51 protein-coding genes (1 of these 51 only partly in view) are annotated in these 56,552 nt (G+C 62.2%); 29 read left to right on the top strand and 22 right to left on the bottom strand.

The annotated features are described in order from the left end of the window. Window positions 1-75: 75 nt before the first annotated feature. From cpaB to ACIPOO_RS07040, 8 genes are read left to right on the top strand one after another with little or no spacing between them, the layout of a single operon-like run. Complete coding sequence (gene cpaB / locus ACIPOO_RS07075; RefSeq protein WP_400605427.1) at window positions 76-1,029, top strand: Flp pilus assembly protein CpaB; 954 nt, start codon at window positions 76-78, stop codon at window positions 1,027-1,029. 21 nt (window positions 1,030-1,050) lie between these two features. After that, the gene (locus ACIPOO_RS07070) at window positions 1,051-2,307 is read left to right on the top strand and encodes a type II and III secretion system protein family protein (protein WP_400605425.1); all 1,257 of its coding nucleotides are present in this window, start codon (window positions 1,051-1,053) and stop codon (window positions 2,305-2,307) included. Further along, a complete protein-coding gene (locus tag ACIPOO_RS07065; protein WP_400605423.1) occupies window positions 2,304-3,503 on the top strand; it encodes a CpaE family protein in 1,200 nt (399 codons plus the stop codon). The genes ACIPOO_RS07070 and ACIPOO_RS07065 overlap by 4 nt, the downstream gene beginning before the upstream one ends. Then, a complete protein-coding gene (locus ACIPOO_RS07060) occupies window positions 3,500-4,762 on the top strand; it encodes a CpaF family protein (protein WP_274134098.1) in 1,263 nt (420 codons plus the stop codon). Before ACIPOO_RS07065 ends, ACIPOO_RS07060 begins: the two co-directional genes overlap by 4 nt. A gap of 36 nt (window positions 4,763-4,798) precedes the next feature. Further along, the gene (locus ACIPOO_RS07055) at window positions 4,799-5,683 is read left to right on the top strand and encodes a type II secretion system F family protein (protein ID WP_400605421.1); all 885 of its coding nucleotides are present in this window, start codon (window positions 4,799-4,801) and stop codon (window positions 5,681-5,683) included. 1 nt (window position 5,684) lies between these two features. After that, window positions 5,685-6,572 (top strand): type II secretion system F family protein, encoded by an 888-nt coding sequence (locus ACIPOO_RS07050; RefSeq protein WP_400605419.1) that lies wholly within the window; start codon window positions 5,685-5,687, stop codon window positions 6,570-6,572. Between the two features lie 9 nt (window positions 6,573-6,581). Further along, the gene (locus ACIPOO_RS07045) at window positions 6,582-7,307 is read left to right on the top strand and encodes a tetratricopeptide repeat protein (protein ID WP_400605417.1); all 726 of its coding nucleotides are present in this window, start codon (window positions 6,582-6,584) and stop codon (window positions 7,305-7,307) included. Next, window positions 7,304-7,588 (top strand): DUF3613 domain-containing protein, encoded by a 285-nt coding sequence (locus tag ACIPOO_RS07040; protein WP_274134102.1) that lies wholly within the window; start codon window positions 7,304-7,306, stop codon window positions 7,586-7,588. The genes ACIPOO_RS07045 and ACIPOO_RS07040 overlap by 4 nt, the downstream gene beginning before the upstream one ends. Before the next feature lie 160 nt (window positions 7,589-7,748). Here the strand turns inward: ACIPOO_RS07040 and ACIPOO_RS07035 are convergent, their stop codons facing one another. Both ACIPOO_RS07035 and ACIPOO_RS07030 read right to left on the bottom strand, forming a co-directional pair. Next, entirely contained in the window at window positions 7,749-8,516 is a 768-nt protein-coding gene (locus ACIPOO_RS07035) for a response regulator (RefSeq protein ID WP_400605414.1), read from the bottom strand. Window positions 8,517-8,665: 149 nt separating this feature from the next. Beyond that, window positions 8,666-9,136 (bottom strand): prepilin peptidase, encoded by a 471-nt coding sequence (locus tag ACIPOO_RS07030; RefSeq protein WP_400605412.1) that lies wholly within the window; start codon window positions 9,134-9,136, stop codon window positions 8,666-8,668. 75 nt (window positions 9,137-9,211) lie between these two features. Here ACIPOO_RS07030 and ACIPOO_RS07025 point away from each other — a divergent pair, with 75 nt between their 5' ends. Together ACIPOO_RS07025 and ACIPOO_RS07020 are read left to right on the top strand one after the other, a co-directional pair. Further along, window positions 9,212-9,670: a TadE family protein gene (locus tag ACIPOO_RS07025; RefSeq protein ID WP_400605410.1), complete on the top strand. Its 459-nt coding sequence runs from the start codon at window positions 9,212-9,214 to the stop codon at window positions 9,668-9,670. Next, window positions 9,660-12,431 carry an ATP-binding protein gene (locus ACIPOO_RS07020; protein WP_400605408.1) on the top strand — a complete coding sequence of 924 codons (2,772 nt, stop codon included), beginning with the start codon at window positions 9,660-9,662 and terminating at the stop codon, window positions 12,429-12,431. The genes ACIPOO_RS07025 and ACIPOO_RS07020 overlap by 11 nt, the downstream gene beginning before the upstream one ends. A 146-nt stretch (window positions 12,432-12,577) precedes the next feature. Here the strand turns inward: ACIPOO_RS07020 and ACIPOO_RS07015 are convergent, their stop codons facing one another. The 7 genes from ACIPOO_RS07015 to ACIPOO_RS06985 all read right to left on the bottom strand — a co-directional run bounded on the left by ACIPOO_RS07015 (window position 12,578) and on the right by ACIPOO_RS06985 (window position 19,589). Beyond that, window positions 12,578-14,572 (bottom strand): pilus assembly protein TadG-related protein, encoded by a 1,995-nt coding sequence (locus ACIPOO_RS07015; RefSeq protein ID WP_400605406.1) that lies wholly within the window; start codon window positions 14,570-14,572, stop codon window positions 12,578-12,580. 308 nt (window positions 14,573-14,880) lie between these two features. Further along, entirely contained in the window at window positions 14,881-15,447 is a 567-nt protein-coding gene (locus tag ACIPOO_RS07010) for a DUF4136 domain-containing protein (RefSeq protein WP_400605404.1), read from the bottom strand. Window positions 15,448-15,474: 27 nt separating this feature from the next. Next, the gene (locus tag ACIPOO_RS07005) at window positions 15,475-16,098 is read right to left on the bottom strand and encodes a DUF4136 domain-containing protein (RefSeq protein ID WP_274134109.1); all 624 of its coding nucleotides are present in this window, start codon (window positions 16,096-16,098) and stop codon (window positions 15,475-15,477) included. A 20-nt stretch (window positions 16,099-16,118) separates the two neighbouring features. Then, window positions 16,119-16,868, bottom strand: coding sequence for a methyltransferase (locus ACIPOO_RS07000; RefSeq protein ID WP_400605402.1), 750 nt, complete (start codon window positions 16,866-16,868; stop codon window positions 16,119-16,121). Then, window positions 16,865-17,170, bottom strand: coding sequence for a nucleotide pyrophosphohydrolase (locus ACIPOO_RS06995; protein ID WP_274134111.1), 306 nt, complete (start codon window positions 17,168-17,170; stop codon window positions 16,865-16,867). Before ACIPOO_RS06995 ends, ACIPOO_RS07000 begins: the two co-directional genes overlap by 4 nt. A gap of 156 nt (window positions 17,171-17,326) precedes the next feature. Beyond that, entirely contained in the window at window positions 17,327-18,184 is an 858-nt protein-coding gene (locus ACIPOO_RS06990) for a MaoC/PaaZ C-terminal domain-containing protein (RefSeq protein WP_400605400.1), read from the bottom strand. Window positions 18,185-18,233: 49 nt separating this feature from the next. Next, window positions 18,234-19,589, bottom strand: coding sequence for a 3-oxoacyl-ACP reductase (locus tag ACIPOO_RS06985; RefSeq protein WP_400605398.1), 1,356 nt, complete (start codon window positions 19,587-19,589; stop codon window positions 18,234-18,236). Between the two features lie 225 nt (window positions 19,590-19,814). Between ACIPOO_RS06985 and ACIPOO_RS06980 the strand changes: the two genes are divergently transcribed. Both ACIPOO_RS06980 and ACIPOO_RS06975 read left to right on the top strand, forming a co-directional pair. Continuing rightward, the gene (locus ACIPOO_RS06980) at window positions 19,815-21,092 is read left to right on the top strand and encodes an acetyl-CoA C-acetyltransferase (protein ID WP_400605396.1); all 1,278 of its coding nucleotides are present in this window, start codon (window positions 19,815-19,817) and stop codon (window positions 21,090-21,092) included. A 562-nt stretch (window positions 21,093-21,654) separates the two neighbouring features. After that, complete coding sequence (locus ACIPOO_RS06975; RefSeq protein ID WP_274134115.1) at window positions 21,655-22,461, top strand: helix-turn-helix transcriptional regulator; 807 nt, start codon at window positions 21,655-21,657, stop codon at window positions 22,459-22,461. Window positions 22,462-22,483: 22 nt separating this feature from the next. Here the strand turns inward: ACIPOO_RS06975 and ACIPOO_RS06970 are convergent, their stop codons facing one another. From ACIPOO_RS06970 to ACIPOO_RS06960, 3 genes are all read right to left on the bottom strand, one after another. After that, entirely contained in the window at window positions 22,484-22,906 is a 423-nt protein-coding gene (locus ACIPOO_RS06970) for a hypothetical protein (RefSeq protein ID WP_400605394.1), read from the bottom strand. A gap of 41 nt (window positions 22,907-22,947) precedes the next feature. Next, a complete protein-coding gene (locus ACIPOO_RS06965; RefSeq protein ID WP_400605392.1) occupies window positions 22,948-24,831 on the bottom strand; it encodes a hypothetical protein in 1,884 nt (627 codons plus the stop codon). A 146-nt stretch (window positions 24,832-24,977) separates the two neighbouring features. Further along, on the bottom strand, window positions 24,978-26,969 hold the full coding sequence (locus tag ACIPOO_RS06960) for a hypothetical protein (protein WP_400605390.1): 1,992 nt from the start codon (window positions 26,967-26,969) through the stop codon (window positions 24,978-24,980). A gap of 639 nt (window positions 26,970-27,608) precedes the next feature. Between ACIPOO_RS06960 and ACIPOO_RS06955 the strand changes: the two genes are divergently transcribed. Together ACIPOO_RS06955 and ACIPOO_RS06950 are read left to right on the top strand one after the other, a co-directional pair. After that, window positions 27,609-29,954, top strand: a complete 2,346-nt coding sequence (locus ACIPOO_RS06955; RefSeq protein WP_400605388.1) for an autotransporter outer membrane beta-barrel domain-containing protein — start codon at window positions 27,609-27,611, stop codon at window positions 29,952-29,954. Between the two features lie 309 nt (window positions 29,955-30,263). Next, window positions 30,264-31,157, top strand: a complete 894-nt coding sequence (locus ACIPOO_RS06950; protein ID WP_274134120.1) for a PA4780 family RIO1-like protein kinase — start codon at window positions 30,264-30,266, stop codon at window positions 31,155-31,157. A gap of 104 nt (window positions 31,158-31,261) precedes the next feature. On the opposite strand, the gene ACIPOO_RS06945 is transcribed toward ACIPOO_RS06950, so the two are convergent. From ACIPOO_RS06945 to ACIPOO_RS06925, 5 genes are all read right to left on the bottom strand, one after another. Continuing rightward, entirely contained in the window at window positions 31,262-32,077 is an 816-nt protein-coding gene (locus ACIPOO_RS06945; protein WP_400605386.1) for an Ig-like domain-containing protein, read from the bottom strand. A gap of 156 nt (window positions 32,078-32,233) precedes the next feature. After that, window positions 32,234-32,635, bottom strand: coding sequence for a Cu(I)-responsive transcriptional regulator (gene cueR, locus ACIPOO_RS06940; RefSeq protein WP_274134122.1), 402 nt, complete (start codon window positions 32,633-32,635; stop codon window positions 32,234-32,236). Then, window positions 32,632-34,830 (bottom strand): heavy metal translocating P-type ATPase, encoded by a 2,199-nt coding sequence (locus ACIPOO_RS06935; protein ID WP_400605383.1) that lies wholly within the window; start codon window positions 34,828-34,830, stop codon window positions 32,632-32,634. Before ACIPOO_RS06935 ends, cueR begins: the two co-directional genes overlap by 4 nt. An 80-nt stretch (window positions 34,831-34,910) precedes the next feature. Beyond that, the gene (locus ACIPOO_RS06930; protein WP_274134124.1) at window positions 34,911-35,123 is read right to left on the bottom strand and encodes a DUF6124 family protein; all 213 of its coding nucleotides are present in this window, start codon (window positions 35,121-35,123) and stop codon (window positions 34,911-34,913) included. Window positions 35,124-36,001: 878 nt separating this feature from the next. Then, on the bottom strand, window positions 36,002-36,382 hold the full coding sequence (locus tag ACIPOO_RS06925; protein ID WP_400605381.1) for a hypothetical protein: 381 nt from the start codon (window positions 36,380-36,382) through the stop codon (window positions 36,002-36,004). 155 nt (window positions 36,383-36,537) lie between these two features. Between ACIPOO_RS06925 and ACIPOO_RS06920 the strand changes: the two genes are divergently transcribed. Beyond that, entirely contained in the window at window positions 36,538-36,735 is a 198-nt protein-coding gene (locus tag ACIPOO_RS06920) for a heavy-metal-associated domain-containing protein (protein WP_400605379.1), read from the top strand. Between the two features lie 143 nt (window positions 36,736-36,878). Here ACIPOO_RS06920 and ACIPOO_RS06915 read toward each other — a convergent pair whose 3' ends face one another. Then, window positions 36,879-38,738 carry a DUF4105 domain-containing protein gene (locus ACIPOO_RS06915; RefSeq protein WP_400605377.1) on the bottom strand — a complete coding sequence of 620 codons (1,860 nt, stop codon included), beginning with the start codon at window positions 38,736-38,738 and terminating at the stop codon, window positions 36,879-36,881. 75 nt (window positions 38,739-38,813) lie between these two features. Next, a complete protein-coding gene (locus tag ACIPOO_RS06910) occupies window positions 38,814-39,302 on the bottom strand; it encodes a DUF3015 domain-containing protein (protein WP_274134128.1) in 489 nt (162 codons plus the stop codon). Between the two features lie 281 nt (window positions 39,303-39,583). On the opposite strand from ACIPOO_RS06910, the gene ACIPOO_RS06905 reads away from it, so the two are divergent. The 5 genes from ACIPOO_RS06905 (at window position 39,584) to ACIPOO_RS06885 (ending at window position 44,427) form a co-directional block, all read left to right on the top strand. Next, window positions 39,584-42,016, top strand: a complete 2,433-nt coding sequence (locus ACIPOO_RS06905; protein WP_400605375.1) for a Lon protease family protein — start codon at window positions 39,584-39,586, stop codon at window positions 42,014-42,016. Window positions 42,017-42,201: 185 nt separating this feature from the next. Continuing rightward, window positions 42,202-42,531 carry a hypothetical protein gene (locus ACIPOO_RS06900; RefSeq protein WP_274134130.1) on the top strand — a complete coding sequence of 110 codons (330 nt, stop codon included), beginning with the start codon at window positions 42,202-42,204 and terminating at the stop codon, window positions 42,529-42,531. A 179-nt stretch (window positions 42,532-42,710) separates the two neighbouring features. Further along, window positions 42,711-43,199: a TIGR00645 family protein gene (locus ACIPOO_RS06895; RefSeq protein WP_400605373.1), complete on the top strand. Its 489-nt coding sequence runs from the start codon at window positions 42,711-42,713 to the stop codon at window positions 43,197-43,199. 219 nt (window positions 43,200-43,418) lie between these two features. Then, window positions 43,419-43,724 (top strand): DUF6482 family protein, encoded by a 306-nt coding sequence (locus tag ACIPOO_RS06890; protein WP_274134132.1) that lies wholly within the window; start codon window positions 43,419-43,421, stop codon window positions 43,722-43,724. A gap of 85 nt (window positions 43,725-43,809) precedes the next feature. Then, the gene (locus tag ACIPOO_RS06885) at window positions 43,810-44,427 is read left to right on the top strand and encodes an FKBP-type peptidyl-prolyl cis-trans isomerase (protein ID WP_274134133.1); all 618 of its coding nucleotides are present in this window, start codon (window positions 43,810-43,812) and stop codon (window positions 44,425-44,427) included. A gap of 71 nt (window positions 44,428-44,498) precedes the next feature. On the opposite strand, the gene ACIPOO_RS06880 is transcribed toward ACIPOO_RS06885, so the two are convergent. Then, complete coding sequence (locus tag ACIPOO_RS06880) at window positions 44,499-44,780, bottom strand: hypothetical protein (RefSeq protein ID WP_274134134.1); 282 nt, start codon at window positions 44,778-44,780, stop codon at window positions 44,499-44,501. A 269-nt stretch (window positions 44,781-45,049) separates the two neighbouring features. Continuing rightward, complete coding sequence (locus tag ACIPOO_RS06875) at window positions 45,050-46,018, bottom strand: polyprenyl synthetase family protein (RefSeq protein ID WP_400606323.1); 969 nt, start codon at window positions 46,016-46,018, stop codon at window positions 45,050-45,052. A gap of 241 nt (window positions 46,019-46,259) precedes the next feature. Between ACIPOO_RS06875 and rplU the strand changes: the two genes are divergently transcribed. From rplU to ACIPOO_RS06850, 5 genes are all read left to right on the top strand, one after another. After that, a complete protein-coding gene (rplU, locus tag ACIPOO_RS06870) occupies window positions 46,260-46,574 on the top strand; it encodes a 50S ribosomal protein L21 (protein WP_093464734.1) in 315 nt (104 codons plus the stop codon). A gap of 37 nt (window positions 46,575-46,611) precedes the next feature. Then, window positions 46,612-46,884, top strand: coding sequence for a 50S ribosomal protein L27 (gene rpmA / locus ACIPOO_RS06865; protein WP_037015434.1), 273 nt, complete (start codon window positions 46,612-46,614; stop codon window positions 46,882-46,884). A gap of 214 nt (window positions 46,885-47,098) precedes the next feature. Continuing rightward, window positions 47,099-48,325 (top strand): Obg family GTPase CgtA, encoded by a 1,227-nt coding sequence (gene cgtA, locus ACIPOO_RS06860; protein ID WP_400605369.1) that lies wholly within the window; start codon window positions 47,099-47,101, stop codon window positions 48,323-48,325. A gap of 85 nt (window positions 48,326-48,410) precedes the next feature. Beyond that, window positions 48,411-49,529 carry a glutamate 5-kinase gene (gene proB, locus ACIPOO_RS06855; protein ID WP_400605367.1) on the top strand — a complete coding sequence of 373 codons (1,119 nt, stop codon included), beginning with the start codon at window positions 48,411-48,413 and terminating at the stop codon, window positions 49,527-49,529. Between the two features lie 22 nt (window positions 49,530-49,551). After that, window positions 49,552-50,022 carry a CreA family protein gene (locus ACIPOO_RS06850; RefSeq protein ID WP_274133668.1) on the top strand — a complete coding sequence of 157 codons (471 nt, stop codon included), beginning with the start codon at window positions 49,552-49,554 and terminating at the stop codon, window positions 50,020-50,022. 244 nt (window positions 50,023-50,266) lie between these two features. Here the strand turns inward: ACIPOO_RS06850 and rpsT are convergent, their stop codons facing one another. Further along, the gene (rpsT, locus tag ACIPOO_RS06845; RefSeq protein WP_108237862.1) at window positions 50,267-50,542 is read right to left on the bottom strand and encodes a 30S ribosomal protein S20; all 276 of its coding nucleotides are present in this window, start codon (window positions 50,540-50,542) and stop codon (window positions 50,267-50,269) included. Window positions 50,543-50,792: 250 nt separating this feature from the next. Between rpsT and murJ the strand changes: the two genes are divergently transcribed. The 4 genes from murJ to lspA form a co-directional block, all read left to right on the top strand. Continuing rightward, window positions 50,793-52,337, top strand: coding sequence for a murein biosynthesis integral membrane protein MurJ (gene murJ, locus ACIPOO_RS06840; RefSeq protein ID WP_400605364.1), 1,545 nt, complete (start codon window positions 50,793-50,795; stop codon window positions 52,335-52,337). A gap of 118 nt (window positions 52,338-52,455) precedes the next feature. Next, window positions 52,456-53,391 (top strand): bifunctional riboflavin kinase/FAD synthetase, encoded by a 936-nt coding sequence (gene ribF / locus ACIPOO_RS06835; protein WP_274133666.1) that lies wholly within the window; start codon window positions 52,456-52,458, stop codon window positions 53,389-53,391. A gap of 13 nt (window positions 53,392-53,404) precedes the next feature. After that, entirely contained in the window at window positions 53,405-56,236 is a 2,832-nt protein-coding gene (ileS, locus tag ACIPOO_RS06830; protein WP_400605361.1) for an isoleucine--tRNA ligase, read from the top strand. Further along, window positions 56,229-56,552, top strand: partial view of a signal peptidase II gene (gene lspA / locus ACIPOO_RS06825; RefSeq protein WP_274133664.1) — the 5' portion only. The gene runs 192 nt beyond the window's last position; 324 of the gene's 516 nt are visible here — the first part of the coding sequence; it begins with the start codon at window positions 56,229-56,231; its stop codon lies off the right edge, out of view. Before ileS ends, lspA begins: the two co-directional genes overlap by 8 nt.

Here is a 56,552-nt window from a genome sequence, read left to right as displayed (position 1 = left end):
AATGTTCATAGCCAACTGAATGACAGGTTGTCTCGTAACGTTTTCGAGGTTGTAGTCAGGCACGGGAGGGCCGTCATGAGCAGTCGCGTCACAATGGGGCTGGCCGTGTTTTTTCTGTTGGGGGCATTGTTTGCCGGGTATTGGGGGCTGGTGTTGAGTCGTCAGCCTGCGCCAGCAGCGGTGGCGCCCGTCAGCCAGGCCCAGGCGCCTGCAGCCGTCCCCGTGGCCGCTGAACAGCCTTCCCAGGACCCCACCCGTCAGCCCGTCGTGGTGCTGGCCCGGGACATTCCCGCCTACGAGCCCATCAAGGCCGACGACCTGATCGTCGAGCGCCTCAAGGTCGCGCCGCCCGGCAGTTTTTCCCGCACTGAAGAGGCCGTGGGGCGCATGTCCTGGCGTCCGCTTGCGGCAGGCACCTGGCTTACCGAGAACAGCTTCGAAGCCGGTGGCAGCCTGGCGCGGATGATCCGTCCCGGCGAACGGGCGCTGGCGTTGTCCACCGACGAAATCATCGGCGCCGGCGGCCAGATCAGCCCCGGCGATTACGTAGACGTTTTGCTTTACCTCCCGTCTGATCAGACCTCCACGGACCGCAGCGCCCAGACCGTCGTGCCTGCCCTGCGGGTGCTCAGCGTTGGCGCATTGCTGGGCCCGGTGAACCAGGGGCAGGACGATCAGGGCGTCAGCCGGGATGAGCGGGTGCAGCAGCAGAAACTCAAGGTCAATGCGCGCAGCGTCGTGCTCGCGGTGCCGGAGCAACTGTTGAGCCGCCTGATGCTGGCGTCCCAGGCAGGTCCCTTGCGGCTGGCCGTACGCAGTGCCCAGGAGAAGAACCTGGAACGCTACTGGGCCGGGGACAGCGACATCGCCACGCAACTGGACACGGTCAATCGCAACCTCGTGCATTTCAATCAGCTGAGCATGCAAAGCACAGCCGCCCGCGTCCAGCCGGTAGCCAGCAGCACACCGCGCGGACCGAAGCCCATCGAAGTCATTCGTGGCAGCCAGGCCACCGCGCAAACCCCCTGACCGAGCAAGGACCGCACATTCATGAGTAACCGTTTCAAGCCGGTTTTGAACCGTATCGTGTCGGCCTTTTTGGCTGCGGGGTTGTATCAGGGGACTGTCGAAGCCGCTGCGGGCAACTGTTCCGCGTTGTCGGCGATGCCGGCGGCGCTGGAGATCGGGCAGGGCGTGCAGCAGGAAATGCGCTCGCCGGTGGCGATCACGCGCCTGGCGGTGGGCGATCCGAAGATCGCTGACGTGCAGGTCAACGGCAATGACAACGGCGCCTTCCTGCTGACCGGCGTGGGGCCGGGCACCACCAGCCTGATGATCTGGACCAGTTGTTCCACCGCCCCTCGGCAGAGCATGGTCTTCGTGCGCGGCGCGGCCAAGGCGGCCATGACCGACACCTTGCTGCCACCCTCGGAAGACCCGCTGCTGCCCAGCCAGGTGCAGACCGACATCCGCTTCGTCGAAGTCAGCCGCACCAAGCTCAAGGAAGCCAGTACCTCGATCTTCGGCAGAGGCTCGAACAACTTCCTGTTCGGGTCCCCCGGCACAGTGCCGGGCGTGACCGTGACCCCCGGCACGGTTGGCGGTACACGGCCCAATATTCCGCTGAACAACAACAACTTCAACATCGTCTGGGGCGGCGGCAGCAGCAAGGTGCTGGGCATGCTCAACGCGATGGAAAGCAGCGGCTTCGCCTACACCCTGGCGCGCCCCAGCCTTGTAGCCTTGAGCGGACAGAGCGCAAGTTTCCTGGCCGGTGGCGAGTTCCCGGTGCCGGTGCCCAATGGCGAAAGCAACGGTATTTCCATCGAGTACAAGGAATATGGCGTGCGCCTGACCCTGACGCCCACCGTCGTCGGGCGCAACCGCATCTCCCTGAAAGTGGCGCCGGAGGTCAGCGAGCTGGACTTCACCGCCGGCGTGACCATCGCCGGGACCACCGTGCCGGCACTGAATGTGCGACGCACCGACACCAGCGTGTCGCTGGCCGATGGCGAGAGCTTCGTCATCAGCGGCCTGATCAACACCAGCAACATTGCGTCTGTGGACAAGTTTCCGGGCCTGGGCGATATCCCGGTGCTGGGCGCGCTGTTTCGCAGTTCGCAGATCAACCGCGACGAACGTGAACTGCTGATGATCGTCACCCCGCACCTGGTGCAGCCACTGGCCGCCAACGCGCAGTTGCCGTCGCTGCCGGGCGAGGCGCTGCGCAACTACGACCCGAATTTCTACAAGATGTATTTCCTCGAAAACGGCAGCTTCGATCGCCGCAGCGGGTTATCGCAATGAGCCAGGGACCGAATCTCAGCCAGACGTTTCTGGCGATCACGCGCAACACCACCGACCTTGAGTGGCTGCAGGGGGCGCTGGCGCCGTTGGGTCAGGTGGTCAGTGCCGGCACCGGCAGCCTCGACGAACTGCTGGCGCTGGTCGACGTGACCTTTGCCAGCGTGGTGTTCGTGGGGCTCGACCGCGAGCACCTGATGAACCAGAGCGCGTTGATCGAAGGTGCCCTGGAAGCCAAGCCGATGCTGGCCATCGTCGCCCTGGGTGACGGCATGGACAACCAGTTGGTGCTCAACGCCATGCGCGCCGGGGCTCGGGATTTCGTGGCCTACGGTTCACGCTCCAGCGAAGTGGCCGGGCTGGTGCGGCGCCTTGGCAAGCGCCTGCCGGCCGTGGCACCCAACCCGAACATGGGTGGCCTGACCGTGATCTACGGCGCCCAGTGCGACGGCGATGGCGCCCTGGTGTCGGCGCACTTGGCATTGGTGGCGCAACAGAAAGGCCAGCGCACGCTGCTGCTCGACCTGGGCACCCCGCGCGGCGACAGCTTGGCGATGCTCAGCCTGGAGTCGTCGTTCACCTTCGGCGACTCGGTGCGTCATTTGCGCAGGCTCGACTCGACCCTGATCGACAGCGCCTTCACCGTCCATCCCAGCCAGTTGCGCATCCTGGCCTACGGCGAGGACGACATGCCGCTGGAACACACCAGCGCCGCCGAGCTGTACATGCTGCTCAGCGCCTTGCGACAGCATTTCCAGCATGTGGTGGTCAATCTCGTGGGCCAGCCGGACAGCGAATCGCTGCGCACCTTCGTCGCCCATTGCGACCAATTGCTGTGGTACGTGGATCAGAACGTCATCGAGTGCCGGCGCAATCTGGCGATCCTCAATCTGTGGCGGGAAAAGGGCCTGAAGCTGCAGCAGGCCGGGCTGTTGGTGGACAAATACCTGCGCCAGGTCACACCCAATTCCGAGGCGCTGGAGAAGACCTTCGGCCTGCCCGCCATGGTGGTGCTGCCGCTCAGCCCCGAGGTGCGCCTGAACGCCAAGAATCAGGGCCTGTCGCTGTTCGAGCTGTCGCCACGGGAGTCGTTGAGCGCAGGCCTGCGCAATCTGGGCGAGCGCCTGGCCAGTCAGTCCGATACCGCCAGCAAGCCGCGTGATGGCTGGCTGGGCCGGCTCTTGAGGGCCAACAAATGAAGAATGAAAAACTTTTTGGCGTGTCGTCCCGGCCAACGGAAAGCGGCGGCGATGGGCAGGGCCTGAAACTGGTGCTGCATCGCTACATCATCGACGCCATCGAAGAGAGCGGGCGCAACCTGCTCGAAGGCACGCGCCCGGCGCTGGCGCAGTTCGTCACCGACAAGGTGGCCGAGTATGTCGCCCGCCTGAAGCTGGCGATTTCGCGCTACGAGATGGAGCGCCTGGCCGAGGAACTGGTGGACGAGCTCACAGGCTTCGGTCCGCTGGAGGTGCTGCTTCGCGACAAGTCGGTGACCGAGATTCTGGTCAACGGCCCCAACAAGGTGTTCATCGAGCGCGAAGGCGTGCTGCACCATTCCGACCTGCGTTTCATCGACTCTCATCACGTCGAGCGGGTCATCCAGCGCATTCTTGCTCCGCTGGGCCGGCGGCTGGACGAGTCCTCGCCGATGGTCGATGCGCGCCTGCCTGATGGCAGCCGGGTCAACGCGATCATCCCGCCGATTGCGCTGGACGGGCCCTGCGTGTCGATCCGGAAGTTTCGCAAGGACATGCTCAGAAGCTCCGATCTGGTGGCCATGCAGACCATCGACCAGCCCATCTATGACTTCCTCGCCAGCGCCGTGAACAAGCGCTGCAACATCCTCATCAGTGGCGGTACCGGCACCGGCAAGACCACCATGCTCAACGTCTTGAGCCAGATGATCGACACTCATCAGCGGCTGGTGACCATCGAAGACGTCGCCGAATTGCAGCTGGGCCACCCCCACGTGGTGCGCCTGGAAACCCGTCCGCCGAATGCTGAAGGTCATGGCGAGGTGCGCGCCAGCGACCTGATTCGCAACGCCCTGCGGATGCGCCCGGACCGCATCATCCTGGGGGAAATTCGCGGCGTCGAAGTGCTCGATGTGATGACCGCCATGAACACCGGCCACGATGGCTCGATGAGCACGGTGCACGCCAACAATGCCCAGGACGCGCTGCTGCGCCTGGAAACCCTGGTGGGCCTGACCGGGCGGCAGATCGCCGAAAAGACCCTGCGCCAGATGATCTGCGCGGCGCTGGACGTGATCATCCAGCTGACCCGCATGCCCGACGGGCGTCGCTGTGTCAGCGAGGTGGTGGAGGTGGTCGGCACCCGTGAAGACGTGTATGTGACCAACACCCTGTTCCGCCTGGACCGGCGCACCGGGTTTGGCTTCCTGCGCGAGGCGATCAACCCGGCGGGCGACAAGCTGCGCCAGCTCGATTACTAGGCACCGCTCACAGGCGCAGCTCAGGGAGATCCGACAGTGAAGGGAGCCATCGTCCTCGGGCTGATATTCATGCTGCTGACAGGGCTGTCGCTGTATCTGTTCTATCGCGGCCTGAACAAGGGCGCCAACGAACGGATCATGGCCCGGCTGGCATTGGGGCAGCCCGAGAAAGTCGCTGCCAGACCTGCTCTGGCGGCCATCGAGCGGGCGTTCCTGCGAGCCGGCCTGGGTCGTCCCACCGAGCGCTTGCCGCTGGCCCTGACGATCTGGCTGATGACCATGCTGCTGGGCTATGCGATGTACGACGGCTTTGGTCTGGCGCTGGGCATTCTGCTGCCGGTTATCGTGCTGCGCTTTTACGTCAGCTTCCGTTACCGGCGGCGCATGCAGCGCATGATTGCCCAGTTGCCGCAGTTGCTCGATCACACGGTGCGCAGCCTCAAGTCCGGACGCACCCTGGGCGATGCGGTGCTCAATAGCATCGACGCTTCGGACCGTCCGCTGAGCGAGGCCATGTCGCGGATCAAGCGCAACGTGCAGTTGGGCATCACCCTGCCCGATGCGGTGCAGGATTTCGCCGAGTTGTACGAGCGCGACGAATTCCAGCTGTTCGCCCTGGGGCTGCGGGTCAACCACCGTTACGGCGGCAATGCCAGCGAGCTGCTGGAGAACCTGATCCGGTTGATCCGCGAGCGTGAACAGGGTGCGCGCCAGTTGCGGGCCATGACCGGGGAAACGCGCATGACGGCGGTGGTCCTGGGGCTGCTGCCGGTGGGCATGGTGGGGTACTTCATGGTGGTCAACCCGACGTACTTGCTGCACATGTGGAACGACGAGTCAGGATGGAAAATGCTTGCGGTTGCGTTCGTGATGCAAACCCTGGGTTGCCTTGCGCTGTGGCGCATGTTGCGGAGCGTCTGAGATGGCCTTGATGCTGAGTGCGCTGCTGTTCGCCCTGGCCGGGTTTTTCCTGCTGCTGACCCTGGCCCGCCAGCGTCGTGCCGAGCGCCTGGCGATGTCGCGTCTGCAGGGGCGGGTGGGGCGCGACAGCCGTGTCGGCAGCCTGCTGCGGCTGTTGGGCGACAGCCGTTTCGGGCAGCGCTCGGTGAGCCTGGACAGCGAAACCCAGCTACTGCTCAACCGCATCGGCTGGCGCCGGGCGAGCCAGCGTTCGATGTTCGCGGCTTGCCAGGTGGGCATTCCGGTGTTGGCGTTCAGTGTGGTGGTGTTGATTCAGACGCTGTTCTTCAGTGACACCGCCTACCCGATCATGGCACCGGCCTTTGCCCTGGGCCTGGGCTATCTGGCGCCCAAGCGGATTCTGGCCGCGGCGGCCTCTGCACGGCAGAAACGCGTAGTGGTGGAGGTTTCCACTTTTATCCCGCTGCTGCGCATCCTGTTCGAGTCCGGCATGGCGGTCGAGCAGGCGCTGCGAGTGCTCAGCAATGAGGGCGGGCGGCTGTTGCCGGTGCTGGCATCGGAGCTGCGGGCGATGCTGGTGCGTGTGGATTCGGGGCTGGAACTGGGCAACGAACTGAACAAGGTCGCTACGCTGCTGGCGGTGGATGAGTTCAGCGACACCTGCGTGATTCTCAACCAGTTGATTCATCAGGGCGGTGGCGCGATGAAGTCGCTGCTTTCGCTCAAGCAATTGATCGATGACCGCAGGCTCACCCGGTTGCAGGAGTACATCTCCAAGCTCTCGGCGAAGATGTCGGTGGTGATGATGGTGTTTCTGTTTCCGGCCTTGCTGATCGTGTTGGCGGGGCCCGGGTTCATGGCGATCAGCAAGGCGTTGACTTCGCATTAGGGAGTTTGAATGAAAGCAATGATTGCAGCGTTGAGCCTCATCCTGCTGAGCGGCTGCGCCACTGACGGCTCGGCGCCGTGGCTGGCCCAGGCTGGTGGCGGCAGTTGCGCCAAGCCCAGCTCCGATCAGGAACTGGCGTTGAACATGGCCCAGGACATGGCCGACGAAGGCCGCCTGCACGCGAGCCTGGCGCATCTGGAGAGCCTGCCGCCGACGCTCCCCGAGGTACGCCTGCGCAAGGCGCGGGTGCTGCGCCTGTTGGGCAGTCGCGAGGCCGAGCCGCTGTACAAGAGCCTGCTGGGCACCTGTCGGGCCGCCGAGGGCGAACGTGGTCTGGGCCAGTTGGCGGCGGCGCGGGGCGATAACAATCAGGCGCTGATGCATTTGCAGGCTGCCGTGAAGCTGTCGCCCACCGACGAGAAGATTCGCAACGATCTGGGGGTGGTCTATCTCAACCAGCTCAAGCTCGATCAGGCGCGATTCCAGTTTCTGACGGCCATGGAGCTCAAGCAATCCGACACGCTGGCGGCGTTGAACCTGGTGACCTTGCTGATCTATCAGGATGAATGGACCCAGGCCGCCGAGCTTGTGTCCCGCAGCGGCCTGACGCCCGATCAGGTCAACGATGCCCAGGCCCGCGCGGAAAAACTCAGGGCCAGCCCCGCAGGGCTGACCATCAAGGCCGTCAAGGTGGCGGCGGTGAGCGACGTGCCTGACACAGGGAGACAGCCATGAACCGGTTCATCATCAGTGCACTGGGCCTTTCAGTGATCTGCGGCACGGCGCTGGGGATAGAGCCGGGGCCGTCCTCGCCCTCGCAAAAGCAGACCGAAACCTGGCTCAACCTGCAAGCCAGCGGCCACGCCGCATCCCCCATCCCGCAAGCGGCCGCTCCCATTGAACGCGACCTGAGCATGCAGCGCTGGCTGGACAGTTATCAGCATCAGATTCCGGAGTTCTTCGAGCAGAAGAAGGGCGGCAGCGTGTCAGGCAGTGGCGGCTCGGGCGGCAACTAAAGCCTGTGTGATCAAATTCTTGCTGGCACACCCATTCCGTTCCTGTGCTTGCCGATTCCTGTGGGAGCGGGCTCGCCCGCGAAGGCGTTCGGTCAGTCACCATCAGGGCGGTATGACACACCGCCTTCGCGGGCAAGCCCGCTCCCACAAAGCCGGGAACCTAGTGCGCGGTCACCCGCCCCCGGGCCGCCGCGTTGGTCGGCGATAACGCCAGCGCCAGTTGCGTGCGGTTGTGCATGTGGGTCAGGCGCAACACCTGAGACACATAGAGCTTCACCGTGTTCTCGGTAATCCCCAATTCACAGGCGATCTGATAGTTGGTCTTGCCCTGGCTGACCAGCTTGGCCACGTCCAGTTGACGCGGCGACAGTTGCTCGAAGATGGCCGGAATCACGAACTCGCCGTCGCCCTCGGCGAAACCGGGCTGGGCGGCCTGGCGCGACTTGTCCAGGTCCTGGCAGAGGTCATCGATCGACGCCGCCAGAAACTGCAGTTTGTCGTTCAGATGCCCCAGGTGCTGGACGTTCTTGACCCGCTCTTCCAGCGACTCTTCCTGGCGCTGCACGCCCTGGAGCAACTCGTTCAGATCGACCGGTTTCTGATAATAATCGGCGATGCCCGCACGCAGGGCCTTGATGACATCCTGCTTTTCGGCGCGCCCGGTGAGCATGATGGATTCGAAGATGCGCGTCTTGCCGGCCAGCACTTTCAGCGCCTGCACCAGCTCGATGCCGTTCATGCCCGGCATGTCCAGATCGCACAGGACAATGGCGATGCTGTGGTCCTCGCGGAACCGCTCCAGCGCCTCGCGGCTCGAATAACAAGGCGCGCAGCGATAGCCGCAGCCTTCCAGAAATTCAGTGATCTCATCGACGATCAGGGGTTGATCGTCGACCACCAGGACCTTTACTGCCGAATGCTTGTTCACCCGCTACTCCCTGCTGCGAATACAACTGAACCGGGTCCGGCGCCATGTAATCCTTCACGGCAATCCTCGTAGGACTATCACTGTCCGGACGTAGGGCTAAACCTAGTCTCACTTTCTGACTATGTACATAGATAGAGCGGGCAATGCGACTAATGGAGCCATAGCGCCATCACCAGAAAACCGGCGAACAGAAAGGGCACGAAGGGCTGTTTGCTTGACGCCTGCGGCGCCATCCTGGAGTAGCGATTGCTAAGCCCTTGAGCGAGCAGGGGCCAGGCTTTTTGACGCGCCAGCAGCCAGGCCAGGCTGGCCACGCCGGCGCCGATGAAGGTGCCAAGTATGTACAGATGCCCGCTGGCCAGGGCCAGTGCGACGAGAAGTTTCACATCACCGGCCCCCAGGCGGTTCAGTGCATAGCCCGGCAATGTCAGCAGCAGCGCCACGGCCACGCCCCAGCCCGTTTGCGCCATGGGCACACCCAGCCAACTGGTGCCGGTGCTCAGCAGGTAGATCAGGGCGAACAGCGCACCGCCGAACGTCAGCCAGTTGGAAACCCTTCTGCTGCGCGCATCCTGGTCCGCGCAAACGGCAAACCAGATGAGTAGGAAAAGTAAATTCATCGGGTAAAAAACGTCCTGTTTTCCGGAAAGAATCTATGCTCCATGCAAGGTAGCACTGTCAGGGTAGACGTCGGCATGCGAAGGACCTCACGCAACTTTTCCCCCGCAGGACAAAACGGCGCCGCTGCCATCGAGTTTGCGTTGGCGTTCGTGATTTTCTTCGGCATTTTCTATGGCCTGGTGACCTACAGCCTGCCGCTGTTGATGATGCAGTCATTCAACAACGCCACCGCCGAAGCCGTGCGCCAGAGCGTCGCCATCAGCCCCAGCGTCAACAACTACAACAGCGTGGTCACCACCCAGGCCAGTTCGGTACTGAGCAGCCAACTGGCGTGGATACCCGCAGCCTTCGCCTTCAATGTGGCCACCGATGCCGTGGTGACCTTCGACGGCAAGCTGCTCAGTGTCCGCATCAATTACCCGCAAAGCAAGCTGACCCAGGTCATGCCGGTCATGACCCTGCCCGGAATCGGCAACGTGCCGAATCTGCCGACCTACCTTTCAGCCGAAGCGAGCCTGCAACTTGCCCCTTAAGAACGAAATCCTCAATCGATGGCTGGGGCGAACCGATGCGCCCGCCGAGCCCGCGCCGCAACGCCTGCCTCAGGTGAGCGAGCCTGCGTCGGTGAGTGCCGACTGGAACATGCAGCTGGACGAAGAGGGGCGGGTCACGGGTATCAGCAAGGCGCTGCGTACGGCGCTGGGGGTGAGCGGGGCCGTGACGCCGGCGCAGCGCCTGCTCGGCTACCTGATGCCCAGCAGCGCACTGGTGGTGGAGGGCACCCCGCAGGACTGGCTGGGCCACATGCTCGACCTGGATTTCAGGCGCCCCAACGGTCAGGTACTGCACACACGTGGCTGGGTGCAGGCGCAGGGCAGTGACTGGCTGCTGCAACTGCTGGATATCGGCGACCTCATGGAGCAGGCCAGCGCGGCCCAGAGCCGTCAGCAGTGCCTGCGCCTGGCCGGGCAGTTGGCCGAGAAGGTCCGGGGATGTCATCTGGAGCGGTTGCAGGCGGTGACCGCCGAGCAGCTCGAAGAACTGGCGCAGAACTACCGCGTGCCTTGCCTGGCCTTGGCACTGGCCGAGCCCGGCGGCGTGGGCTGGCGCATCTATGCCCACTACAACGCCCAGACCGCGCCGCAGCTGTGGCAGGACGGCCAGCGCCTGGGCACCGATCTCGACTCACTGAACAGCACCGTCACTCATCAGATCGACTTCGGCGCACCTGTCGCCCAGGTTCACCTGCAAAGTGCCTTCGGCAACGCCGAGGGTTTCCTGTTGCCCCATCACAAGGAAGGCTCGATCAAGGCCTGGCTGCTGTTCGGTTTCTACAACGCCGCGCATCAGGCCCCCGAGCTGGGTGATCGCGAGTGGATGAACCTGTGTGCGGCGCTGGCCGGCCCCATTCTCTACCGCCAGGCCGATCAGGTGCACCGCCACCAGTTGGAGCGCCTGGCAGTGTTGCAGGATCTGCTGGGCACCGGCTGGTGGGAGCTGCTGCCCGGTGGCGAAGACATCCAGTTGGCCCCGCAACTGGCGCGCACCCTGGGCTTGCCCGAGACTCGCGATGTGCTGGCGCTGGACGCCTGGCTGCAACTGATTCATCCGGCTGACCGCCACGAACTGGAAAGCCGCCTCAGCCTTTTGCGTGACCACGGCACCGCCATGCTGTCCTGCGTGAGGTTGCGTCAGGACGATCCGGGTCAGGCGCCGGTCTGGCTGCGGATCCAGGGGCAGGTGCTGGTCAGCGGGCAGGTGCGTCGGGTGCTGGGCTTCATGCTCGATGTCAGCGATATCAAGAACCAGGAAATCCAGGCCGCCGCCGCCCACGCCCGTCTCGATAACCTGATCGCCAGCTCCCCTGCGGTGATCTATGTGCTGGGCTACGACCACGGCAGCCTTGAGCCGACGTTCTTCAGCGCCAGCCTCACGCCGCTGCTGGGCTGGACCCAGGCCGAGTGCAGCGATGGCCAGCTCACCCAGTACATTCACCCCGATGACCGCGACATCTGGTTCCAGCGCACCCGTCAGCTGCTGCGCGAAGGCGTGGTCAGTTGCCGTTATCGTCTGCGCGATAAAAAGGGCAGCTACCACTGGCTGCTGGACGAGGCGCGGCTGCTGCGTGATGACCTCGGCATGCCGGTGGAGGCGGTGGGATTGTGGCTGGATGTGACGGACGCCACTCAAGCCACCGAGCGCGTGCGTGAGAGCGAAGAGCGCTACCGGATTCTGGTGGAAGATTCCCCGGCCATGATCTGCCGCTACACCCCGGACCTGATCCTGAACTTCGGCAACCGGCCTCTGGCCGATTACCTGGAATGCACCCCCGCGCAACTGCCAGGGGTCAATCTGGGCGAATGGTTTTCCGCCGAGCAGAAGGAGGCCTTCCTGCGGCGTATCGACGACCTGACGCCTGAATCGCCGATGAGCACGGCGGAGATCTGCCTCGAACTGCCGGGCCGCGAGCACGCCTGGTGGATCTGGGCCGACCGTGGGGTGTTCAACGATGCCGGCGAACTGATCGAAATCCAGGCCGTGGGCCGCGACAACACGGAAATCCGCCGCACCCGCATGCAGCTCAACCAGAGCGCGAAAATGGCGACACTGGGTGAGATGGCGACCGGGCTTGCCCACGAGATCAACCAGCCGCTCAACGTCATGCGCATGGCGGTGGTCAACGTGCTCAAGCGCCTGAGCAACGGCGAGGTGGAAATCGACTACCTGACCGACAAACTCAACCGCATCGACGCCCAGGTCCAGCGCGCGGCGCGGGTGGTCAACCACATGCGTGTGTTCGGCCGACGCTCGGAAATCGAGCAGCAATTGTTCGACCCGATCGAGGCGGTGGAAGGCACCCTGAACATGCTCACCGAGGGCATGAAAGGCAAGGGCGTCGACCTGCGGGTGGGCGAGTACGGTGAGCGGGTGCAGGTGCGCGGGCATGTGGATCAGCTTGAACAGGTGCTGATCAACCTGATGGTCAATGCCCGGGATGCATTGCTCTCCAAACGCGACAAGGACCGCGATTTCGAACCCTGGATCGCGTTGCGGGTGGAACAGGATGACCAGACGCTGTGGCTGGTGGTCGAGGACAACGGCGGCGGTATTGACCCACGGTTGCTGGAGCGGATTTTCGAGCCGTTCTTCACCACCAAACCGGTGGGCGTGGGCACCGGGCTGGGGTTGTCGGTGAGTTATGGCATCGTCGAACAGATGGGCGGGCGGCTGAGCGTCAGCAACGCGAGTGAAGGCGCCTGTTTCCGCATCGCCTTGCCCATCGCGCTGATGTGACACCCGCCCGAAACATGCGCCACCACCTGTAGGAGCGCGCTTGCCCGCGACGTCGGTGTGTCAGGCAATACATGCTTGGCAGACACACCGCCGTCGCGGGCAAGCGCGCTCCTACAGGAAATGTGGTTGTGCCAACGGGATCGGTGTCAGATGACCAACTGCGCCTGCCCTGGATGACAACTGAGGTTGGCGCCGATATCGATGTTGGTCACATCAATCCCCAAATTACTCAGCAGGCTGTTGAGCAACGGATCGAGCAGCGGGCTCAGGGTGCTCTTGATGAGCGCACCGACCAGACTGGTGACACCGCTAAACGTACTGGCCACTGTATTGAGCAGCGCTCCCAGCCCCGTGGCATTGGCGTTGGGGCCGAACTGGTTGATGCTGATCCCCGACAGCGTCGTGCTCAGGCTGTTGACGATGTCGTTGGGCGGCGCGGGTTGCATGGCCGGCGGTTTGGTCAATTCAGGCGGCTGATTGAACACGTAGGTGTATGGCGCGGCGTTGCCGACCAGCGAGGTATTGAGCGTCAGCCCCAGCCCACCGGCCGCGAAGGGCTTGCGCGGATCGCAGGTGAGCGGAATCAGCAGCAGATTGCTGCAGGCCTTGGTGCCGATGTCCACGATGGCCAGCGGGTCGGCATTGGTCGGCGTCAGGCTCGAAAAGAAGGTGGTCTCGTCGATGGTCCCGACCCTGACCGTCGCCAGGGCGGTGTTGGTCTGGGTGGTCAGGGTCTTGGTGGCGTCGGTGGTGCAGTTGACGTCGGTGACGTGGGCATTGGCGGCCGCGAGTTCCAGTCCCAACGAGACCTTCACCCCATTGGGCAGCACTTGCGGATCGGTCTGGGTGCATTTGGTGCCCAGCAGGCAGCCGACCGCGCTCAGGTTCAGGTTCAGCAGGCCGTTGACGGTGGAGGTGAGCGGGCCGGTCAGCCCCGCCACTGTGTTGACCAGGCCGACCACGCCCGTCAGCAGCGGCAGATCGACCGTGACCAGCGCCCGGACCTGCGCGGTACGCACGTAGATCCGGTTGGCGCCCATCGGGTCTGCCTTGGCCAGCAGCGGGTTGCCCACCGCCGACAGTTGCGGCGGCTCGATCACTTTGACCTTGGCCGAAATCAGCGCCAGGCCCGGCACGCTGATCGACTGGGTGATGGCCGCAGCGTTCTTGCTGTTAGCCAGTTGCGCGAGGGTCTGCACCAGTTGAAACGCCTGAAGCCCGGCGTCGAGCCCCGCGCTGGGCGTGCCGCTCTGCACATTGAGCAGGTCCCCCAGCTTGACCAGCGAAGACCCGGCGCCCGATCCCGCCACCGCTGTTTGCAGGCTGGTCAGGCCGTTGATGGCGGCGGTGATGGTCGCCGTGGCGCCGCTCTGTTGCAGGGCACTGATGGAAGCGCCGATCAGCTTGGTCAGCGTGGTGTTGGTGGCCAGCAACTGGGTGTAGTCGCCTGCCTTCACGTTCAGGGCGATGGCCAGTTGATCGGCAAACTTGAGCAGGTTCACGTCCGTGTCCAGCAGCCCTTTCCAACTGGCCAGGCTCAGGTTGACGGTGGAGCCGAGCAGGGCGCTGAGGGCCGAATTCAGTGAGTTGGCGCGGCTCTGGTCGACGTTCACGCTCAGCAGCGAGCTGCGGATGGTCAGTTGCGCCATGGGCGGCGACGGCTTGGCGGCGACTGCCACTGCGGTGAGTGCGACATCGGCAGGTGTGGCGCTGCCGAACATCGCGCCGATGCCGGCGGCGATGCTGCGCGGCACCGAGTGGCTGACGGTGACCTGGATGGCGTCGGATCTGCTGGCGTCCAGGGTGAACGCCCGGCGGCTGTTGGCGCCCACCGCGAGGGTGCCGCACAGGGTGGTCAGGGTGCGGCTGGCGTCGATGACGGTGAAGCCGTTGCGGGTCGCGCTCTGGGTGGCGTAAGCCTTGGCGGAGCTTGCGCCGATGCAGTTGCCGTTCAGGCTCGCCGCTTCCAGCGCGGCCATGTCGGCGACCCGCTGCAAGGTGCGTTTTTCCATGTACAGCCGACCGCTGTCGACCACGACCAGGGTGCACAACAGGGCCAGGGCCATTGTCAGCGCTGCCATCAATCCTATGGCACCACGCTGCCGCTCCCGGCGGGCGCAGGGGTACATCAGGGGAGACATCCAGCACTCCTTCGGCAAAGCCGTCGCTACTCACCCTCGTTGTTGGGGGAGTCTAGCTGAGGCTTTGCGTGCGTGCCGGGTCATGCGTTGAACATCACAAGATCGCCCCCTCCGGCAAGCCGTGCTGCTACGGGATTGGCGTTGATCACGAATCTTGTGAATATCCCCTGTCTTCTGTGGGAGCGGGCTTGCCCGCGAAGGCGTCCAGCCAGTCGCCATCAAGGTTGCACGACACACCGCTTTCGCGGGCGAGCCCGCTCCCACAGCGCCGGGGCGACCACGCCCTACGGATGGTGTGCATCAAGCCATCAATGCGGCGGGTATTGCTGCAGGATTTTCTGCACTGTCTGGCGCAGCGCCAGTTCGCGGGCTGCGGGGTTGGCGTTGCCGTCGGTGGCGCTCTGTTCGGTACTGCCGCGCCAGACCAGCTTGCCGTCCTTGCCGTCGAGCAGGTCGATCTGCAAGGTCGAAACCTTGTAGCTCACATTACGCGTCTCGGTGCCTATCGGGCCGCCCCAGTAGCCGCCCCACGGGTTGCCCCAATAGCCGCCACCGCCGTAGTTGGTGGTGACCATCTGCTGGCGGTCCTCGACGATCAGCCAGGCCTGCACCTGCACGTCAGCCCGGGTGCCGGGTGCGGCAGGGCGCAGGCCGCGCTGGTCGAGCTGATCGCCGACCGACTGGCGAATGCGCTGCTCGGTCAGGTCGCTCTTGATCCTTGGATCATTGGGTTGATATTGCAGGCCAGGCTCTTTCCAGGCCCAGGTTCGATACCCGCCGAAGTCCCGCTGCGCGTCGAAGTCACGATTGACCCGATCGGTCTGGCAGGCGCTGAGCAGCAGGGCAACACACACGACAGCGATACAGCGGAACATGATGGCTCTCCGATACCGTAACGAGTATTACGTAGGTGGGTAGGCGGTCAAAGCCTGCTGTACCGCCTGGCGCAGGGCTTTGGCGCGATCGGACTGATCGCCGCCACTGCCGGTTTCGGCACTGGCGCTCCACACGGGCTGGCCGCTGCGGGCATCGAACATACTGATGCGCACCACGACCACTTGCTCCTGATAGGTTCTGACGATGGGCACGCTGGCGTAACCGCCGCAGCCGTGGCGATAGCCGTTGTAGCAGCCCACGCCCGTGCCGCCATAGTACGGGTCGTAATAATCGTCACGCACCTGGCGCAGCCGGGTTTCCACGCGGGTGTCGGCGGCGATGCTCAGGTCGGCCGCCTGGGGATTGCGCGAAGGCCGCAAGCCACGCTGATCCAGCCCGTTGCTGACCGCCTCGGCGAGTTGCGCCGAATCGGCCCATTGGGTACCCGGCGGCAACTGGTTGTTGAGCCAGGTCCAGTTGCGATAACGGCCGAAATCCCGGGGCGCGGCAGGGTAGGCGCTCATGTCCAGGACGTTGGCCGCTTGCGGCGGTGCAGGCGGGATCGCGGCGGAGACGGCGCGGTACGGGTTTTGACTCTGGCAGGCAGCAAGGCCTGCGCACAGGGCGAGCAAAGCAAGACGGCGTTTCATGATGGTCTCCGCAAGTAGCCTCAAACAGGTCGGCACATCCAGTGCAGATAGCGTCCCAATCCGGCAAAGCCTGGGTGACGTCGGTGCGCGAGTTCCATCTCCAGCAGGTCGGCAAGCTCGGCTCTGGCCTGGAATTCCACGGGCATGTAGTCGTGGAAAACCCGAACGCCACTTCTGGTTTCGACTCGCCACATACCTTCAAGTTGCGCCGCTAATTCGCGCGGATCAAGGGGTTGTTGCGGGGTCAGGCTCTGTTTTTCACCGGCCATGGTGTTTTTGCGCATCTTGCGGAAATGGCCCTTGAGCAGATTGCGGTAGATCAGCGCGTCGCGGTTGTAAAACGCCAGAGACAACCAGCCGTCGGCGCGGGTCAACTGGCGTAGCACGGGCAGGATGGTGAACGGCTCGGCGAGCCATTCAAGCACTGCGTGGCAGATCACCAGATCGTAGGGCTCGCTCAACAGGCTTGGCAGATCCTGCCAAGGCGCCTGGATGAAGGTCGCGGTCTGCCCGGCTTCGGCAAAGCGCTGGCGCGCGCCTTCAAGCATCGGTTCGGCAGGCTCGGTGAACGTAACGTCGTGGCCCCGTTCAGCCAGCCACAACGACATGTGGCCCAATCCGCCGCCGATATCCAGCACTTTCAATGGGCGATCCGGTAAGCACTCGGACAAATCCGCCTGCAACACTGCCAGGCGAATCGCGCCCTTGGCACCGCCGTAGATCTTCTCGGCGAAACGGGTCGCCAGCTGGTCGAAATGACGATCACTCATTTGGCGAACCGCCGCTCGCTGTCGGCCAGCTTGGCGCTTACCACTTCGTTCATGTCCAGCCCCAGTTCGCTGCACATCAGCAGCAGATACAGCACGATGTCACCCACTTCCTGTCCGGCATGAGCCAGTTCGTCAGCGGGCAACTGGCGTGACTGGTCCTCGGTTTTCCACTGGAAGATCTCCACCAGCTCGGCCATTTCCACACTGGCGGCCATGGCAAGGTTCTTCGGGCTGTGGAATTGCCGCCAGTCGTTGGTATCGCGGATGCGATGCAGGCGTTGGGTGAGTTCGTCGAGGTTCATGGGCAGGTCTCCTGAAGGTGCGTAGCTTCAGGGGGATGGATGGCGGAATCAAGCCCCGCCCCCCGTAGGAGCGCGCTTGCCCGCGACGGCGGTGTGTCAGGCGGTACATATCGGGCAGAAAGATAGCGTCGCGGGCAAGCGCGCTCCTACAGGTTATCAATCAGATGCAGGCTGCCACGTCCCGATCATATGCACGATCCCTTCCTTGCCCTGGACCTTCAACTGCCCATGAGACCCTGCCGCGCTGGCCGACAGCGTCACTTCACTGGGCAGGCGCACGGGCTTCTGGAACTCCACCGAAATATCCACATTCGACGCCGGCAAGTGATCGTCCAGCGCCGCCAGGGCGCGGCTTTTTATCCACAGGCCGTGGGCGATGGCCTTGGGGAAGCCGAACAGCTTCGCACTGCTGTCGCTCAGGTGGATCGGGTTGTAATCGCCGCTGACCTTGGCGTATTGCCGGCCTATGTCGGACGGCGCGTACCAGGTCGCCAGCTCGGTCATGGGCAGGGGCGCGGGCTCGTAGGCGCCTTCGACGTCGCCGGGTATCTGCACGCCTCGGCAGAGCATGGTGCTGTCTTCTTCCCACAGCAGGCCCAGCGCGTCCTCGATCTGGGTAATCAGGCTGAACGTCGCGCCCTTGGCGTGGGGCCGCAGACGGGCAACGCGCACGCTGACCTGCGCCTTGATCACGTTGCCCAGCGGGCGACGGATGCTGATCCGGTTCTGCAGGTGCACCAGGCCCAGCAGCGGGAAGGGGAAGTCCTTGTCGGTCAGCAGCTTCATCTGCAACGGGAAGGCGAGCACATGTGGATAAGTCGGCGGCAGCAGGCTGCCCGGAACATATCCACAGACCTTGGCGAAGGCCTCGACCTTCTGCGGATCCACCGAGACCCAGCAGCGCAGCCCCTGATCGGGCAACTGCGTACCGCTGACCTTGCGCCGCAGCGCCGCTTGCATGAACAGGCCCGGCAACGCCGGTGGGGTATCCAGGTAACGCCAATGCGCACTCATCGACTTTCTCCCGCGCTAATCCTCATGTGCATTTCATCCACAGGCTGGTTCAGGCGCCGATCACGCTCTGCCCGCACACCCGCAACACCTGGCCGCTGACGGCACCGCTGCCCGGCTGGCTCAGCCACGCCACGGCTTCGGCGACGTCCTGCGGCAGGCCGCCCTGGCCCAGCGAGCTCATGCGCCGCCCGGCCTCGCGCAGGGCGAAGGGCATGTGCGCGGTCATGCTGGTTTCGATGAAGCCTGGCGCCACCGCGTTGATGCTGATGCCCCGCGCCTTGAGCACAGGCGCCATGGCCCGGGCCAGGCCAATCAACCCGGCCTTGCTGGTGGTGTAGTTGGTCTGCCCGCGATTGCCCGCCAGGCCGCTGATGGAGGCCATGAGGATCACGCTGCCGTTATCGTGCAAGGCGCCGGCGTCGATCAGTGCCTGGGTCAGTACCTGCGGGGCGTTGAGGTTGACGTTGAGCACCTGATCCCAGAAATCGGCGGTCATGTTGGCCAGCGTCTTGTCGCGGGTGATGCCGGCGTTGTGCACCACGATGTCCAGCCCGCCGGGGACCTGCTCGATCAACTGCGCGGCCGCGTCCGGGGAGCAGATGTCCAGCACCAGCGCCTGGCCGCCAAGCCGCGCGGCCAGGGCTTCGAGGTCTGCCTTGGCCTGTGGCACATCCAGCAACACAATATCTGCGCCATCCCGGGCCAGGGTTTCGGCGATGGCAGCGCCAATGCCACGTGCCGCGCCAGTCACCAGCGCCTTGCGGCCAGCCAGCGGGCGGCTCCAGTCCTGAACCTTGTTGGCGCAGGCGCTCAGGCGAATGACCTGCCCGGAAATAAACGCGCTCTTGGGCGAGAGAAAGAATCGCAGCGCGCCTTCGAGTTGACCTTCTGCGCCGTCTTCCACTTGCAGCAGTTGTACGGTGCCGCCGTTACGCATTTCCTTGGCCAGCGAGCGGCTGAAACCTTCGATGGCCTGTTGCGTGCTCGACGCGAGCGGATCGCTCTGGGTGGCGGGGTCGCGGGCCAGAATCAAGATGTGTGCGCTGTGATCGAGACTGCGCAGTACCGGCTGGAAGAAGTCCCGCAGCTGCGCCAGTTCAGACGTGTGCAGAAGGTGACTGGCGTCGAACACTATGGCCTTGATCTTCGAACCCTGCTCGGCGCTCCATGGGTGTGCGCCGCTGACCTCGCCGCCAGAGCTGAACAGCAGATCAGTCATGCGCGGGGCAAAACCTGCGACCTGCTCGGCCAACGGGCCACTGCTGAGCAGCAGCGCACCCTCCACCGGCCGCAACCGCCCGGCCTGCCAGCGCTCCAGGCGCACGGGAGCCGGCAGCCCGACTGCCCCGACCAACCGACGACCGATATCCGAGTTGGCGAAGTCAATGTAGCGATCAGATGCCATGGAACACTCTCCTTGAGGCTGGGTTCAAAGCAGTGGACCACACTGTCAGGTAGAAGGTCCTACGCTATTGGCTGGCATGGTCCGGACCGTACTTGTAGGAGCGCGCTTGCCCGCGACGGCGGTGTGTCAGCCATCTACAGGTAATCTGGCACACCGCTATCGCGGGCAAGCGCGCTCCTACAACGGCGTGGCGCCTGCACGACCCACACAAAAATGGAGTTTTCAATGATCCAGACACGCCGCGTGGCAATCATAGGTGGCAATCGCATTCCTTTCGCGCGCTCCAACGGCGCCTACGCCACTGCCAGCAACCAGGACATGCTGACCGCCGCGCTGGAGGGGCTGATCGAGCGCTTCAACCTGCACGGCCTGCGCATGGGCGAGGTGGTGGCGGGGGCCGTGCTCAAGCATTCGCGAGATTTCAACCTGACCCGCGAGTGCGTTCTGGGCTCGCGGCTGTCGGCGCAAACCCCCGCCTATGATCTGCAACAGGCCTGCGGCACCGGGCTTGAAGCGGCGTTGCTGGTGGCCAACAAGATTGCCCTGGGGCAGATCGAATGCGGCATCGCCGGTGGCGTCGATACCACCTCCGACGCGCCGATTGGGGTGAATGAAGACCTGCGCCAGATCCTCCTGCAGGTCAATCGCGCCAAGAGCACCGGCGACAAGCTCAAGGCGCTCACCCAGCTGCGTCCGCACAACCTCAAGCCCGAGTTGCCGCGCAATGGCGAGCCGCGCACGGGGCTGTCGATGGGGCAGCATTGCGAACTGATGGCGCAGACCTGGCAGATCCCGCGCCAGGCGCAAGATCAGTTGGCGCTCGAAAGTCATCAGAAGATGGCCAATGCCTACGCCGAAGGCTGGCAAGACGATCTGCTGACGCCGTTCCACAGCCTGACCCGGGACAACAACCTGCGCCCCGACGCCAGCCTGGAAAAGCTCGCCTCGCTCAAGCCGGCCTATGAGCGCAGCGCCAAGGGCACATTGACCGCTGGCAACTCGACGCCACTCACCGACGGCGCCTCCCTGGTGTTGCTCGCCAGCGAAGACTGGGCCCGGGAACGTGGCTTGCCGGTGCTGGCGTACTGGCGCGATGGCGAGGCGGCGGCCGTGGATTTCGTGCGCGGCGAGGAGGGCTTGTTGATGGCACCGGTATACGCCGTGCCCCGGTTGCTGGCGCGTAACGGCCTGACCTTGCAGGACTTTGACTTCTACGAAATCCACGAAGCCTTCGCCGCCCAGGTGCTGTGCACCTTGAAGGCCTGGGAAGATGCCGATTACTGCAAGACCCGCCTGGGCCTGGATGCGCCGCTCGGGTCGATCGATCGCAGCAAGCTCAATGTCAAGGGCAGCTCACTGGCCGCCGGCCACCCCTTCGCCGCAACCGGCGGGCGGATCGTCGCCAACCTCGCCAAATTGCTCAGCGTGGCAGGGCAGGGCCGCGGCTTGATCTCCATCTGCGCAGCAGGGGGCCAGGGCGTGACGGCCATCCTCGAACGCTGAAATCGCCCCGCCGCCAAGGCGGACGTTGCCTTGTAGGAGCGCGCTTGCCCGCGACCGCGGTGCGTCAGATACCCATGCATGCCTGACACGCCGCCATCGCGGGCAAGCGCGCTCCTACAGAGGACTGGGGCGTGCAGATGATTTGTGAGCGAGCTCATACCCGTAGCAGTCCGGCTTGCCGGCGTCAGCGACATCAAATACCCCGTCGCCGCCAAGGCGGACGTTTCCTTGTAGGAGCGCCCTTGCCCGCGACCGCGATCAGATACCCATGCATGCCTGACACGCCGCCATCGCGGGCAAGCGCGCTCCTACAGAGGATTGGGGCGTGCAGATGATTTGTAAGCGAGCTCATAGCCGTAGCAGTCCGGCTTGCCGGCGTCGGCGACATCAAATACCCCGTCGCCGCCAAGGCGGACGTTGCCCTGTAGGAGCGCGCTTGCCCGCGACCGCGGTGCGTCAGGTACCCATGCATACCTGACCCGCCGCCATCGCGGGCAAGCGCGCACCTACAGGTTTGATGTCGTTCTGGATAAACTGCTTATTCACGACAAAAGGCCCGCCCATGCCGAGCAACGGACACTCCCCCTCGCGCAGCCCCGAAACGCTGCGCTCGATCCCTGCGCTGACCGACCTGCCCCGGCCGCTGTATGCCCGTGCCGAAAGCCTGAGCGCCGGGTCATGGACGCCGACCCATCGCCATGACTGGGTGCAGTTTTCCTACGCCATCAGCGGCGTGCTGGGGGTTCACACCGAACAGGGCAGTTTCTTCGCGCCGCCGCAGTGGGGCGTGTGGATTCCGGCGGGGCTGGATCACGAGGTGGTCACCTCCACCCGCGCCGAAATGCGCAGCCTCTACGTGCGCACCCAGGACTCGCTCTGGGCGCCGGGCCGTTGCCGGGTGCTGGAAGTCACGCCCCTGGCCCGGGAACTCATCAAGGCATTCTGCCTCCTGCCCCCCGATTACCCCCAGCAAGACAGCCAGGAAGCCCGCCTGGTGCAGGTGCTCCTCGACCAACTGTCCAACCTCCCCGAAGTCGGCTTCTCCCTGCCACTGCCACGCCATGCCCGGCTACTGGCACTGTGTCAGGAACTGGTCGAAGCACCCGGCCAGGACATCACGCTCACCGAGTGGGCGTCACGTTTGAGCATGTCGGAAAAAACCCTGATGCGCCTGTTCCAGCGCGAAACCGGCCTGAGCTTCAGAGGCTGGCGCCAACGAGCGAGACTGCTGGCTTCGCTCAATGCGCTGGAGGAGGGCGACAGCGTGACCAGCACCGCCCTCAATTGCGGTTATGACTCGACGTCGGCGTTCATTGCCGCCTTCAAGACCCTGTTCGGCTTCACGCCGGGGGAGCTTTTTCGGGCGTAGCCGAAGTGAACACGCACAGCGATCAGGATACCAAGCCTCTTACAGTCACCCGCGTAGACGTCGTGGTTCCACCGTTGGGAATCGACACGTTATTGCTGTCCAGCACCTGGGTGATCGCCACCACCGTCGCATTCGCCGGCACGATGAACGTGCTTGCGTTCGAGAGGCCAGGGCCGCCCGGAAAAATGACGGTATAAGTGACCTGCAAGGTTTGTCCTGCGGTCTTCACCACCTCGGCTGCGGGAATGAGGATCTGCACTACGGGGCCATTGCTGCCGGGTTGCGGATCGGTCTCGTAGCCTGCGCCCCAATGCACGATGATGTAGTCATTGACTGACATATCGTCATATCGCACATCGATACGAGCGCCATTGGTGAGAACGGCAGGACTTAAAAAGCCGTTGTTCGCATCCGGCGATGTGGGCGCTCTGAAGTTACTGGCCATGGTGTGTTTCTCCCGTTTGCTGTCAAGGATACGAGCTTGGGTTAACGGATCATTTTGATGTTGTCCCACACGGTCCAGTTTTGCTGGCCGAAGATCCGCAGGTAGCGGATCGGTGTGCCGCCATTGGCTGAATACCGCAGTGTCTGATTCCTCGGGCTTCCGGAAGGCGGCGTGGTGCCGTAGAGAAAGCGGTCGAACTCATCCCGGAATTCGAGCGTTGTCCGCCCGTGTACTGCGCCGAGTACGTTGATCGTGACCCTATCCCAAGTCTGCAGCAGGTCGATCAGGATCGTCTGGACCCCCACATCGGCAATGCACACCTGCAACGCCGGGCGCTGGAACAATACAGGGTCACCGCCTTGGCTCACCGGGTCGTACACGTCGTTGACACCTGCAGTGCCTGCGCCACTCGCGAACGAGATCAGCGTGTGAGGCGGCCGGATCGAGTTGCCTGCGCGAATGATATTGTTGCCAACCATGTCGAAAGCCTCGGTCAGTTCCACCGGCTGGTTGCGGCTCACGCTCAGTTGCAGGGTATCGGAGGTTCTGCTTACCAGTCCGACCACCACCGTGTAGTAGATCTTCACACTGCCCCCTGCCAGAGGCGTGACGTTGGCGGCAGTCGGGACAGAAAATTGTACGAAGCCAATGGTGCCGACGGTATGTTCGGCGGAGTAATGGGTTGCGTCACCTGCTGCGGTCGTGCCCTCCCAGTACAGGTAAATCTTGTCGTCTTTCGCCATCCCCGCATATTGCGGCACCACCACGGTTGCACCGGTGCCGGGAAGGATAGCGGGGTCGAGCACCCCGTTCTGCGCCTCGAGCACTTGCGGCTTTGCCAGCGGAGGAACAGTGCCACTGACCGTCAGCGACCGACGTCGCGAGCGCCGTACATTGTTCACTTCGTAGTAGACCACCGCGGTGCCACCGGCGATGGCCGTCACGGTCGGGTTCTGAATCTCTTTGGTAACCGGAAAGCCTTCATCGCCGGGCGTCATGTCGAATTCCACCGTCTCATCGACGCTGCTGCCACCGGCCGTCAGCCCGTGCCAGCGGATGGCGACGTGGTCTTGGGCCGTCCACGGCGAGTAGACCGGTACCACGACATGCACATTGCCGGCGCCCAGTCTCGCCAGATCAATATCTCCATTGGCATCTGCTTCGGTGACCCGGGGCGCAGGCATGGTGTTGGGCCCTGCCTCGATGTCGGTGATGAACGGAGTGGAATTGAGCGACCAGTTACCGACGATGTCGCGGATGTCGTAGAAGACTTTAAGGCCCAGCATGTTGGAGTTAGCAAGGATCGTTGCCTGGCTGACATGAATCGTCAATGGGCGGTCCAGGTCTGACTGCTCCAGCGGACGACCGAAGGGGATGCGGGTTTGTCCCCAGGTCAGGGTAAGGATGTCACCCACCTCCATGTTCACCCAGTTGGGAATCGTCACTGTGATGCCGTTGGCCGAATTGGCATCCGTCACAGGATTGGGGATGTTGCGCGGCGGTTGCAGGTTGGTATTGATCGGGTCGGTGGGGTTGAGGGGAGGATTGCCGGGCACCTGGGTATTGACGATGACCGTCCTGGTGGGCGATGTGTCCGGGTTTCCACCTATCGGCGAGGCGGAGGTGTAGTAGAGGACGGCATTGTCGTTGTCCAGTATCAGGTGTGGCTGCACTCTGAAAACGATCAGCCCGGTGCCCAATTGTTCTTGCGAAATCTTGTAGGAGTCCACCACTCGGTTGTCCCAGTACAGGACCAGCGTGGTGTTGGGCTGCATCCCCAGCGCGATAGGGGCAGTGACAACCACCGGCTCCGGTGGGTTTTTCCTGAGTTCCAGTACGCCGAGCCCGCCTTTGTTTGCCTGATCGACCACGGGAATGCTGGGGCGAAACAGCGCCAGTATGCCGATGTCAGAGAGTGCGTCCATGTTGTATACCCTTCCTTGGGCGGCCTGCGCCGTGGCACATCCACCCTGCAGAATCGGCCATGTTCAACCATGGCCGATTCAGTATTGAGTGTAAAAGCGGGGCGATTCCTGGGTCAGGATTCGCCCCTGGTCGAGTCACTGCGCGGTTACGCTTCGCAGAACGGAAACTCCGTGTTGGCCAGGTCGACGATCACGCTGGAGGCGTCCGAGATACCCGACCCTCTGCTGTTGGTCAGTTTGTAGGTCCCCACCATGTAGCCTTGGCAAATGCTGCGCAGGAAGTCTCTATCCACGGTGAAGTCGTAATAACCCCGCGCAAACTCCTCAGGGGAAATCCTATGATCTTGCACCAGTGGTGGCACGGGCAGATCCGCCCCTGAATCAAAGTCGACACCTTTGAGTGTGAGTTCGACGTCGTCTCCTTCGGCCATGTTCGTCAATGCAACCTGGGTCCGTACGCGCACCGGTCTTTGTGCTGTTTCACGGTCAATGATGTCATCGGCGTTCTTGTCCGGATAGGTCGGGCCGGAGAAGGGTTGGCCATCGTTGGGTTTGCCCTGGCTGGACTCCACCGGAATCAGTTTCGGCAGCGGCGCTCCTTCTTCGCGTACCGGAGGTGTATAAGGCGGTTGCAGTTCGCGCGAGATACGGTAGTTCACCGGGATATTTCCCGTCGCCTGGAAATATCCAGGAGCTACGGCCAGGCGCAATGGTTGAGCATTGTCACCCGTGGCAACAGTATAAGGAGGAGCTACGTCCGTTCCACCCCAAGTGACGGTGATGATGTCGCCGGCAACGAAAGAAGGTTGAGGGGGAGTATCGTTGGTCCGGTTACTGACGATGGCGAATGCCGTCAGGCTGAAGGCCGCTTCGGAGATGCGGTCGATGTCTCCGGTGCCACTTTCAATCACGATTTGCTTCAGGTTCGTCTCGGGATCGGGTCCGCCCGGTACTCGAAGGTCGACATTAACCTCCAGCACAGGAGATGGATAAGGCAAACCTTCACGCGAGACCGTGTACGACACGGGAAGCCGTGGATTGGAACCGGCCGTCGCGACCACAGGAAACAGCAGCTTGATGGTGGTCACGGGGTCCTGAGTGAGGTCGGCGGTGGTCAACGAATACGGCGCCGATTTCTGCCCGCCCCAGTCGACCACGATAACGTCGGCCAGATGAGGATCACGATAGATCGGAATCTGCACATCCACCCCTGCCACCGCATCGCTATAGCTCACCACGCCGTCATTGAGAAAGGCCGGCACGATCGGTGCTTCGAGCTGGGAGGGAACGTCGAGAAGAATGACTCGAATCCTCGCCGCCGGAGAGTCGAAAGAAACGTTACCCGGCTCGTCGGTGATGTTATAGCCGAAGTTGATCACGCCATCGGCCAGGGTTTCGACGTCCGACCTCTTGAAGCGCAGCTTGACCTTGCGGGTATGCACTTCGTCGGCATCGACAACTTCGGCGGATCCCGGCAGGCGCACAATCGGGTCCGTGCCTCGCTGTATCCATGGAACCAGCACATCGTTGAGTTCAATCCCGTCGTAGTCGGAAACAGTGGTGATGAACTCGTCGTTGATGAAGTTTGCAGCGGTGATCAAAGGAGGAAGCTGTTGTTCATCGTCACCCAACAGAATCGGCAGCAACTCACCACCGGGAGCGGTGCGATCAACGATGATCGTTGTGCCGGCAGTCGGCCAGGTTGCGTTTCCGCCCAGACGGGTGGTCACCCGATAGCTGACCACGTGAGTGCCTTCCTGCGCCGTGAGTGACGCCGGTAGCTGAACGGTCCATTTGAAGTTGGGGTCCACCACATCGGCGGCCGTGATTTCGTAAAACGGCGGCACTGTGGGCACCACGCTGGAAGCATCATTGCCATCCCAGGTGATCCGGATGCGGTACGTCGCCAGCATTGTCGGCCAGCGAGGAACCTCGACGGTGATGCCAGCATCGGCTTCGGCCACCGGGATTTTCTTGCTGGCGAACTGGCCGGCGACGGTTGGCGCGCTCAGAGCCGGATCTACGGCTTTCGGGGCGGGCGCACCGGCTGGGGTCACGGGCTGGGGCCGTGCCACGGCAACGGAGAGTTTGTCTCCATACTTGAGCCTGGTTTTCAGGGGAAGGGGGGCATTGTCCATCTTTCTCATCCTCGAGGTTTAGGTCATGTTCGATAACGCTGACGTGTCTGTGTTGGCTCTACGGGCCATTGCCCAATAGAGCCGCTTCAATCCAGAGCATGGGAAGGGGAACATGACTTCGTTCCATCCATGGACAGTCGCGCCAGGTTTCAATTTATCGCATTCGAAGGCTAGTTCAGGCATTTGGCGCCATTTAGATTGATTGGCGATTGAAACAATAGCGATGGGCTCTAACTAAATTAGTTATAGCTATTCGAAGTAATCTCTATCGCGAATCAAACTAACTCGCCAGGCATTAAGAGCTATGTTGGCATAGGAAGGCCGTGTTTAATGCGGTTTTGATCTGTGTTGCAAGGTGGCGCGGGGTTGCCCGCTGAACTTGCTACTCGAATGATTGCGTACAAATGGATGATGGTTGGCGGCATTGAGGGGTGAGCTTGCAATGTAGGAAGTCTCCTACGCCGTGCGCGGACACATCCTACAGATCTTACAGACAAGTTCATGTCTACTACTGCGCTTCGTGCCTACCGATAACTGCCCGGTTCATGACTCGCGGCAGTCAAGGATTTTAATGTGAAAAAACAACTGGTCTTTCAATCTTTCAACCATTCATTAGCGGCTGCGGTTGTATTTCTCGCAATGAATTCATACGCCCAAGCCGGTAATATCATCCCCGATCTGGAAGTCACCATCGGTCCCGACGATCCAGTCGAGACCTGGACGCTCAACAGTGGATCGACCCTCAACACCCTGCCGGGCACCAATACGCTGAACATTACCTCGTTCGACGGTGGGACGCTGAACATGCAGGGCTCGACAGTGACGGGGGGAGCGGGCGAGGGCATTACCTTGTTCGGCTCCACCGCCACACTCGTGGACACTAACGTGACCAGCACCGGCAGCTTCGGGCTGCTCATCAACCGCAACGCCCTGGTCGGCCCCCCTTCCAGCGCCAGTGTCACCGGCGGCAGCATCAGTGGCGCCGGCGCCGGGATCTTTGCGACGTTCGAAAGCTCGGTGGTGCTCAACGGAACGGTTGTCAATGGAGCCGCAAACGGAGACCTTCCTCCACTTGTCGATGGTTCCGGGATACTCCTGACAGGCAGCAATGCCAGCGTGCTTGCTGGCAGTTTGGTGACGGGGGCAAACCACGGCGTGTTCATGACCCATGACAGCATTGGTGGCGTGGGGGAAGGTGACAATACCCTGTTGATCGACGGATCGACCGTGACGGGCACCGCTTCAAGCGCATTGTATCTGGGCTTGCTGGATGCCGGCACGCCGGTCAGCGCCAACATCATCATCGCCAATGGTACGCAACTCAATGGCGGCAACGGCCTGGCGCTGGAGGTCGGCGCAGACAGCACCGCTCAGGTCACCGTAGACAGCAGCAGATTGAACGGCGGTATCCTGGTGCAGGACGGCTCCAGTGCCACGGTACTGCTGGACAACAACTCGAGCGCGACGGGTAACATTACCAACGTCGCGGACTTCACCCTGAACAACGGCTCCAGCCTTTCAGGCAACCTGACCCGCACTACCAACCTCACCGCAAGCAACAATTCCAGCGTCAGCGGCAATGTTAGTGATGTGGAGAACTTCAACCTGACCGGCAACTCGTCGGTCACCGGTAACCTGAGCAACGTCACCAACCTGAGCCTGGAAAACTCCACCTGGACCACCAACGACGGCCAGGGCGTGACCAACCTCGCCATGAATGCCGGCACGGTCAAGTTGGGTGCGGGTGATGGCACCTTCGAAACCCTGAACCTCAGCACGCTGTCGGGTAATGGCCGGTTCATCATGGACACCAACCTTGGCGCACAGCAGGGTGACCTGGTGAGCGTCTCCGGCCAGGCCAGCGGCAGCTATGACTTGCTGATCCGCAACACCGGCGTGGACCCGGTCAAGGGCGGCCCGGATCAACAGGTGGTGCACACCGGTACAGGCAGCACCGCAGGTTTTGCGGTGGTCGGCGGGCAAGTGGATTTCGGGACCTTCGCCTATGACCTGGAGCAGCGCGGCACCGACTGGTTCCTGGTGCAGAAATTCGATGACGACGGCAACCCGATCGTGACCCCCGGCACCGAGTCGGTCATCAGCCTGTTCAGCGCCGCGCCGACCGTCTGGTATGGCGAACTGAGCACCCTGCGCAGCCGCATGGGAGAATTGCGCTACGGCCAGAGCCAGGGCGGCGCCTGGACCCGCGCCTACGGCAACAAGTACAACATGTCCGCAGCCGGCGGCACGGCTTACCAGCAGAATCAGCACGGTATCTCCTTCGGTGCCGACGCACCGTTGCCGGTGTCCGACGGCCAGTGGCTGGTGGGTGTGCTGGCCGGTTACAGCCGCTCTGACCTGGACATCGCCGCAGGCACCTCCGGCCACGTCGACAGCTACTACCTGGGTGCCTACACCACCTGGCTGTCCGACAGCGGCTACTACATCGACGCCGTGATCAAGGCCAACCGCTTCAAGAACACCTCGGACGTGCGCATGAGCGATGGCGCCAAGACCGGTGGCGACTACAACACCAACGGCATCGGTGCCTCGGTCGAAGCAGGCAAGCACATCAAGCTGCAGGACGACTGGTTCGTCGAGCCCTACGCGCAACTCTCAAGCCTCTGGGTACAGGGCGCCGACTACTCGCTGGACAACGGCATGCGCGCCGACAGCAACAAGGCCGACTCTTTCCTGGGCAAGGTCGGCACCACCGTGGGCCGCAACTTCCCGCTGGACAAGGGTGGCTACGTGCAACCCTACGTGAAGGTGGCGCTGGCCCATGAATTCGCCAACAGCAACCGGGTCAAGGTCAACGACAACACTTTCAGCAACGATCTGTCCGGCAGCCGTGGCGAGCTGGGTGCAGGGATTGCCGCGCAACTGACCGAGGTGCTGCAGCTGCATGCCGATGTCGATTACAGCAATGGCAAGAATATCGAGCAGCCTTGGGGCGTGAACGTCGGTGTTCGCTACAGCTGGTAACGAAGACGCAATCATTTGCGGTAATGGAAGGGGCCGTGGCAGGCCCCTTTCTTGTGCTTGGCGTTCGCTGCCGGGTGCCTGATCGACCCCATGGGTGGTCATATCCGCTCACAGCTGGCCGGCCTTCAGGTGCCTACATTGGTCTATGCTGCGCTGCGGCATGAAAGGTGCTTGCCATTATCGGCGGAACCTATGATCTGCAATCGAATCCATGACTGCATTCACCACACCACTACTCGCAGGCTGAGGATTGCCGTATAACGAGCAACAATCGCGTGTCTGGCCACGAAGGACCCACAATAAAAGCTGATGAAGACTCCAAAACGCATTGAACCGCTGATCGAAGACGGTCTGGTAGACGAGGTGCTGCGCCCGCTCATGAGCGGTAAAGAGGCAGCTGTTTATGTGGTGCGCTGTGGCAAAGAGCTGCGCTGCGCGAAGGTTTACAAGGAGGCGAACAAACGCAGTTTTCGTCAGGCGGCCGAGTATCAGGAAGGCCGCAAGGTACGCAACAGTCGCGATGCCCGCGCCATGGCCAAGGGCTCCAAGTTCGGGCGCAAGGAAGCCGAGGATGCGTGGCAGAACGCAGAAGTTGCAGCCCTGTTTCGCCTGGCCAATGCGGGCGTGCGTGTTCCCAAGCCGTACGACTTCCTCGAAGGCGTGCTGCTCATGGAAATGGTGTCCGACGGCTACGGCGATGCGGCGCCGCGTCTGAATGACGTGACCCTGGAGCCCGATCAGGCGCGCGAGTACCACGCCTTCCTGATTCAACAAATCGTGTTGATGCTGTGTGCCGGACTGGTGCACGGTGACCTTTCCGAGTTCAACGTGCTGCTCTCGCCCGAAGGCCCGGTCATCATCGATCTGCCCCAGGCGGTGGACGCGGCGGGCAACAACCACGCCTTCAGCATGCTGGAGCGCGACGTTGGCAACATGGCCGCTTACTTCGGTCACTTTGCACCGGAATTGAAAAAGACCCGCTATGCCAGGGAGATGTGGTCCCACTACGAAGCCGGCACGCTCTCGCCGGCCACGGTGCTGACCGGCGAGTTCGCTGACCCCGACGACGTCGCCGACGTCAACAGCGTGCTGCGCGAAATCGAGGCGGCGCAACGGGACGAAGCCCGCAGGCAGGCAGCGCGAGCGGCAGAAGATGCCCCGCGTGACAAGACCGAGGAACCACCTCCGCCGTGGATGCAGTGATCGAGCAGTGAATGAAGCGCCGGGGATCCATGCCCCGGCGTTTTCTTTTACCCGCTTCGCCGCTTCCGGCTTGCCGGCGATTGCGATCGCGAAGGCGCTGACCGTTACAGATTATTGACCCTCAGAATCTGTGAGTAGAAGATCTGGGTGTTGTCGAACCTTTTCAAGCTGTAGTTGAACAGCACGGGCTTACCCCGGTTCTGAGCGCGCCATGTTTCGTTGATGGCAAAGTTGATGTAGTCGCCATGGAATTCCCGTATTGCGCTTTCAACGGTGGTCTGCCCGATGAACCGCACTTGTGCGGAGTAATAGTTCTGAGCGAACTGCACGCGAATGTTGTTATTGTTCGGCGAGTTGATGGTGGGCGCATCGATGGCGCCGACATGTCCAAACACCGAAAGGGACATGGATTGTGATGTGGAAGGGCCGGCCGGTGCCCTCACCACGGTGTAGGTCATGGTCGCGTTGACCCCAATGCAGTCGATGATCTCGTACATGGAAACCTTGAACACCAAGGGCCTCGGAGGATTGGCCACTTGCTGGACTTCAGATTGTACCGTCACTCTTCGGCCAACCCACGTCAGGCGCACCGTGTCCCCTGGGTTCATCCCGTACTCGGGAATTTCGACGAAGCCGTCCCCTTCCTGGGCATAGTAATTGATCTGTTCGCGGTTCTGGCCCACGCCTGTTGCGCCCCGGAAATGCGGCGCCCTGAGATCCATCTGACTCGTTCCGACACTGATCACCCAGTTGTTGGACATCTGACCGTCGGCATGGGCCGTAAACGTATGAGCGCCCGGGGCCAGGGTGGAGGTCAGGAAACTCCAGGAACCGTCAGCCTGGATGGGTACGTTGTTGGCGAGCACGATGTTGTTGTCACGAATTTCCACCGTGGTCGCGCGCAGGGAATTGTCGCTCATGGGAATTCCTTTTTATGTTGTCCAATGATGGGGAGCGTCGTTATTCACCTTGTAAAGTGAAGCGGGTTTTTCCGGGCGAAGTTATATTGATTCGCGATCAAGGTGTGTCGGCATATCGCGAGGATCGGTTGCGAACGTCGATGCCTGGTTTAAACGTCACGCACAACACCCGCCCGACTCCAGATCCTTCAGTATCGGACAATCCGGCCGGTCATCCCCATGGCAATGCTGTACCAGGTCCTGCAACGTATCGCGCAGGCCTGTCAGCTCGGCAATCTTGCGGTTCAGTTCTTCGATATGCTGCCCGGCCAGGGCCTTGACGTCGGCGCTGGCGCGGCCTCTGTCCTGCCAGAGTGTGAGCAGCTTGCCGACCTCCTCAAGTGAAAACCCCATGTCCCGCGAGCGCTTGATGAAGGCCAGGGTGTGCAGGTCGTCCTTGCCGTACAGCCGGTAGCCGCTGTCGGTGCGATGGGCGGCCTGCAGCAGGCCGATGGATTCGTAGTAGCGGATCATCTTGGCGCTCAGGCCACTGGTTTTTGCGGCTTGGCCGATGTTCATCGTGGGTCTCCTTGGTCGTCTGGTTTCCAGGTCTTGAGCAGCAGCGCATTGCTCACCACGCTGACGCTGGACAGCGCCATGGCCGCGCCGGCAAGCACCGGGTTGAGCAGGCCGAAGGCGGCCAGCGGGATGCCGATCAGGTTGTAGACGAAGGCCCAGAACAGGTTCTGGCGGATCTTGGCGTAGGTCCTGCGGCTGATGTCCAGCGCGGCGGGGATCAGGCGAGGGTCGCCGCGCATCAGGGTAATGCCTGCGGCGTGCATGGCCACGTCGGTGCCGCCGCCCATGGCGATGCCCACGTCGGCGGCGGCCAGGGCCGGGGCGTCGTTGATGCCATCGCCGACCATGGCCACGACGCCGGTTTTCTTCAATGCAACCACAGTGGCGGCCTTGTCCCCGGGCAGGACTTCGGCGTGCACGTCATCGATGCCCAGCGCCTCGGCGACCACTCTGGCGCTGCCGCGATTGTCGCCGGTCAGCAAGTGGCTGCTGATGTGCCGTTGCTTGAGTTGCACGATGGCCTGCGCGGCGCCGGGCTTGACGGTATCGCCAAAGGCGAACAGGCCGAGCACGTGGGGCTGCGGAGCGGTTTCGATCAGCCAGGAGAGCGTACGGCCTTCGGCTTCCCAATCGCTTGCGGTGCCTGCGAGGGCATCGGCAGCCAGGCCGCTTTCGTCCAGCAGGCGTTTGTTGCCCAGCGCCAGTTCGCGCCCATGCAACGTGCCGGCGATACCGCGCCCGGCGAGGGAGCGGCTGTTGCTGACGTCTTCGGGCTTGAGGTTGCGTTCAGCGCAGAGGTCCAGAACGGCCTTGGCCAGTGGGTGTTCGCTGCCCCGTTGCAGCGCTCCGGCCATCAGCAGCAATGTGTTCTCATCGGCATCGATGGCGGTCATGTGGGCGATGCGTGGTGTGCCGCTGGTCAATGTGCCGGTCTTGTCGAAGACCACTGCGCTCACCTGATGGGCACGCTCCAGCGCTTCGGCGTCCTTGATCAGGATGCCATGGCGCGCCGCGACGCCGGTTCCGGCCATGATCGCGGTCGGCGTGGCCAGCCCCAGTGCGCAAGGGCAGGCGATGACCAGCACGGCCACGGCGTTGATGATGGCAGTTTCCAGTGGCACTCCGGCCAACAACCAGCCGCCCAGCGTGGCTAGGGCAAGCAGCAGGACCACCGGCACGAACACCTGGCTGACTTTATCCACCAGCTTCTGGATCGGGGCCTTGGCCGATTGCGCATCTTCGACCAGGCGAATGATCCGCGCCAGCACGGTTTCGCCGCCCAGGGCTTCAGTGCGCACCAGCAGACGACCTTCGCCGTTGATCGCACCGCCCGTGACCTTGTCGCCCGGCTGCTTGGGCACCGGCAGGCTCTCGCCGCTGATGAGCGCTTCGTCGGCGTGGCTCTGGCCGTCGATCACGACGCCGTCCACCGGGAAGCGTTCGCCGGGTTTGACCAGCACCTGATCGCCCAGCTTCAGCGCGCTGATCGCTACCTCTTGCTCCTGACCGTCGACCACCTGAATCGCCCGTTCCGGCCGCAAGGCTTCGAGGGCGCGGATGGCGCTGGCGGTCTGGCGCTTGGCGCTGCTTTCCAGGTATTTGCCCAGCAATACCAAAGTGATGACCACCGCCGAGGCTTCGAAATACAGGTGGGGCATGTCGTGATGGGCGCTGGCCAGCCACTGATAGACGCTCAGGCCATAACCGGCACTGGTGCCCAGCGCCACCAGCAAATCCATGTTGCCCGCGCCCGCACGCACGGCCTTGTAAGCGGCGACATAGAAGCGCGCGCCGAGGAAAAATTGCACCGGGGTTGCCAAGGCGAACTGGACCCAGGCGGGCAGCATCCACTCGATACCGAAGGGTTGCAACAGCATCGGCAGGACCAGCGGCAAGGCCAGGACGATCGCCAGCAGCAGATGCCAGCGCTCGCTGTCGTGGCGCTTGAGCTGATCGGCCTGCTGCGCGGCACGGTCCTGCTCCAGGGTTGCGCCGTAACCGGCCTTGTCCACCGCCGCGATCAGGCTGGCGGGGTCGATACGCTCCTGCACTTCGACGTGGGCGCGTTCATTGGCGAGGTTCACGGTCGCAACCGTTACCCCGGGCACCTTGCGCAACGCACGCTCGACACGGCCTGCGCAACTGGCGCAGGTCATGCCGGTGATGGGCAGATCGAACGTCTGGGGACTGGGCATCGCGGACACTCCTTGAAGGCTATTGCCAGCAAGGATCAACCTTGCCACGTTGGCAAGGTCAAGTCCCGTTTTTCAGCGCATCAACGCACTTCGATCTGGTCCAGCGACTGCTCGGCAATGGTTCGCGCCATGTCGATCAGATGCACTACGGAAAACGCCAGATCGCGCTTGCTGCCGCTCTGAGCGTCGGCGCTTTCGTAGGCGGTGGCCTTGGCGCAGCGTAACAGCCCGGAGATCTGGGCCAGGGAGTCTTCGAGTGTGGGGTTGGGTGGGTCGGGGGTGATTTTTAGCATTTTTCATCCTGAGGTCTGGGACCACCGGCATCTTCGCTGCTAAACAAATGAAGGGTGGCGGCTTTGACAACGGGTTAGCAGACCGGGACCTCAGAACCCGGCGCACCCGAAGGTGCCCCGCGCAAAGCCACCATAGGATGGAGTGCGTTGATCTGAGTTGATTCAGGCTGCTAAACCCGATCGCTGATTCCCAGCGACGGCCGCAGATTAGCACTCAGATCGCGCTGCACAAGCGCCTGAGAGTTTCTAGGAAATGTCCTGCATAAGAAAGAGAGAAGCCTGTCAGAAAGGGGCTACAAACCGTCAGATGTGTTGCAGGACATGGCGATTTCGAACGCCAGCCCTATCACCCAGCCACACCACATCCCCCGTAGCAGCACGGCTTGCCGGCGGGGGGCGATTTCAGAGACGCCGTCGCGGGCAAGCGCGCTCCTACAGGAGTGAGGTGAACACACCCGTAGCAGTCCGGCTTGCCGGCGTCGGCGATTTTGAGGACGCCCCCGCCGGCAAGCCGTGCTGCTACGGGTCGGTGTACAACCAAAGCTTTTGATTTTGATCCTGATGCGCGATGGCACAGGCGCCGCCGAACGCGACGTTAAGGCGCCAGGCCGAGCGCAGGCGTCGTGTAGGGGGATGAGCGGCATGGATGCCGCTAGCCGTGCGGGCCATGGACGGCGCTCAGATGGACGGGACGGCGTGCCCCCGGAACGGCGCCGGAGTCGAGGGAAGTCCGAAGGACCCCAGCCTGTCGCAGGGCTTTTTTGGTTACTTTTTCAGCTCTTGGAAAAAGTGACCCGCCGTAAGGGCGGAAGGCTGACTCCGAGTCGACATCGCAACCAGATATGCTCGCCAAACGCCAAACGCCAAAACCGCAACTGTCAATAATTCAAACCAGCCCGCTTGAGATACATCCCATTAGGCCCCGACGCGATCCGGTACTTCAACACATCCCCCGCATTAATATGCAGCCGCGTATTGTTCTGCGCCTCGATCCCCGGCAGACACCCCGGCGCCTGCCCCGGCAACACCCGCAGGCGCACCGACAGATCCCCCGCCGGCAGATTGAACGAACGCGACTCCTCCTGAAACAGCCGGCCTACCAACTGATCCTGCATGTAAATGCCAATCTCACAGGACGTCGCCACTTCCAGTCGCTCGCGAGAAATGATGAGCACGCCATAATCCTGATCGGCCTGTGCCCAGGATGCGCAGGCCACCAGACCGATAAAACCTGCAATGCGAAAGGCTGACCAGCCCATGGCCGATGTCTCCTGATGTACGTTGATGAAACACTTTGGCTCAGCTTTCCCTGGAATACCAGCCCGGCAGAAACGCCACAAACTTGACCTTGCCATGGTGGGAAGGTGGAAGATCACGACATCTGGTCACATTTTTTCAAGCGAGGAGTCATCCGATGCAAACATTCAACGTTCAAGGCATGACCTGCGGCCACTGCGTTCGCGCGGTGACCAATGCAATCAAGGGCGAAGATCCGGCCGCCGAGGTGCAGATTGACCTGCCCAAGGGCGAAGTGGCCGTGCAAAGCCGGTTGGCGGCGGAGCAGGTGATCGGGTTGATCGAGGAGGAGGGGTATAGCGTCCAGACGAAGTAACGTCTTGCCTGAACCCTCTGTAGGAGCGCGCTTGCCCGCGACGGCGGTGGGGCAGACGATAACTGTGTCACTGACCCACCGCCGTCGCGGGCAAGCGCGCTCCTACAGGTTTTGTGTTCGCCCGCGACACGGGAACGATCTGGTCAATAGTGATACCACTTCAACTCAAGCATCACCTCGTTCACCGGGGAACTCATCTCACTGAAATCCCGCTGTGCGCTGAGGCGCACGCCCAGGTTGCGCGACAATTCCCACTGCTGATTCAGACTGATCGTGCGACGCACCTCGCCGTTGGTGAAGTAGTCGCCCTTGGTTTCCAGGCTAAAATTGCCCAGTGGATTGCGCCACAGCACGCCGGTGTTGAAGCCCGCTGCCGGTGAGACGAGGGCCGAGAAGTCATTGTTGTGCTCCACCCGCACCGTGCCCAGCGCAAAGCCCAGCACGTCGTCGCCCAGCTTCCAGGTGCCTCCGGCGCCGCCGTTGACGTGGCTGACCAGATTCTCGTCGCCGTGCTTGCCCAGCACCCGCTCAAGGCCGCCAGCCACCTGCCATGACCAGGGCTTGAGCAGGTCATTGCGCGGGGTCAGCGAGCGGATGGTTGCCAGGTCCAGCCGCTGCACTTGCCAGTGGCTGTCTTCGTACTGGCGCAGCTTGAGCTGCAGGATTTCGATCTGTGCGCCCAGCGGGAAGCCATAGGCGTTGTCGTTGAGGTCGTGGTAGGCCATGCGCAGGCCATATTCGGCGAAGGCCTTGTCATCGCGGGTGCCCACGCCCAGTTGCCAGGTGCGCGACTCATGGCCGTCCTCGGGCAGGCCAGGGCGCTCGATTTCAAGGGCCGGCGGCGGGTTGGTGCTGATGGCGCGCAGCAGGTCATAGCTGCGCTGCGAGCGGGCAGGGTCACGCTCCTCGCCATTGGCGCGGTAACGCTCAAGGCGGTAGGCCGCGTCCTGAATCAACGCCCGGCGCTCCTTGGGCAGGGCGGCGTAATCGGGGCTCTGCATTTGCTTCTGATCGGCGCTGACTTTCAGCACCTGCTGCTTTTCATCGTGGCTCAGGGGCTCGGCGCGGCTGAGCAACTCGCGCTCCTTGGAAGGCCGGTAGTCGATCTTCTCCACCAGCCCGGCCTCCTTGACCGCGCGCACGGTGTCGGTGGGGATGGCGGTGAGGCGGAACTGCGGCGTGAGATCAAGGCTGGGGCGCGCCACTTGCAGCAGTTCGAGCAGGCGATAGGAGCAGTTTTCGTCGAAGAAGAAATAGCCGAAGCGGATCTGCTTGAGTTCCCACACGTGCTCGACCATGCGCCGGGTTTCTTCCGGGGTCAGGTTCAGGCGGTACTCCCACAGGTCGCGGTTTTCCAGGCTGCTGTATTCGGAAAGTTTCTCCTGATAGGGCACCAGCGCGAACAGGCCGGGATAGCCGCCCATCAGGCCTTTCCAGGCATAGAGGATGCTGTTGTCGGAGCCTTCGATGTAGGCGCCGAAGTTGATCGCATAGCTGAGCAGGGCGGTCTTGTTGGCCTGCACGTCAGCCTGGTCGATGCGCAGCAGGGTGTGACCAAACATCGACGATGGGCTGTTGAGATAGGCCGCAGGAAAGATCATCACCGTGCTGTCCGGCGCCACGTCAGAAAACCACTTGTTGAATTCCTTGCAATCGACGGCAGGCAGGTCGGTCAGTTTCAGCTCGTCGCGCAGGTAACGGGTGCGGGAAGGGTAAACGCACTGCGGATGTGCATCTTCCTGCCCTGCAACGACCGGGCGGTAGATCGCCTCGAGGGTTGCGGCCAGTTCGGCCTTCGGGTCATGGGCGCCGTCTTTGGCGAGGAAGAATTTGGCATCGTCCACATAGCTGCGCCAGCCACCGAGCTTGCCGGCTTCGTAATGTCCGATGGCAATCCAGAATCTGGAGGAGGCCAGTTGCTGCAAACGATCTTGGTCGACTTGCGGTGTGGCAGACAGCGGGGCACAGACACAGAGCGCCAGCCAGGCGAGGCGTTTGAGCATAGATTGGCAACTAGTCAGATGGGATCGGAAGCAGTGAATGCCTGCCCTCTCGAAAGAGGGCAGGTTTGCGCGACTTTAGGCCTGGGTTGCGTATTTGGCCAGAGCCGGGTCGTTCTTCAGCACGTCGAGGGTGTTGGTGTGCACGTCCTCGGCAGTGGCATCAGCCTTGTTGAAGATCTGTTGGTAGTGGTCATGGGTGACTGCGGCGAAACGGGCACGATCCTGCGGTGCCACGCCGAGCACGACCGCGTAGGTGGTGAGTGCCTCGCCCTGGCCCATGGCCATGTCTTTGGAGAGTTCGTCCATCATGCCGTTCATGGCCAGCCACGACTTGCCGCCGTAGGTCAGGGCCGCGTTGGTGGAGCAGCCGTTGGTGCCTGAGGTCATGCCGAAAGTGGCGTTGCCGGAGGTGCCGTTGGTGGTGGAAGCGAGGAAGTGTGCCGGGGTGCCGCGCTGCCCTTCAAACAGCATGTTGCCCCAACCGCAGTCTGGACCGCCGGGAGCTTGAGCCATGGCGTTTATGGACACAGCGGCGAAGAGAGTACCAAGAAGAATCCGTTTCATAGCTTTAGTCTCTGTTGTTTCAACCAAGGGTCGGATTCCTGGCCGAAAACAGGGCCAGGGAGGGCCGGTTTATTGATTTGTTACCGGCCGCGCAGGTTGGAGTTTAGGCAGGATCTGAACGTTCCGTGATTTATTGCGTTTTGTTGTATGCAGGCCGCGTCTTAAAAGGCTGTGGGAATGTTCATCAAGCTAAAACATATTCAGGTGTTTCCTTCCTTGCCAGTCTGGTGCGCCGAGCGCCAGAATGCCCCCATCTGCCCCGCCTGATGTAAGGATGTCCGATGCCCGATTCTGTAGCTGCCAGCCTGCGACTTGCGCCTGAGGCGCTGACCCGTCCCTTCTCCGCTGAACAGTTCAGCTTCACGACAACCAACGATCTGGAACCCTTTCGCGGCGTGCTCGGTCAGGAACGAGCGGTCGAGGCCCTGCAATTCGGGGTGGCGATGCCGCGCCCCGGCTACAACGTGTTCGTCATGGGCGAGCCTGGCACCGGTCGCTTCTCGTTCGTCAAACGCTACCTCAAGGCCGAGGGCAAGCGCATGCAGACCCCGTCGGACTGGGTCTACGTCAACAACTTCGACGAGCCCCGCGAGCCCCGCGCCGTGGAGCTGCCACCGGGCAGTGCCAGCTCGTTCATCATCGACATCAACGGACTGGTCGACAACCTCTTGTCGACTTTTCCTGCCGTGTTCGAGCACCCGTCCTACCAGCAGAAGAAAAGCGCCATCGACCGCGCGTTCAATCAGCGCTATGACCGCGCCCTGGATGTGATCGAGCGCCTGGCGCTGGAAAAAGACATCGCCCTGTACCGCGACAGCAGCAACATCGCCTTCACCCCGATGCTCGAAGGCAAGGCGCTGGACGAGGCCGAGTTCTCGCAGTTGCCGGAAGCCGAGCGCGAACGTTTTCACACCGATATCTCGGCGCTGGAAGAACGCCTGAACGAGGAACTCGCGAGCCTGCCGCAATGGAAGCGCGAGTCCAACAACCAGATGCGTCAGCTCAACGAAGAGACCTTCATCCTGGCCCTGCAGCCGCTGCTGGCTCCGCTGTCGGAGCAGTACGCCGAGAACGCGGCAGTGTGCGCCTACTTGCAGGCGATGCAGGTCAACCTGTTGAAAACCGTGGTCGAGCAACTGGTCGATGACAGCAAGACCGACGCCCAGGCGCGCAAGCTGCTCGAAGAGCAATACTGCCCAAGCCTGGTGGTCGGCCACTCGGCCAGCGGCGGGGCGCCGGTGGTGTTCGAACCGCACCCGACCTACGACAACCTGTTCGGCCGTATCGAATACAGCACCGATCAGGGCGCGCTGTACACCACCTATCGCCAGCTGCGCCCCGGTGCGTTTCATCGGGCCAACGGCGGCTTCCTGATTCTGGAAGCCGAGAAGATGCTCAGCGAGCCGTTCGTGTGGGACGCCCTCAAGCGCTCGCTGCAATCGCGCAAGCTGAAAATGGAATCGCCGCTGGGCGAGCTGGGCCGCATTGCCACCGTGACCCTGACCCCGCAGACCATCCCGTTGCAGGTCAAGGTCATCATCATTGGCGCGCGGTCGCTGTACTACACGCTGCAGGACCTGGATCCGGACTTCCAGGAGATGTTCCGGGTGCTGGTGGACTTCGACGAAGACATCCCGATGGTCGACGAGAGCCTGGAGCAGTTCGCCCAGTTGCTCAAGACGCGCACCTCCGAAGAAGGCATGGCGCCGCTGACCGCCGATGCGGTGGCGCGCCTTGCGACCTACAGCGCACGATTGGCCGAGCATCAGGGGCGGTTGTCGGCACGCATCGGTGATCTGTTCCAGTTGGTCAGCGAGGCGGATTTCATTCGCAGCCTGGCTAACGATGAGCGCACGGACGCCGGCCACATCGAGCGTGCGCTCAAGGCCAAGGCCACGCGCACCGGTCGGGTGTCGGCGCGGATTCTGGACGACATGCTCGCCGGTATCATTCTGATCGACACCGCAGGCGCGGCAGTCGGCAAATGCAACGGGCTGACGGTGCTGGAAGTCGGCGACTCGGCGTTCGGTGTGCCGGCGCGGATTTCCGCCACGGTCTATCCGGGCGGCAGCGGCATCGTCGACATCGAGCGCGAGGTCAATCTCGGCCAGCCGATTCACTCCAAGGGTGTGATGATCCTTACCGGCTACCTGGGCAGCCGTTACGCGCAGGAATTCCCGTTGGCGATTTCCGCGAGCATCGCGCTGGAGCAGTCCTACGGTTACGTGGACGGTGACAGCGCCTCGCTTGGCGAGGTGTGCACGCTGATCTCGGCCCTGTCGAAAACGCCGCTCAAGCAGTGTTTCGCCATCACTGGCTCCATCAACCAGTTTGGTGAAGTGCAGGCGGTGGGCGGGGTCAACGAGAAGATCGAAGGCTTCTTCAGGCTCTGCGAGGCCCGCGGCCTGACCGGCGATCAGGGCGCGATCATCCCGCAGGCCAACGTGGCAACCCTGATGCTCGACGAGCGCGTGCTGCAAGCGGTGCGTGCCGGGCAGTTCCACGTGTACGCCGTGCGCCAGGTGGACGAAGCCCTCAGCCTACTGGTGGGCGAAGCGGTTGGCGAGGTGGACGAGGAAGGCCAGTTCCCGGAAAACTCGGTCAACGGGCGGGTGGTGGATCGCCTGCGCGACATCGCTGAAATGCTCAGTGACGAGGACCTCAAAGAGCTCGAAAAAGAGGCGCCACAATTACAGCCCGAACTGAAAAGTTGAGTGTTTGACGTCAACTAAACAGGGCGCCTGATGGCCAAATGACCATTCGGCGCCCTTTTTTGTTTTCACTCTTTTCCTTGAGGGTATTTGTTCGTTATTGTCGCGTTACAGCAGTTGTCAAAAGGACTGACGCGTTTCCTGGCCTGTTCAAGGAAATGAATACTGCAATCAATGAGGAGCTCGCCATGCCGCGCAGCCTCTGTCTTACTCGCCAATGCCTGGGTCTGGTGACCCGTATCGAATGTGTGATTCGCCCTCTGTCTGGTGACAACGGTATGTGGACACTGTTGTTTGCCGCCGGGATGTCCGGGGAGCAGCCTTCCGCGTTAAAAGCCCAAGGCCCGTTTCACGGTCCGGTCGCTGCCGAGTCGGTGCTTGATGCGATTGCAGAAAGCCTTGCGCTGCATGGTTACCAGACCGCAGAAGAGATACCGATCTGGAGCCTGCACCTGCAAGGCGAGCTGCGACGGATCAACGGCTCGACTCACAACCAGCGAACCTCTCCCGCCCACTGACAACTTGCCTCGACGAAGGCCACGTCTGTTATTCCTGCACGGCAGGGCTGTAGCGTGGAATTCGTCGAGTACTGCATCAGCCTTCCTCTCAAGTTAATTGTTTCAAGTCTTGTCGCGAGCGCTTGTGTGTCACGGCCTTCGCCCTATACTCGCGGGCTTTCAATCAACTGTGAGTTTCAATGGAACGTTTTATCGAAAATGCCATGTACGCGTCGCGCTGGTTGCTGGCGCCGATTTACATTGGTTTGTCGCTGGGCCTGCTGGCGCTGGCGCTGAAGTTCTTTCAGGAAATCTTCCACGTCATCCCCAACGTGTTCGCGCTGGCCGAATCTGACCTGATCCTGGTGCTGCTGTCGCTGATCGACATGGCGCTGGTGGGCGGCCTGCTGGTGATGGTGATGATCTCCGGCTACGAAAACTTCGTCTCGGAACTGAACATCGACGAGGGCAAGGAGAAGCTCAGCTGGCTGGGCAAGATGGACTCTTCTTCGTTGAAGATGAAGGTCGCGGCGTCCATCGTTGCGATTTCGTCGATCCACCTGCTGCGGGTGTTCATGGACGCCAAGAACATCGAGCCGCAATACCTGATGTGGTACGTGATCATTCACATGACCTTCGTGGTATCGGCGTTCGCGATGGGCTATCTGGACAAGCTGACCAAGCATTGAGTCAGCTTGCCCCTGTAGGAGCGCGCTTGCCCGCGATTGCGTTCTACTTGTCACATCTTCATGACTGGCCGACCGCGGTCGCGGGCAAGCGCGCTCCTACAGGGGATGGTCGTTTGGGCAAAAAATGACCAGCGGCACCGCCGGCCCCTTGATCTGCGGCCAGACTGGGCGAAACTTGTAGTTCGCTCACAGAAGTCCGAGATCGACGAGGGTCCTCTCATGAATCTGCAGGAACTCACCGCCCACGCCAGCGCAGGGCATATCGACGAGCTGAATCTGATCTCCATGGAAGGCGGAATTTATCTGCTCGAAGCGCGGATGCACGGCGCGGCGCACCCCTTGAACGATGCCCACGGCAAGACCTTGCACTTGCGCTCGGTCGAGCACGCCCGGGATGTGCTGCACGCGATCACCCCGATGCCGTTCAATCTGGTTCACGCCGTGGTGCACGACGAGATGTGCGGCATCCGTGATGACGAAGAGCAGACCGTGCGGGTGCCGATGTCGATTCGTTCGGCTTGGTAGTCATTACCTCGGTTTTCAGCTTGTGCTAGGCTGCTCGGCCTTTTAGTTCAGGGCGCCTGCGGGTGCCCTTCAACGGAGCAGCACCATGTCCGAAGTCAATCTGTCCACCGACGAAACCCGCGTCAGCTACGGCATTGGTCGTCAGCTGGGCGACCAACTGCGCGACAACCCGCCACCGGGTGTCAGCCTGGATGCCATCCTCGCCGGCCTGACCGATGCGTTCGGTGGTGTCCCGAGCCGCGTCAGCCAGGAAGAAATGGCTGCAAGCTTCAAAGTCATCCGTGAAATCATGCAGGCAGAAGCTGCCGCCAAGGCCGAAGCCGCTGCCGGTGCTGGCAAAGAGTACCTGGCTGAAAACGCCAAGCGCGAAGGCGTGACTACTCTGGCCTCGGGCCTGCAGTACGAAGTGATCACTTCCGGCGAAGGCGCTCAGCCAAGCCGCGAAAGCAACGTGCGCACCCACTACCACGGCATGCTGATCGACGGCACCGTGTTCGACAGCTCCTACGATCGTGGCGAGCCTGCCGAATTCCCGGTCGGCGGCGTGATCGCCGGCTGGACCGAAGCCCTGCAACTGATGAAGGCCGGCAGCAAATGGCGCCTGCACGTTCCTAGCGAACTGGCCTACGGCGCACAAGGCGTTGGCAGCATCCCGCCGCACAGCGTGCTGGTGTTCGACGTAGAGCTGCTCGACGTACTGTAAAGCAGCTTTAAGCGGCAAGTTGCAAGCTGCAAGTCAAAGCGGCTCTTTGCTGACTGGCGCTAAGCGTTCAGTCAGTGACGAACAGCTTGAGGCTTGAAGCTTGCAACTTGTAGCTGCTCTACGCAGGCCGGGCGCAATGCTCGGGCATAGCAGAACAGAAACAGGCTGCGCACCATCTCCTTTTGCACACCCGGCTCCGATGAGCTGAGGCTGTGGACGTCCAGGTCACCCTGGTCGCGCAATTCATCCAGAGCGTCTTCTTCCAGCACGGCACAGACCTCACCGGTTTCACGGTGCAGGATGCGCAGGTAAGGGTGTGGGCGATCCAGCCACGCATCGATCAGGTAAGTCATGTTCGTTCTCCTTGAAAGGCTTTCAATGAGAATAATTCTTATCTGAAGAATAGCAAGGATCTATTTGAGATTAATTCGCATTTTGATGCAGTGGTGACGCGGTCCCGTAGCAGCACGGCTTGCCGGCGGGGGCGGTGTGTCAGACACGCATTTGTCACTGATCCACCGCTCCCGCCGGCAAGCCGTGCTGCTACGGGGCGATGAGTTAGCGGAGCAGGCACAAAAAAGCCCGTCACATGGACGGGCTTTTCGGTCGGGCAGGGCGCCTGTCAGTGCGTGCGGGCCACTGCGAACTCGCTCAGTTCGATCAGCGCGTCGCGGTATTCACTGGCTGGCAGGGCGTCCAGGCAGGCGATGGCGCGGGCAGCGTAGTCGCGGGCCAGCTTGGCGGTGTAGTCCAGCGAACCAGACTGCTCGACCGCCTCGCGGATGCTTTCCAGATCTTCCAGACCGCCTTTCTGAATCGCCTTGCGTACCAGCGCAGCCTGTTCGGCCGTGCCTTCACGCATGGTGTAGATCAGCGGCAGGGTCGGTTTGCCTTCTGCCAGGTCGTCACCGATGTTCTTGCCCATGGTCTCGGCGTCGCCGCGGTAGTCCAGCAGATCGTCGACCAGCTGGAACGCGATACCCAGGTGATCGCCAAAGGTGCGCAGGGCTTCGCTCTGCACATCGTTGGCCTGGGCCAGGGCGGCGGCGCTGTGGGTCGAGGCTTCGAACAGCATGGCTGTCTTGCCGCGAATCACTTCCATGTAGGTTTCTTCGGTGGTGCTGGCGTCGCGCACCTTGGACAGCTGCAGCACTTCGCCTTCGGCAATCACGCGAGTGGCCTTGGAGAGGATCCTCATGACCGGCATCGAGCCCAGCTCGACCATCATCTCGAAGGAGCGCGAGTAGAGGAAGTCACCGACCAGCACGCTTGGCGCATTGCCCCACATGGCGTTGGCGGTCGAGCGGCCACGGCGCATGCCGGACATGTCGACGACGTCGTCGTGCAGCAGGGTCGCGGTGTGCAAAAATTCGATGGTCGCCGCCAGCAGGCGCAGATCGTCGCCGCCATGGCCCAGTGCCTTGCCGCACAGCAGCACGAGCAGGGGACGCAGGCGTTTGCCACCGGCGGAGGTGATGTAGTCGCCGATTTTGGAGACCAGCGGCACGCGCGACGTCAGCTGCTTCTTGATAATGTGGTCGACGGCTGTAAAGTCGTCAGCCACAGCGCGATAGAAGGCTTGAGGTTGCATCTGCAAGGCGTGCTCCATAAGGGTTGCGCGGCATGCTAGGTGGCAGGCCCCACCCTGTCAAGGCGTGACGTAAGGCCCCTTGCAAGGCGTTCGCCGCTTGCGTACAATCGCGCACCCTAACTTTCCTGGGCAGCACCTGCCTTACGCAATTGCATGACCGGCCTTTCCAGCCCCATGCAGCCATGCCAGCCGATACTCTTCTTATAAAGAGCTGGGTGAGCAGGATTTTCGGAGATATACCATGTCGTACGCAGTAATCGTTACTGGTGGCAAGCAGTACAAAGTCGCCCCAGGTGAATACCTGAAAATTGAAAAACTGGAAGTCGCCACCGGCGAAACCGTTACTTTTGACCGCGTTCTGTTGGTTGCCAACGGTGACGACGTCAACATCGGTGCTCCAGTTGTCGCCGGCGCAACCGTTGTGGCTGAAGTGATCTCCCAAGGTCGTCACGATAAAGTCCGCATCATCAAGTTCCGCCGTCGTAAGCACCACATGAAGCGTATGGGCCACCGCCAGTGGTTCACCGAGATCAAAATCACCGGTATCCAGGCCTGATTTTTCAGCCTGATACCCTAATAGGAGTATTGAACTCATGGCACACAAAAAAGCTGGTGGTAGTACCCGTAACGGTCGCGACTCAGAAGCCAAACGCCTTGGCGTGAAGATGTATGGCGGCCAGGTAATCGTTCCGGGCAACATCATCGTGCGTCAGCGCGGCACCCAATTCCACGCTGGCTACGGCGTTGGCATGGGCAAGGATCACACCCTGTTCGCTAAAGTCGAAGGCGTGATCAAGTTCCAGGTTAAAGGCGCCTTCGGTCGTCGCTATGTAAGCATCGTGCCAAAGACTGAAGTCGCGGCATAATCTTGCGTTAGCAGATCAAGCCCTGTCTCGCGACAGGGCTTTTTCGTTTGTAGAGAGCCGAGAATTTGCGCTCTGGTGAGTCTCTTGCAAAGCTGTTTGTGTGGGCCGTTGTGGTGTGAGGCGCTGGTTTCTGATCGGTATCGCAACGCTCATCTTTGCAAGAGCCTTATGAATTTATGTTGTTTGCTCGTCTTTGTGACGGGAGGCGTGCGTTATGAAATTTGTTGATGAAGTATCCATTCGGGTGAAGGCCGGTGACGGCGGCAACGGTTGCATGAGCTTCCGTCGCGAAAAATTCATCGAAAACGGTGGTCCTAACGGCGGTGACGGTGGTGATGGCGGCTCGATCTACATGGTCGCCGACGAAAACCTCAACACCCTGGTCGACTACCGCTACACCCGCCACTTCGATGCCGAGCGCGGTTCCAACGGTGGTAGCACCGATTGCACCGGCCGCAAGGGTGAAGACCTGGTGCTGCGCGTACCGGTCGGTACCACGGTGATCGACGCCAGCACCCAGGAAATCATCGGTGACCTGACCAAAGCCGGTCAGCGCCTGATGGTGGTGCAGGGTGGTTGGCACGGTCTGGGCAACACCCGTTTCAAATCCAGTACCAACCGCGCGCCGCGCCAGACTACGCCAGGCAAGCCGGGCGAGCAGCGTGACCTGAAGCTCGAAATGAAAGTGCTGGCCGACGTTGGTCTGCTGGGTCTGCCGAACGCGGGCAAAAGCACCTTCATCCGTTCGGTTTCGGCCGCCAAGCCAAAGGTTGCGGACTATCCGTTCACCACGCTGGTGCCAAACCTGGGCGTAGTCAGCGTCGACCGCTGGAAGAGCTTTGTCATCGCCGACATTCCCGGCCTGATCGAAGGCGCATCCGACGGCGCGGGCCTGGGCATTCGCTTCCTCAAGCACTTGGCGCGTACCCGTCTGTTGCTGCACCTCGTGGACATGGCGCCACTGGACGAAAGCGATCCGGCCGATGCCGCCGAAGTGATCGTCAACGAGCTGCTCAAGTTCAGCCCGGCGCTGACGGATCGCGATCGCTGGCTGGTCCTGAACAAGTGCGACATGCTGCCGGAAGAAGAGCATGAAGCGATCAAGCAGCGGATTATCGAGCGCCTGAACTGGGAAGGTCCGGTCTACATGATCTCGGCGATTTCCAAGCTGGGTACCGAGCGCATCAGCCACGACATCATGCGTTACCTGGAAGACCGTGCCGATCGCCTGGCCAATGACCCGGCCTACGCCGAAGAACTGGCTGAGCTGGATCAGCGCATCGAAGACGAAGCCCGTGCCCAGTTGCAGGCGCTGGACGATGCCCGTGCCCTGCGTCGCAGCGGCGTGAAGAGCGTGCATGACATCGGCGATGACGATGATTGGGATGAAGATGACGTGGACGATGAAGATGGTCCGGAAATCATTTACGTCCGTGAGTGATCGAGTGAAGTAAACTACAGCGCCGCTCCCAGAGCGGCGTTTTAGTATCTTGGATTTGTACTTTCTGGCTTAAGGTTGAAAGATCATGCGGAGCAAGGTGACAGGTGCCCAGCGTTGGGTTGTGAAGATCGGAAGTGCGCTGCTGACGGCGGACGGCAAGGGTCTTGATCGCAACGCGATGGGTGTTTGGGTCGAGCAGATGGTGGCGCTGCATGAAGCGGGCGTCGAACTGGTTCTGGTTTCTTCCGGTGCGGTGGCCGCCGGTATGAGTCGCCTGGGCTGGGCTGTACGACCGAGTGCCATGCATGAGCTTCAGGCAGCGGCGGCGATTGGCCAGATGGGCCTGGTGCAGGCCTGGGAGTCGAGTTTTGCCGAGCATGACCGGCACACCGCGCAGATCCTGCTGACCCACGACGACCTGTCCGACCGCAAGCGCTACCTCAATGCCCGCAGTACGCTGCGCACGCTGGTTGAGCTGGGCGTAGTGCCGGTCATCAACGAAAACGACACGGTGGTCACTGACGAAATCCGTTTCGGCGACAACGACACCCTGGCGGCGCTGGTGGCCAACCTGGTCGAGGCGGACTTGCTGGTGATCCTGACGGACCGCGACGGCATGTTCGACGCCGATCCGCGCAACAATCCCGAGGCGCAGCTTATCTACGAAGCCCGTGCCGATGATCCTGCGCTCGACGCCGTGGCAGGCGGTACCGGTGGTGCGCTGGGGCGCGGCGGCATGCAGACCAAGCTGCGTGCGGCGCGTCTGGCGGCCCGTTCGGGTGCTCACACGGTGATCGTCGGTGGTCGTATCGAGCGCGTGCTGGCACGCCTCAAGGCCGGTGAGCGGCTGGGCACGCTGCTGTCGCCTGAGCGCGGCATGCTGGCGGCGCGCAAGCAATGGCTGGCAGGGCATCTGCAGACGCGCGGCACCCTGGTGCTGGATGACGGCGCGGTCAAGGCGCTGACCGAAAGCAACAAGAGCCTGCTGCCTGTGGGTGTGAAAGTGGTCCAGGGCAGTTTCCGTCGCGGCGAGATGGTGGTGTGCGTGGCTGCGGACGGTCGCGAGATCGCTCGGGGCCTGAGCAACTACAGTGCCCTTGAAGCGCAGAAGATCATCGGTCAGCCCTCCGATGCCATCGTCAAGGAGTTGGGCTACATGGCCGAGCCCGAGCTTGTGCACCGCGACAACCTGATTCTGGTCTGATCCTTCATATAAGGAAGCTGCAATGCGAATCGTGAAAGGGATAGTGGGCGCGCTGCTGATGCTGCCTTTGCTGGCGTCGGCCGAAGAGATTGGCCAGGTGTCGACGGTGTTCAAGTTCGTCGGCCCCAATGACCGGATCGTGGTCGAGGCGTTCGATGATCCCAAGGTCGATGGCGTGACCTGCTACCTGTCCCGGGCCAAGACGGGCGGCCTCAAGGGTGGGCTGGGTCTGGCGGAAGACCGTGCCGAGGCGTCCATTGCCTGCCGCCAGGTCGGGCCGATTCACTTCAAGGGTGAGTTGAAGGACGGCGACGAAGTGTTCAAGGAGCGCACCTCGCTGGTGTTCAAGACCATGCAGGTGGTGCGTTTCTTGGACAAGAAGCGCAATACTCTGGTGTATCTGGTGTACAGCGACCGTGTGATCGAGGGTAGCCCGCAGAATGCGGTGACGGCGATTCCGATCTTGCCTTGGGCGCCTGCGCCGGCTCCGTGATTGGCTTGGGAATGGTTACTCTGATGCCCTTTGGGTTTGTCGCGGGCAAGCGCGCTCCTACATTTGTTGCAACGTGCCATCGTCTGTTGCAACGTGCCTCGCTCTCGTAGCAGTCCGGCTTGCCGGCGTCAGCGGTTTCAAATCCATGACGCCGGCAAGCCGGACTGCTACGGGGCGGGTGGTGACATCAAATCGCGGGCAATAAAAAACCGACCCTGAGGTCGGTTTTTTAATAAGCGGTCGCTTAGGCTGCAGCTTGGTTCAGAGCCTTGACGTGACCGTTCAGGCGGCTCTTATGACGAGCGGCCTTGTTCTTGTGGATGATGCCTTTATCGGCCATACGGTCGATAACTGGCACAGCCAGAACATAAGCGGCTTGCGCTTTAGCAGCGTCTTTAGCGTCGATGGCCTTAACTACGTTCTTGATGTAGGTACGAACCATGGAACGCAGGCTGGCGTTGTGGCTGCGACGCTTCTCAGCCTGTTTTGCACGTTTTTTGGCGGAAGGTGAGTTGGCCACCGTCGAGCTCCTCGAAAGACTTGGGAAATAGCTAACAAAATAGGCCGCGAATCATGCCGATGAGTTTGATGCTTGTCAAGGGCGGATGATGCGTTCCGCTGAGTGGTCGCCGTGTGATGCCAGGGTTATTTCTTTCCGGCGTACGACCTGTAAACTCGCGGGTTTTGGCTCAGTGCTGTTTTGCGGCGCGGAGTATCGCATAAATGGACAGCGCTTACGCGCATCCTTTGGTCGGGCGCACACACTTTAGATGAATCTACTCAAATCGCTTGCCGCCGTAAGCTCTATCACGATGCTTTCTCGGGTCCTGGGTTTTATCCGCGACACGATCATCGCCCGGGCATTCGGGGCTGGAATGGCAACGGATGCCTTCTTCATCGCATTCAAGCTGCCCAACCTGCTGCGCCGGATTTTCGCCGAGGGCGCCTTCTCCCAGGCCTTCGTGCCGATCCTGGCCGAATATAAAAGCCAGCAGGGCGAAGAAGCCACCCGCACCTTTGTCGCTTATGTCACCGGCCTGCTGACGCTGGCCCTGGCGCTGGTCACGGTACTGGGGATCGTCTTCGCGCCGTGGGTGATCTGGGCCACCGCGCCGGGCTTTGCCGACACGCCGGAAAAATTCCAGCTGACCTCCGACCTGCTGCGCGTCACCTTTCCTTATATATTGCTGATCTCGCTGTCATCGCTGGCGGGGGCGATCCTCAACACCTGGAACCGCTTCTCGGTGCCGGCCTTCGTGCCGACCCTGCTCAACCTGTCGATGATCGTGTTCGCGCTGTTTCTCACGCCGTACTTCCATCCGCCGGTCATGGCCCTGGGCTGGGCGGTGCTGGCGGGCGGTCTGCTGCAATTGCTCTATCAACTGCCGCATTTGAAGAAGATCGGCATGCTGGTCCTGCCACGCCTCAATCTTCGCGACACCGGTGTGTGGCGGGTGATGAAGCAGATGCTGCCGGCCATGCTCGGCGTGTCGGTTAGCCAGATTTCGCTGATCATCAACACCATCTTTGCCTCCTTTCTGGTGGCAGGCTCGGTGTCCTGGATGTACTACGCCGACCGCCTGATGGAATTGCCCTCCGGTGTGCTGGGTGTCGCGCTGGGGACGATCCTGCTGCCGATCCTGTCGAAAACCTACGCCAACAAGGACCGCCACGAATATTCGCGCATTCTCGATTGGGGGCTGCGGTTGTGTTTCGTGCTGGTGCTGCCCTGTACGCTGGCGCTGGGGCTTCTGGCCGAGCCGTTGACCGTTTCGTTGTTCCAGTACGGCAAGTTCGACGGCCATGACGCGCTCATGACCCAGCGTGCATTGATTGGTTACGCGGTGGGGCTGTTGGGTATCATTGTGGTCAAGGTGCTCGCGCCCGGCTTCTACGCGCAGCAGAACATCCGCACCCCGGTGAAGATCGCCATCTTCACCCTGGTGGTGACTCAGGCGTTCAACGTGCTGTTCGTGTTCGGCATCCACCTGGCCCACGCGGGCCTGGCGCTGGCGATCAGCATGGGGGCCTGCCTCAATGGCCTGCTGCTGTTCTGGCAGTTGCGCAAGCAGGACCTGTTCCAGCCGCAGCCGGGCTGGCCGGTGTTTCTCATCAAGCTGCTGGTTGCCGTGTCGGTGATGTCCGCGGTGTTGCTGGGCCTGATGCATGTCATGCCGGCCTGGTCGGATGGCCAGATGCTCGACCGCTTCCTTCGTCTGGGCGGGTTGGTGATCGCCGGTGTCGTTGCGTATTTCGGCATGTTGCTGTTGCTGGGCTTCCGCCTGAAAGACTTCGCCCGCAAGGCGATCCTGTAGGATCAGTCGTCGGTTTATGCCGGTTAACGTCGATTGTTGCGTTTTGCCTGGGTGTGTCGCCTGTCGTTGAGGGCGGTGTGTGGTTATAATCGGCCACTTTATGAGCAAGAAGCGCGTTATGCAGCTGGTTCGAGGTCTTCACAACCTGCGCCCCCAGCATCGGGGCTGCGTCGCCACCATTGGCAACTTCGACGGGGTTCACCGTGGCCACCAGGCTATCCTGGCGCGTCTGCGTGAGCGTGCCGTCGAGCTGGGCCTGCCCAGTTGCGTGGTGATTTTCGAGCCGCAACCGCGCGAGTTCTTTGCCCCCGAGACGGCTCCAGCACGTCTGGCGCGCCTGCGCGACAAGCTGGATCTGCTGGCGGGCGAGGGCGTCGATCTGGTGCTGTGCCTGGCGTTCAACCAGCGCCTGAGCAAGCTCTCCGCCGCCGAGTTCGTCGACACCGTACTGGTCGACGGTCTGGGCGTGAAGCATCTGGAGGTCGGCGACGATTTCCGTTTCGGCTGTGACCGGATCGGCGATTTCGACTTCCTGCAAAAGGTCGGCGCCGAAAAAGGCTTCACCGTGGAAGCCGCACAGACCGTCGAAATCGACGGCGTGCGCGTCAGCAGCACCAAGGTGCGAAATGCCCTGGCCGCCGCAGACTTCACCCTGGCCGAGCATCTGCTGGGCCGTCCGTTCGAGATATCCGGCCGTGTGCTGCACGGTCAGAAGCTGGCGCGACAGTTGGGCACGCCCACTGCCAACGTGCAGCTCAAGCGTCGTCGCGTGCCCCTGACCGGTGTCTACCTGGTCAGCGCCGAGATCGACGGCAAGGTCTGGCCGGGTGTCGCCAACATCGGCGTGCGGCCGACCGTGGCGGGGGATGGACGCCCGCACCTTGAAATACATCTTCTGGATTTTGCCGGTGATATCTATGGCCGGCGTTTGACGGTGGTCTTCCACCAAAAGCTGCGCGATGAGCAGCGTTTTGCCTCCCTGGAGGCGCTCAAGACGGCGATCGATGCGGATGTCGCTGCCGCCCGTGCCCATTGGGGCATGGTCAACCGCTAATTTAGAGCCTGAAATGACCGACTACAAAGCCACGCTTAATCTTCCGGACACCGCCTTCCCGATGAAGGCCGGCCTGCCCCAGCGCGAGCCGCAAACTCTGCAGCGCTGGGACAGCATTGGCCTGTACCAGAAGCTGCGCGAAATTGGCAAGGATCGTCCAAAGTTCGTCCTGCACGACGGTCCTCCGTACGCCAACGGCAATATCCACATCGGTCATGCGGTCAACAAGATTCTCAAGGACATGATCGTGCGCTCCAAGACCCTCTCGGGCTTCGACGCGCCTTATGTTCCGGGCTGGGACTGCCACGGCCTGCCGATCGAGCACAAGGTCGAGGTCACCCACGGCAAGAACCTGCCTGCCGACAAGACCCGCGAGCTGTGCCGCGCCTACGCCGCCGAGCAGATCGAGGGCCAGAAGGCCGAGTTCATTCGCTTGGGCGTCCTGGGTGACTGGGCCAACCCGTACCGCACCATGGACTTCGCCAACGAAGCGGGGGAAATCCGTGCGCTTGCCGAAATGGTCAAGAATGGCTTCGTGTTCAAGGGCCTCAAGCCTGTGAACTGGTGCTTCGACTGCGGCTCGGCCCTGGCTGAAGCGGAAGTCGAGTACCAGGACAAGAAATCCTCGACCATCGACGTCGCCTTCCCGGTGGCCGATGCCGACAAGCTCGCCGCCGCCTTCGGCCTGCCGAGCCTGGCCAAGCCTGCTGCCATCGTGATCTGGACCACCACCCCGTGGACCATCCCGGCCAACCAGGCGCTCAACGTTCACCCTGAGTTCAAATACGCGCTGGTCGACACCGGCGAGCGCCTGCTGGTGCTGGCCGAAGAGCTGGTCGAATCCTGCCTCAAGCGCTGGAACCTCGAAGGTTCTGTGATCGCCACTGCGCCGGGTGCGGCCCTTGAGCTGGTCAACTTCAGCCACCCGTTCTACGAGCGCCTGTCGCCAGTGTATCTGGCCGAGTACGTCGAACTGGGCGCGGGCACCGGTGTGGTTCACTCCGCGCCTGCCTATGGCGAGGACGACTTCGCGACCTGCAAACGCTACGGCATGGTCAACGACGACATCCTGACCCCGGTGCAGAGCAACGGCGTCTATGCGCAGTCGCTGGAGTTCTTCGGCGGCCAGTTCATCTGGAAGGCCAACCCGGCCATCGTCGAGAAGCTGCAGGAAGTCGGCGCGCTGTTGCACACCGAAACCATTTCCCACAGCTACATGCACTGCTGGCGCCACAAGACTCCACTGATCTACCGCGCCACCGCGCAGTGGTTCGTGGGCATGGACCGCCAGGCGGCCTCGGGCGCCACCCTGCGCGAAACCGCGGTCAAGGCCATCGAGGACACCAAATTCGTACCGGCCTGGGGCCAGGCGCGCCTGCACTCGATGATCGCCAACCGTCCTGACTGGTGCATCTCCCGTCAGCGCAACTGGGGCGTGCCGATCCCGTTCTTCCTGGACAAGGCAACCGGCGAGCTGCACCCGCGCACCGTCGAGCTGATGGAAGAAGTCGCCAAGCGTGTCGAGAACGAAGGCATCGAAGCCTGGTTCAAGATGGACGCCGCCGAACTGCTGGGCGATGAAGCAGCGCAGTACGACAAGATCTCCGACACCCTGGACGTCTGGTTCGACTCGGGCACCACCCACTGGCACGTGCTGCGCGGTTCCCACCCGATGGGCCACGAGAGCGGCCCGCGCGCCGACCTGTACCTGGAAGGTTCGGACCAGCACCGCGGCTGGTTCCACTCCTCGTTGCTGACTGGCAGCGCGATCGATGGCCATGCGCCGTACCGCGAGCTGCTGACCCACGGCTTCACCGTGGACGAGAACGGCCGCAAGATGTCCAAGTCGCTGGGCAACGTCATCGCGCCGCAGAAGGTCAACGACACCCTGGGCGCCGACATCATGCGCCTGTGGGTTTCGGCCACCGACTACTCGGGCGAGATGGCCGTCTCCGAGACCATCCTGCAGCGCAGCGCCGACGCCTACCGCCGTATCCGCAACACCGCGCGTTTCCTGCTCTCCAACCTGAGCGGCTTCAACCCGGCCACTGACATCCTGCCTGCTGACGAAATGCTGGCACTGGACCGTTGGGCGGTGGATCGCGCCTTGCTGCTGCAGCGCGAGCTGGAAGAGCATTACGGCGAATACCGTTTCTGGAACGTCTACTCCAAGGTGCACAACTTCTGTGTGCAGGAGCTGGGCGGCTTCTACCTGGACATCATCAAGGACCGCCAGTACACCACCGCGGCCAACAGCAAGGCCCGCCGTTCGTGCCAGACCGCGCTGTTCCACATCTCCGAAGCGCTGGTGCGCTGGATCGCCCCGATCCTGGCCTTCACCGCCGACGAGCTGTGGCAGTTCATGCCGGGCGAGCGCAACGAGTCAGTCATGCTCAACACCTGGTACGAAGGCCTGAGCGAGCTGCCGGAAGGCTTCGAGCTGGACCGCGCCTACTGGGAGCGGATCATGGCGGTCAAGACCTCGGTCAACAAGGAACTGGAAAACCAGCGCGCGGCGAAAGCCATCGGTGGCAACCTGCAAGCCGAAGTGACCCTGTACGCCGAAAGCGACCTGACCCTGGACCTGAACAAGCTGGGCGACGAGTTGCGCTTCGTGCTGATCACTTCCAAGGCCAGCGTGGCGCCGTTCGTCGATGCCCCGGCCGATGCCGTGGTCACCGAGGTGGCAGGCCTGAAACTCAAGGTGGTCAAGTCCGGCTACGCCAAGTGCGGCCGTTGCTGGCACTTCCGCGAGGACGTAGGCGTGCACGCCGAGCATCCGGAAATCTGCGGTCGTTGCGTCGATAACATCAGCGGTGCGGGCGAGGTTCGTCACTATGCCTAATGCGTCGGCTGGCCGTATGGGCCGTTTGAGCTGGCTGTGGTTGAGCGTGCTGGTGCTGATCATCGATCAGGCCAGCAAGTACTACTTCGAGAACTCGCTGAGCCTGTACCAACAGATCGTGGTCATCCCCAGCTATTTCAGCTGGACGCTGGCCTACAACACCGGCGCTGCCTTCAGCTTCCTGGCTGACAGCTCCGGCTGGCAGCGCTGGCTGTTCGCCCTGATCGCCGTGGTGGTCAGTGCGGTGCTGGTGGTCTGGCTCAAGCGTCTGGGGCGCAACGAGACCTGGCTGGCCGTCGCCCTGGCCCTGGTGCTG

Source organism: Pseudomonas sp. NPDC090201 (assembly GCF_044746825.1).
GTDB lineage: Bacteria > Pseudomonadota > Gammaproteobacteria > Pseudomonadales > Pseudomonadaceae > Aquipseudomonas > Aquipseudomonas putida_AD.
This window is presented reverse-complemented; position numbering and strand designations above follow the sequence as displayed.

What these genes read in the sequence shown, in the direction of transcription:
- cpaB (WP_400605427.1), top strand. Translation starts at nt 76, where the DNA reads ATGAGCAGTCGCGTCACAATGGGGCTGGCCGTGTTTTTTCTGTTGGGG.
- ACIPOO_RS07070 (WP_400605425.1), top strand. Translation starts at nt 1,051, where the DNA reads ATGAGTAACCGTTTCAAGCCGGTTTTGAACCGTATCGTGTCGGCCTTT.
- ACIPOO_RS07065 (WP_400605423.1), top strand. Translation starts at nt 2,304, where the DNA reads ATGAGCCAGGGACCGAATCTCAGCCAGACGTTTCTGGCGATCACGCGC.
- ACIPOO_RS07060 (WP_274134098.1), top strand. Translation starts at nt 3,500, where the DNA reads ATGAAGAATGAAAAACTTTTTGGCGTGTCGTCCCGGCCAACGGAAAGC.
- ACIPOO_RS07050 (WP_400605419.1), top strand. Translation starts at nt 5,685, where the DNA reads ATGGCCTTGATGCTGAGTGCGCTGCTGTTCGCCCTGGCCGGGTTTTTC.
- ACIPOO_RS07045 (WP_400605417.1), top strand. Translation starts at nt 6,582, where the DNA reads ATGAAAGCAATGATTGCAGCGTTGAGCCTCATCCTGCTGAGCGGCTGC.
- ACIPOO_RS07040 (WP_274134102.1), top strand. Translation starts at nt 7,304, where the DNA reads ATGAACCGGTTCATCATCAGTGCACTGGGCCTTTCAGTGATCTGCGGC.
- ACIPOO_RS07030 (WP_400605412.1), bottom strand. Translation starts at nt 9,136, where the DNA reads ATGAATTTACTTTTCCTACTCATCTGGTTTGCCGTTTGCGCGGACCAG.
- ACIPOO_RS07025 (WP_400605410.1), top strand. Translation starts at nt 9,212, where the DNA reads ATGCGAAGGACCTCACGCAACTTTTCCCCCGCAGGACAAAACGGCGCC.
- ACIPOO_RS07015 (WP_400605406.1), bottom strand. Translation starts at nt 14,572, where the DNA reads ATGTCTCCCCTGATGTACCCCTGCGCCCGCCGGGAGCGGCAGCGTGGT.
- ACIPOO_RS07010 (WP_400605404.1), bottom strand. Translation starts at nt 15,447, where the DNA reads ATGTTCCGCTGTATCGCTGTCGTGTGTGTTGCCCTGCTGCTCAGCGCC.
- ACIPOO_RS07005 (WP_274134109.1), bottom strand. Translation starts at nt 16,098, where the DNA reads ATGAAACGCCGTCTTGCTTTGCTCGCCCTGTGCGCAGGCCTTGCTGCC.
- ACIPOO_RS07000 (WP_400605402.1), bottom strand. Translation starts at nt 16,868, where the DNA reads ATGAGTGATCGTCATTTCGACCAGCTGGCGACCCGTTTCGCCGAGAAG.
- ACIPOO_RS06995 (WP_274134111.1), bottom strand. Translation starts at nt 17,170, where the DNA reads ATGAACCTCGACGAACTCACCCAACGCCTGCATCGCATCCGCGATACC.
- ACIPOO_RS06990 (WP_400605400.1), bottom strand. Translation starts at nt 18,184, where the DNA reads ATGAGTGCGCATTGGCGTTACCTGGATACCCCACCGGCGTTGCCGGGC.
- ACIPOO_RS06985 (WP_400605398.1), bottom strand. Translation starts at nt 19,589, where the DNA reads ATGGCATCTGATCGCTACATTGACTTCGCCAACTCGGATATCGGTCGT.
- ACIPOO_RS06980 (WP_400605396.1), top strand. Translation starts at nt 19,815, where the DNA reads ATGATCCAGACACGCCGCGTGGCAATCATAGGTGGCAATCGCATTCCT.
- ACIPOO_RS06975 (WP_274134115.1), top strand. Translation starts at nt 21,655, where the DNA reads ATGCCGAGCAACGGACACTCCCCCTCGCGCAGCCCCGAAACGCTGCGC.
- ACIPOO_RS06970 (WP_400605394.1), bottom strand. Translation starts at nt 22,906, where the DNA reads ATGGCCAGTAACTTCAGAGCGCCCACATCGCCGGATGCGAACAACGGC.
- ACIPOO_RS06965 (WP_400605392.1), bottom strand. Translation starts at nt 24,831, where the DNA reads ATGGACGCACTCTCTGACATCGGCATACTGGCGCTGTTTCGCCCCAGC.
- ACIPOO_RS06960 (WP_400605390.1), bottom strand. Translation starts at nt 26,969, where the DNA reads ATGGACAATGCCCCCCTTCCCCTGAAAACCAGGCTCAAGTATGGAGAC.
- ACIPOO_RS06955 (WP_400605388.1), top strand. Translation starts at nt 27,609, where the DNA reads ATGAATTCATACGCCCAAGCCGGTAATATCATCCCCGATCTGGAAGTC.
- ACIPOO_RS06950 (WP_274134120.1), top strand. Translation starts at nt 30,264, where the DNA reads ATGAAGACTCCAAAACGCATTGAACCGCTGATCGAAGACGGTCTGGTA.
- ACIPOO_RS06945 (WP_400605386.1), bottom strand. Translation starts at nt 32,077, where the DNA reads ATGAGCGACAATTCCCTGCGCGCGACCACGGTGGAAATTCGTGACAAC.
- cueR (WP_274134122.1), bottom strand. Translation starts at nt 32,635, where the DNA reads ATGAACATCGGCCAAGCCGCAAAAACCAGTGGCCTGAGCGCCAAGATG.
- ACIPOO_RS06935 (WP_400605383.1), bottom strand. Translation starts at nt 34,830, where the DNA reads ATGCCCAGTCCCCAGACGTTCGATCTGCCCATCACCGGCATGACCTGC.
- ACIPOO_RS06930 (WP_274134124.1), bottom strand. Translation starts at nt 35,123, where the DNA reads ATGCTAAAAATCACCCCCGACCCACCCAACCCCACACTCGAAGACTCC.
- ACIPOO_RS06925 (WP_400605381.1), bottom strand. Translation starts at nt 36,382, where the DNA reads ATGGGCTGGTCAGCCTTTCGCATTGCAGGTTTTATCGGTCTGGTGGCC.
- ACIPOO_RS06920 (WP_400605379.1), top strand. Translation starts at nt 36,538, where the DNA reads ATGCAAACATTCAACGTTCAAGGCATGACCTGCGGCCACTGCGTTCGC.
- ACIPOO_RS06915 (WP_400605377.1), bottom strand. Translation starts at nt 38,738, where the DNA reads ATGCTCAAACGCCTCGCCTGGCTGGCGCTCTGTGTCTGTGCCCCGCTG.
- ACIPOO_RS06910 (WP_274134128.1), bottom strand. Translation starts at nt 39,302, where the DNA reads ATGAAACGGATTCTTCTTGGTACTCTCTTCGCCGCTGTGTCCATAAAC.
- ACIPOO_RS06905 (WP_400605375.1), top strand. Translation starts at nt 39,584, where the DNA reads ATGCCCGATTCTGTAGCTGCCAGCCTGCGACTTGCGCCTGAGGCGCTG.
- ACIPOO_RS06900 (WP_274134130.1), top strand. Translation starts at nt 42,202, where the DNA reads ATGCCGCGCAGCCTCTGTCTTACTCGCCAATGCCTGGGTCTGGTGACC.
- ACIPOO_RS06895 (WP_400605373.1), top strand. Translation starts at nt 42,711, where the DNA reads ATGGAACGTTTTATCGAAAATGCCATGTACGCGTCGCGCTGGTTGCTG.
- ACIPOO_RS06890 (WP_274134132.1), top strand. Translation starts at nt 43,419, where the DNA reads ATGAATCTGCAGGAACTCACCGCCCACGCCAGCGCAGGGCATATCGAC.
- ACIPOO_RS06885 (WP_274134133.1), top strand. Translation starts at nt 43,810, where the DNA reads ATGTCCGAAGTCAATCTGTCCACCGACGAAACCCGCGTCAGCTACGGC.
- ACIPOO_RS06880 (WP_274134134.1), bottom strand. Translation starts at nt 44,780, where the DNA reads ATGACTTACCTGATCGATGCGTGGCTGGATCGCCCACACCCTTACCTG.
- ACIPOO_RS06875 (WP_400606323.1), bottom strand. Translation starts at nt 46,018, where the DNA reads ATGCAACCTCAAGCCTTCTATCGCGCTGTGGCTGACGACTTTACAGCC.
- rplU (WP_093464734.1), top strand. Translation starts at nt 46,260, where the DNA reads ATGTCGTACGCAGTAATCGTTACTGGTGGCAAGCAGTACAAAGTCGCC.
- rpmA (WP_037015434.1), top strand. Translation starts at nt 46,612, where the DNA reads ATGGCACACAAAAAAGCTGGTGGTAGTACCCGTAACGGTCGCGACTCA.
- cgtA (WP_400605369.1), top strand. Translation starts at nt 47,099, where the DNA reads ATGAAATTTGTTGATGAAGTATCCATTCGGGTGAAGGCCGGTGACGGC.
- proB (WP_400605367.1), top strand. Translation starts at nt 48,411, where the DNA reads ATGCGGAGCAAGGTGACAGGTGCCCAGCGTTGGGTTGTGAAGATCGGA.
- ACIPOO_RS06850 (WP_274133668.1), top strand. Translation starts at nt 49,552, where the DNA reads ATGCGAATCGTGAAAGGGATAGTGGGCGCGCTGCTGATGCTGCCTTTG.
- murJ (WP_400605364.1), top strand. Translation starts at nt 50,793, where the DNA reads ATGAATCTACTCAAATCGCTTGCCGCCGTAAGCTCTATCACGATGCTT.
- ribF (WP_274133666.1), top strand. Translation starts at nt 52,456, where the DNA reads ATGCAGCTGGTTCGAGGTCTTCACAACCTGCGCCCCCAGCATCGGGGC.
- ileS (WP_400605361.1), top strand. Translation starts at nt 53,405, where the DNA reads ATGACCGACTACAAAGCCACGCTTAATCTTCCGGACACCGCCTTCCCG.